This window comes from Bacillus sp. UNC125MFCrub1.1, from assembly GCF_000701305.1.
GTDB classification, from domain to species: Bacteria; Bacillota; Bacilli; order Bacillales; family Bacillaceae; genus Bacillus; species Bacillus altitudinis.
Window position 1 is genome coordinate 747,411 of record NZ_JNIG01000009.1, and the last position, 57,671, is coordinate 805,081.

Annotated in this window: 58 protein-coding genes and 1 riboswitch (2 of these 59 cut by a window edge); of the genes, 11 read left to right on the forward strand and 47 right to left on the reverse strand. The window is 42.7% G+C overall.

The window, feature by feature from the left end; translation table 11 throughout:
• The 3 genes in view from thiE to cidR are tightly spaced (at most 17 nt apart) and all read right to left on the reverse strand, a layout consistent with a single transcriptional unit that may run on beyond the window.
• Positions 1-553: the 5' portion of a thiamine phosphate synthase gene (gene thiE / locus N521_RS04055; RefSeq protein ID WP_025208193.1), read on the reverse strand. The gene continues 137 nt to the left of window position 1, outside the view; 553 of the gene's 690 nt are visible here — the first part of the coding sequence; it begins with the start codon at positions 551-553; the stop codon falls past the left edge of the window.
• A complete protein-coding gene (thiM, locus tag N521_RS04060; protein ID WP_035389889.1) occupies positions 540-1,364 on the reverse strand; it encodes a hydroxyethylthiazole kinase in 825 nt (274 codons plus the stop codon). Before thiM ends, thiE begins: the two co-directional genes overlap by 14 nt.
• A 17-nt stretch (positions 1,365-1,381) precedes the next feature.
• Positions 1,382-2,269, reverse strand: a complete 888-nt coding sequence (cidR, locus tag N521_RS04065) for a cidABC operon transcriptional activator CidR (RefSeq protein ID WP_035389891.1) — start codon at positions 2,267-2,269, stop codon at positions 1,382-1,384.
• A gap of 165 nt (positions 2,270-2,434) precedes the next feature.
• Between cidR and N521_RS04070 the strand changes: the two genes are divergently transcribed.
• Together N521_RS04070 and N521_RS04075 are read left to right on the forward strand one after the other, a co-directional pair.
• Positions 2,435-2,818, forward strand: a complete 384-nt coding sequence (locus tag N521_RS04070; RefSeq protein ID WP_008345527.1) for a CidA/LrgA family holin-like protein — start codon at positions 2,435-2,437, stop codon at positions 2,816-2,818.
• Entirely contained in the window at positions 2,812-3,492 is a 681-nt protein-coding gene (locus tag N521_RS04075) for a CidB/LrgB family autolysis modulator (RefSeq protein ID WP_007497850.1), read from the forward strand. The genes N521_RS04070 and N521_RS04075 overlap by 7 nt, the downstream gene beginning before the upstream one ends.
• A gap of 37 nt (positions 3,493-3,529) precedes the next feature.
• On the opposite strand, the gene N521_RS04080 is transcribed toward N521_RS04075, so the two are convergent.
• A complete protein-coding gene (locus N521_RS04080; protein ID WP_019743483.1) occupies positions 3,530-4,711 on the reverse strand; it encodes a class I SAM-dependent rRNA methyltransferase in 1,182 nt (393 codons plus the stop codon).
• A 117-nt stretch (positions 4,712-4,828) separates the two neighbouring features.
• Here N521_RS04080 and N521_RS04085 point away from each other — a divergent pair, with 117 nt between their 5' ends.
• On the forward strand, positions 4,829-5,212 hold the full coding sequence (locus N521_RS04085; protein WP_008345541.1) for a VOC family protein: 384 nt from the start codon (positions 4,829-4,831) through the stop codon (positions 5,210-5,212).
• Positions 5,213-5,299: 87 nt separating this feature from the next.
• Here N521_RS04085 and N521_RS04090 read toward each other — a convergent pair whose 3' ends face one another.
• From N521_RS04090 to N521_RS04100, 3 genes are all read right to left on the reverse strand, one after another.
• A complete protein-coding gene (locus N521_RS04090; RefSeq protein ID WP_007497858.1) occupies positions 5,300-6,028 on the reverse strand; it encodes an amino acid ABC transporter ATP-binding protein in 729 nt (242 codons plus the stop codon).
• Positions 6,025-6,669: an amino acid ABC transporter permease gene (locus tag N521_RS04095; RefSeq protein WP_007497860.1), complete on the reverse strand. Its 645-nt coding sequence runs from the start codon at positions 6,667-6,669 to the stop codon at positions 6,025-6,027. Before N521_RS04095 ends, N521_RS04090 begins: the two co-directional genes overlap by 4 nt.
• Before the next feature lie 70 nt (positions 6,670-6,739).
• Positions 6,740-7,504, reverse strand: a complete 765-nt coding sequence (locus tag N521_RS04100) for a transporter substrate-binding domain-containing protein (protein ID WP_035389894.1) — start codon at positions 7,502-7,504, stop codon at positions 6,740-6,742.
• Between the two features lie 529 nt (positions 7,505-8,033).
• Between N521_RS04100 and N521_RS04105 the strand changes: the two genes are divergently transcribed.
• Both N521_RS04105 and N521_RS19635 read left to right on the forward strand, forming a co-directional pair.
• Positions 8,034-9,119 (forward strand): response regulator aspartate phosphatase, encoded by a 1,086-nt coding sequence (locus N521_RS04105; RefSeq protein WP_035389896.1) that lies wholly within the window; start codon positions 8,034-8,036, stop codon positions 9,117-9,119.
• 19 nt (positions 9,120-9,138) lie between these two features.
• Positions 9,139-9,288: a hypothetical protein gene (locus N521_RS19635; RefSeq protein ID WP_197025613.1), complete on the forward strand. Its 150-nt coding sequence runs from the start codon at positions 9,139-9,141 to the stop codon at positions 9,286-9,288.
• 50 nt (positions 9,289-9,338) lie between these two features.
• Here the strand turns inward: N521_RS19635 and N521_RS04110 are convergent, their stop codons facing one another.
• The 5 genes from N521_RS04110 to N521_RS04130 form a co-directional block, all read right to left on the reverse strand.
• On the reverse strand, positions 9,339-9,971 hold the full coding sequence (locus tag N521_RS04110) for a GTP pyrophosphokinase YwaC (RefSeq protein WP_007497867.1): 633 nt from the start codon (positions 9,969-9,971) through the stop codon (positions 9,339-9,341).
• A gap of 94 nt (positions 9,972-10,065) precedes the next feature.
• Positions 10,066-11,079 (reverse strand): ABC transporter permease, encoded by a 1,014-nt coding sequence (locus tag N521_RS04115; protein WP_017368303.1) that lies wholly within the window; start codon positions 11,077-11,079, stop codon positions 10,066-10,068.
• On the reverse strand, positions 11,076-12,572 hold the full coding sequence (locus tag N521_RS04120; protein WP_035389898.1) for a sugar ABC transporter ATP-binding protein: 1,497 nt from the start codon (positions 12,570-12,572) through the stop codon (positions 11,076-11,078). The genes N521_RS04115 and N521_RS04120 overlap by 4 nt, the downstream gene beginning before the upstream one ends.
• Positions 12,573-12,644: 72 nt before the next feature.
• Positions 12,645-13,763: a sugar ABC transporter substrate-binding protein gene (locus N521_RS04125; protein WP_035389900.1), complete on the reverse strand. Its 1,119-nt coding sequence runs from the start codon at positions 13,761-13,763 to the stop codon at positions 12,645-12,647.
• 172 nt (positions 13,764-13,935) lie between these two features.
• Positions 13,936-14,045, reverse strand: a riboswitch (SAM riboswitch).
• Between the two features lie 117 nt (positions 14,046-14,162).
• Entirely contained in the window at positions 14,163-15,590 is a 1,428-nt protein-coding gene (locus tag N521_RS04130) for a DUF1565 domain-containing protein (protein WP_017358694.1), read from the reverse strand.
• 359 nt (positions 15,591-15,949) lie between these two features.
• On the opposite strand from N521_RS04130, the gene N521_RS04135 reads away from it, so the two are divergent.
• Positions 15,950-17,041, forward strand: a complete 1,092-nt coding sequence (locus tag N521_RS04135) for a branched-chain amino acid aminotransferase (RefSeq protein ID WP_008345553.1) — start codon at positions 15,950-15,952, stop codon at positions 17,039-17,041.
• Positions 17,042-17,365: 324 nt separating this feature from the next.
• Here the strand turns inward: N521_RS04135 and N521_RS04145 are convergent, their stop codons facing one another.
• The 13 genes from N521_RS04145 to sigY all read right to left on the reverse strand — a co-directional run bounded on the left by N521_RS04145 (position 17,366) and on the right by sigY (position 28,640).
• Positions 17,366-17,764 carry a hypothetical protein gene (locus N521_RS04145; protein WP_008345555.1) on the reverse strand — a complete coding sequence of 133 codons (399 nt, stop codon included), beginning with the start codon at positions 17,762-17,764 and terminating at the stop codon, positions 17,366-17,368.
• A gap of 117 nt (positions 17,765-17,881) precedes the next feature.
• Positions 17,882-19,210: a 6-phospho-beta-glucosidase gene (locus tag N521_RS04150; protein WP_007497885.1), complete on the reverse strand. Its 1,329-nt coding sequence runs from the start codon at positions 19,208-19,210 to the stop codon at positions 17,882-17,884.
• Positions 19,207-19,533, reverse strand: coding sequence for a PTS lactose/cellobiose transporter subunit IIA (locus tag N521_RS04155; protein WP_008345561.1), 327 nt, complete (start codon positions 19,531-19,533; stop codon positions 19,207-19,209). Before N521_RS04155 ends, N521_RS04150 begins: the two co-directional genes overlap by 4 nt.
• A gap of 26 nt (positions 19,534-19,559) precedes the next feature.
• A complete protein-coding gene (gene celB, locus N521_RS04160) occupies positions 19,560-20,909 on the reverse strand; it encodes a PTS cellobiose transporter subunit IIC (RefSeq protein WP_007497888.1) in 1,350 nt (449 codons plus the stop codon).
• Between the two features lie 14 nt (positions 20,910-20,923).
• Positions 20,924-21,229 carry a PTS sugar transporter subunit IIB gene (locus tag N521_RS04165; RefSeq protein ID WP_007497889.1) on the reverse strand — a complete coding sequence of 102 codons (306 nt, stop codon included), beginning with the start codon at positions 21,227-21,229 and terminating at the stop codon, positions 20,924-20,926.
• 121 nt (positions 21,230-21,350) lie between these two features.
• Complete coding sequence (locus N521_RS04170) at positions 21,351-23,294, reverse strand: BglG family transcription antiterminator (protein ID WP_035389904.1); 1,944 nt, start codon at positions 23,292-23,294, stop codon at positions 21,351-21,353.
• Positions 23,295-23,536: 242 nt separating this feature from the next.
• Complete coding sequence (locus N521_RS04175) at positions 23,537-24,151, reverse strand: class F sortase (RefSeq protein ID WP_035389906.1); 615 nt, start codon at positions 24,149-24,151, stop codon at positions 23,537-23,539.
• Between the two features lie 69 nt (positions 24,152-24,220).
• Positions 24,221-25,603, reverse strand: a complete 1,383-nt coding sequence (locus N521_RS04180; protein ID WP_019743488.1) for a hypothetical protein — start codon at positions 25,601-25,603, stop codon at positions 24,221-24,223.
• Between the two features lie 111 nt (positions 25,604-25,714).
• Positions 25,715-25,828, reverse strand: coding sequence for a hypothetical protein (locus N521_RS19775; RefSeq protein WP_008345567.1), 114 nt, complete (start codon positions 25,826-25,828; stop codon positions 25,715-25,717).
• A gap of 83 nt (positions 25,829-25,911) precedes the next feature.
• A complete protein-coding gene (gene gdhA, locus N521_RS04185) occupies positions 25,912-27,282 on the reverse strand; it encodes an NADP-specific glutamate dehydrogenase (RefSeq protein ID WP_035389910.1) in 1,371 nt (456 codons plus the stop codon).
• A gap of 307 nt (positions 27,283-27,589) precedes the next feature.
• On the reverse strand, positions 27,590-27,802 hold the full coding sequence (locus N521_RS04190; protein WP_035389911.1) for a hypothetical protein: 213 nt from the start codon (positions 27,800-27,802) through the stop codon (positions 27,590-27,592).
• On the reverse strand, positions 27,799-28,110 hold the full coding sequence (locus tag N521_RS04195) for a YxlC family protein (protein WP_035389913.1): 312 nt from the start codon (positions 28,108-28,110) through the stop codon (positions 27,799-27,801). Before N521_RS04195 ends, N521_RS04190 begins: the two co-directional genes overlap by 4 nt.
• Complete coding sequence (sigY, locus tag N521_RS04200) at positions 28,110-28,640, reverse strand: RNA polymerase sigma factor SigY (RefSeq protein WP_007497895.1); 531 nt, start codon at positions 28,638-28,640, stop codon at positions 28,110-28,112. Before sigY ends, N521_RS04195 begins: the two co-directional genes overlap by 1 nt.
• 489 nt (positions 28,641-29,129) lie before the next feature.
• On the opposite strand from sigY, the gene N521_RS04205 reads away from it, so the two are divergent.
• Positions 29,130-30,161: a pectate lyase family protein gene (locus N521_RS04205; protein ID WP_008345573.1), complete on the forward strand. Its 1,032-nt coding sequence runs from the start codon at positions 29,130-29,132 to the stop codon at positions 30,159-30,161.
• A gap of 57 nt (positions 30,162-30,218) precedes the next feature.
• Here N521_RS04205 and cydC read toward each other — a convergent pair whose 3' ends face one another.
• From cydC to N521_RS04280, 15 genes are all read right to left on the reverse strand, one after another.
• Complete coding sequence (cydC, locus tag N521_RS04210; RefSeq protein ID WP_035389915.1) at positions 30,219-31,955, reverse strand: thiol reductant ABC exporter subunit CydC; 1,737 nt, start codon at positions 31,953-31,955, stop codon at positions 30,219-30,221.
• The gene (cydD, locus tag N521_RS04215) at positions 31,945-33,681 is read right to left on the reverse strand and encodes a thiol reductant ABC exporter subunit CydD (RefSeq protein ID WP_035389917.1); all 1,737 of its coding nucleotides are present in this window, start codon (positions 33,679-33,681) and stop codon (positions 31,945-31,947) included. The genes cydC and cydD overlap by 11 nt, the downstream gene beginning before the upstream one ends.
• A complete protein-coding gene (cydB, locus tag N521_RS04220) occupies positions 33,681-34,697 on the reverse strand; it encodes a cytochrome d ubiquinol oxidase subunit II (RefSeq protein WP_017368319.1) in 1,017 nt (338 codons plus the stop codon). Before cydB ends, cydD begins: the two co-directional genes overlap by 1 nt.
• Positions 34,684-36,099, reverse strand: coding sequence for a cytochrome ubiquinol oxidase subunit I (locus N521_RS04225; protein ID WP_035389919.1), 1,416 nt, complete (start codon positions 36,097-36,099; stop codon positions 34,684-34,686). The genes cydB and N521_RS04225 overlap by 14 nt, the downstream gene beginning before the upstream one ends.
• A 328-nt stretch (positions 36,100-36,427) precedes the next feature.
• Positions 36,428-37,549 (reverse strand): heme oxygenase, encoded by a 1,122-nt coding sequence (gene isdG / locus N521_RS19875; RefSeq protein WP_035389921.1) that lies wholly within the window; start codon positions 37,547-37,549, stop codon positions 36,428-36,430.
• 1 nt (position 37,550) lies between these two features.
• Positions 37,551-38,564: a FecCD family ABC transporter permease gene (locus N521_RS04235; protein WP_035389923.1), complete on the reverse strand. Its 1,014-nt coding sequence runs from the start codon at positions 38,562-38,564 to the stop codon at positions 37,551-37,553.
• Positions 38,561-39,499 carry an ABC transporter substrate-binding protein gene (locus tag N521_RS04240; RefSeq protein WP_035389925.1) on the reverse strand — a complete coding sequence of 313 codons (939 nt, stop codon included), beginning with the start codon at positions 39,497-39,499 and terminating at the stop codon, positions 38,561-38,563. Before N521_RS04240 ends, N521_RS04235 begins: the two co-directional genes overlap by 4 nt.
• 18 nt (positions 39,500-39,517) lie before the next feature.
• Positions 39,518-40,267 (reverse strand): class B sortase, encoded by a 750-nt coding sequence (gene srtB / locus N521_RS04245; RefSeq protein ID WP_035389927.1) that lies wholly within the window; start codon positions 40,265-40,267, stop codon positions 39,518-39,520.
• Between the two features lie 26 nt (positions 40,268-40,293).
• A complete protein-coding gene (locus N521_RS04250; protein ID WP_035389928.1) occupies positions 40,294-41,064 on the reverse strand; it encodes an ABC transporter ATP-binding protein in 771 nt (256 codons plus the stop codon).
• A complete protein-coding gene (locus N521_RS04255) occupies positions 41,051-42,037 on the reverse strand; it encodes a FecCD family ABC transporter permease (RefSeq protein WP_007497915.1) in 987 nt (328 codons plus the stop codon). Before N521_RS04255 ends, N521_RS04250 begins: the two co-directional genes overlap by 14 nt.
• Positions 42,038-42,070: 33 nt before the next feature.
• A complete protein-coding gene (gene isdE, locus N521_RS04260) occupies positions 42,071-42,958 on the reverse strand; it encodes a heme ABC transporter substrate-binding protein IsdE (protein ID WP_035389930.1) in 888 nt (295 codons plus the stop codon).
• 76 nt (positions 42,959-43,034) lie between these two features.
• Positions 43,035-44,843: an NEAT domain-containing protein gene (locus N521_RS04265; RefSeq protein ID WP_035389932.1), complete on the reverse strand. Its 1,809-nt coding sequence runs from the start codon at positions 44,841-44,843 to the stop codon at positions 43,035-43,037.
• A 19-nt stretch (positions 44,844-44,862) separates the two neighbouring features.
• Positions 44,863-45,519, reverse strand: coding sequence for a heme uptake protein IsdC (gene isdC / locus N521_RS04270; protein WP_035389934.1), 657 nt, complete (start codon positions 45,517-45,519; stop codon positions 44,863-44,865).
• Positions 45,520-45,539: 20 nt separating this feature from the next.
• Positions 45,540-45,998, reverse strand: a complete 459-nt coding sequence (locus N521_RS04275; protein WP_007497924.1) for an NEAT domain-containing protein — start codon at positions 45,996-45,998, stop codon at positions 45,540-45,542.
• Positions 45,999-46,370: 372 nt separating this feature from the next.
• Complete coding sequence (locus N521_RS04280) at positions 46,371-46,703, reverse strand: winged helix-turn-helix transcriptional regulator (RefSeq protein ID WP_007497926.1); 333 nt, start codon at positions 46,701-46,703, stop codon at positions 46,371-46,373.
• Positions 46,704-46,882: 179 nt separating this feature from the next.
• Between N521_RS04280 and N521_RS04285 the strand changes: the two genes are divergently transcribed.
• The 4 genes from N521_RS04285 (at position 46,883) to fosM (ending at position 50,080) form a co-directional block, all read left to right on the forward strand.
• The gene (locus N521_RS04285) at positions 46,883-47,776 is read left to right on the forward strand and encodes a VOC family protein (RefSeq protein WP_035389936.1); all 894 of its coding nucleotides are present in this window, start codon (positions 46,883-46,885) and stop codon (positions 47,774-47,776) included.
• Positions 47,754-48,515 (forward strand): GTP cyclohydrolase II, encoded by a 762-nt coding sequence (locus tag N521_RS04290; RefSeq protein WP_035389938.1) that lies wholly within the window; start codon positions 47,754-47,756, stop codon positions 48,513-48,515. Before N521_RS04285 ends, N521_RS04290 begins: the two co-directional genes overlap by 23 nt.
• The gene (gene ribD, locus N521_RS04295; RefSeq protein WP_035389940.1) at positions 48,502-49,593 is read left to right on the forward strand and encodes a bifunctional diaminohydroxyphosphoribosylaminopyrimidine deaminase/5-amino-6-(5-phosphoribosylamino)uracil reductase RibD; all 1,092 of its coding nucleotides are present in this window, start codon (positions 48,502-48,504) and stop codon (positions 49,591-49,593) included. The genes N521_RS04290 and ribD overlap by 14 nt, the downstream gene beginning before the upstream one ends.
• Before the next feature lie 64 nt (positions 49,594-49,657).
• Positions 49,658-50,080, forward strand: coding sequence for a FosM family fosfomycin resistance protein (fosM, locus tag N521_RS04300; RefSeq protein ID WP_035389942.1), 423 nt, complete (start codon positions 49,658-49,660; stop codon positions 50,078-50,080).
• Between the two features lie 966 nt (positions 50,081-51,046).
• On the opposite strand, the gene N521_RS04305 is transcribed toward fosM, so the two are convergent.
• The 7 genes from N521_RS04305 to N521_RS04335 form a co-directional block, all read right to left on the reverse strand.
• Entirely contained in the window at positions 51,047-51,901 is an 855-nt protein-coding gene (locus N521_RS04305) for a polysaccharide deacetylase family protein (protein WP_035389944.1), read from the reverse strand.
• A gap of 65 nt (positions 51,902-51,966) precedes the next feature.
• Complete coding sequence (locus N521_RS04310) at positions 51,967-52,296, reverse strand: PTS sugar transporter subunit IIA (RefSeq protein WP_035389946.1); 330 nt, start codon at positions 52,294-52,296, stop codon at positions 51,967-51,969.
• A 19-nt stretch (positions 52,297-52,315) separates the two neighbouring features.
• Positions 52,316-52,639 carry a PTS sugar transporter subunit IIB gene (locus tag N521_RS04315; protein ID WP_008345616.1) on the reverse strand — a complete coding sequence of 108 codons (324 nt, stop codon included), beginning with the start codon at positions 52,637-52,639 and terminating at the stop codon, positions 52,316-52,318.
• Between the two features lie 12 nt (positions 52,640-52,651).
• Positions 52,652-54,085 carry a glycoside hydrolase family 1 protein gene (locus tag N521_RS04320; RefSeq protein ID WP_035389948.1) on the reverse strand — a complete coding sequence of 478 codons (1,434 nt, stop codon included), beginning with the start codon at positions 54,083-54,085 and terminating at the stop codon, positions 52,652-52,654.
• Positions 54,082-55,146 carry a mannonate dehydratase gene (gene uxuA, locus N521_RS04325; RefSeq protein ID WP_007497943.1) on the reverse strand — a complete coding sequence of 355 codons (1,065 nt, stop codon included), beginning with the start codon at positions 55,144-55,146 and terminating at the stop codon, positions 54,082-54,084. Before uxuA ends, N521_RS04320 begins: the two co-directional genes overlap by 4 nt.
• Positions 55,147-55,161: 15 nt before the next feature.
• Positions 55,162-56,472, reverse strand: a complete 1,311-nt coding sequence (locus N521_RS04330; RefSeq protein ID WP_024719533.1) for a PTS sugar transporter subunit IIC — start codon at positions 56,470-56,472, stop codon at positions 55,162-55,164.
• 89 nt (positions 56,473-56,561) lie between these two features.
• Positions 56,562-57,671, reverse strand: the 3' portion of a protein-coding gene (locus N521_RS04335) for a BglG family transcription antiterminator (RefSeq protein WP_035389950.1). The gene runs 849 nt beyond the window's last position; the window shows 1,110 of its 1,959 coding nt (coding positions 850-1,959); the start codon falls outside the window, past its right edge — the gene reads right to left on this strand; its stop codon occupies positions 56,562-56,564.

Below are 57,671 nucleotides of genomic sequence, written 5' to 3' on the forward strand. Positions count from 1 at the left end.
TGACTGGTGCCGCATTTTCATATGTGATACCGCCGATGCCCACAATAGGAATGTGAAGACCGTGTTGACGTACTTCGTTGATTAAAGAAACACCTTGGACACTGCGTGTATCCTTTTTTGTTTCTGTAGGATAGACTGGACCCATCCCAACGTAATCTGCCCCGTCCTTCATCGCTTGCCTCACTTCATCTAGATTGTGCGTGGACACGCCTAATATTTTATTCCCGATTCTTTGCCGTACATCTTGTGCAAGTGTATCTTCCTGCCCAACATGGACACCATCTGCATCAAGATCGATTGCAAGTTGTACATCATCATTTACGATAAAGGGAATATTCGCTTCTTGGCAAAGTGCTTGAATCTGCTGAGCGATTTTTTTCTTTTCTTCACCTTGCAGAGCACCTTCACCCTTTTCACGAAACTGAAACATCGTGATCCCGCCTTGAATGGCCTCTTTCACCACATCAAGCGGATGCCGGCTTGTATTCGCTGTTCCCATAATAAAATAAACCGATAATTGCTGTTTGATTAGCTGCTGATCAACCTTCGTCATGCAAAACTCCCCCTATTTTTCCTAACGTGATTACATCTTGACCATTTGTATTGGACAGCGCGTTTAGCAATTCGATTTGAAAGGTCCCTGGCCCTTTCTCATCTGTCTGCTGAGCTGCCTTTTCTGCAGCGACACCATAAAACAGCAGAGCTGATGCCGACGCATGAATTGGACGTTCCCCTGTTGCACAAAATGCCCCTATGACAGAGGTGAGTAAACAGCCAGTCCCTGTCACCTTGGTTAACCATTCGTGTCCATTATGAATAGATAGAACCTCTTCTCCATCTGACACGACATCCACTTTCCCCGTAATCGCCACAACGGTTTGAAGGGCTTTTGCCGCCTGCTTTGCTAAAGACGATACATCTCCATTTGCCCCTTTTGCATCAACCCCTTTTGACTGCCAGCCATTCACTCCAATTAAATGAGCTATTTCAGCAGCATTCCCTCTGACAATAGTGATGTCCACTTGCTGTAACAGCTGTTTCGCCGCACTCGTCCGAAACGTTGTCGCACCAACACCAACAGGATCTAATAGAACTGGTACACCTTTTTCATTGGCCGCTTGTCCAGCAATGATCATTGCCTCCACTGTATCCTTTGTTAGTGTGCCGATATTCAGCACAAGTGCATCCGCTAATTGCGCCATTTCTGCCACTTCTTCTTTGGCGTTTGCCATGACTGGAGAAGCACCTAAAGCAAGCAGTCCATTCGCTGTAAAGTTCGTCACAACTTGGTTGGTGATATTATGGACAAGCGGATTTTCCGCTCGAACCTTTTCCAAAAGATGAGACACGCAGCTTAATTTCATCTGTATCGTCCTCCCTTTTACTCTGCATCCCACACATAGGATTTTGTATGCTTTAACCATTCTCTTGCAGCAAAGGACAAGTAGCGGTCCTTTCGCCAAATGACACCCAAATGCCAAGGAATAGACGGATTTAAGGAAATGATCCTCACTTTATCAGGATCTAGATCACGGCAAATCCGTTCAGGCAGAAGCCCGATTCCAAGGTTCTCAGCAACCATTTCACTGATGAAATCCCATTGTGACGTTTCATAAATAACGTTCGGCCTGAATCCCGCATTCATACATTCATTTAAGATTCGGCTGTGCAGAACGAAATCTTCTCGAAAGAAAATAAAAGACTCTTCCTTTAAATCAGCCAAATGAACCTCATCACGTCCTGCCATCGGATGTGATGGATGGGTGACAAGCTTCATATTCTCTTTAATGATGGTGTATGTATGAAAAATTTTATCATTTGCAGGCAGAACAATGACACCAATATCTAATGATCCATCCTCTACCCCTTCCTCTACTTTAATGGAGCCGTGCTCCACCAATTGAAAGGTGACATGTGGATACTGCTGGCGGAATTCCCCCATCACATTTGGGAAAAAGCTTGATCCAATCATGGGCGGCAGTCCTATTCGGATATGTCCTTTTTTCACATTCATTAAATCATTTAATTCACTCGTTAAATTCTGAAAGGATTGTGTGATTTCACTCGCCTGTGTATACATGGTTTGTCCAGCATCTGTCATTTCAACCTGTCTGCCATTACGGTAAAACAACTGCACACCTAGCTCATCCTCTAGGTTTTTGACCATCTTGGAAATGGTCGGCTGCGACACATAGAGCGATTGCGATGCTTTCGTAAAACTCTTTAACCGTGCCACTTCTAAAAAATATGTTAAATGTCTGATGTCCACATGGTTCACCCTTTCTATAGACAAAAGGAATACTAACTATTCGATATATGTATTTTACCTATAATAGAACGTGCTGTACACTTTAAAGTAAGCTCACCAATTAGAACGTTGTGTTGTTTTTGTGAAACAGTGAACAATTTATATAGAAAAAGGAGTGAACAGAAAGTGCAATTGCTCAAAACGTCGCTGATTGCTACCCTTCAGATTATGGCTTTATTTGCTTTTGCGAAATTGATGAATGTGCTGGCGGCCTTTTTGCATTTAAGAATTCCGGGCACGATCTTAGGCATTCTTGTCATTTTCTTATTACTTCATTTTAACATCATTAAATTAAAATGGATTGAACTTGGCGCCGTATGGCTGCTCGGAGAACTGCTGCTCTTCTTTATCCCTTCAGCAGTAGGTGTGATTGATTACGGAACATTACTTTCTCAATCTGGCACAAGTATTGTCCTTGTGGTTTTACTTAGTACCTTTGTGGTCATGCTCTCGACTGGCATGATGACGCAGATGATTGCGAAAAGAAAGGAGCGAAAAAAGCTATGTTAGTTGGCGGACTATTTTTGATCTTAACCATTCTGATCTATCTCGGATCAAAAGCGGTTTATAAACGTCATCCGAAAGTCTATGTCTCCCCTTTACTTGTGACACCGGTTGTTCTTGTGGTCTTGCTGTTAATCGTGAACATTCCTTACGATGCTTACAATCAAGGCGGAAAATGGCTGACAAATATGCTTCAACCTGCGACTGTGGCATTTGCCATTCCTTTATATAAGTATTTTCACATTCTGAAGAAGCATGCAGTAGAAATTATTTTGAATGTGGCTTGCGGTTCTATCGTTGCAATTTTATCAACAGCGTTTATCGCCAAATTGTTTCATTTGGATACGAGCCTGATCGAGAGCCTCGTCCCAAGATCCGTCACAACACCCGTTGCGATGAGTGTGTCTGAAATGATTGGCGGGATGCCGTCCGTTACGGCTGTATTCGTCATTTTAACAGCATTATTTGGCTCAATCATTGGGCCATTGGTTATCCGTTATTTCCGTATTGATAATGACATTGCAATGGGCGTTCTGCTTGGTACAGGAGCACATGGTGCAGGCACATCGAAGGCCTTTGAACTGAGCTCGGTCTCAGGCACGATCTCAAGTGTGTCCATGATCATTTCGGCCATTATTACATTATGTGCAGCGCCTATCCTGATGTCGTTTGCCCTATAGAAAAAGCCATTTCCCCTTATCGGAAAATGGCTTTTTCTTATGCTTGGATGAAGACAACCTTTAAATAGTTCCCCTCAGGATAATTTTTCGTTGTACGGAAGTCCTCAGGAAGTGTATATTCCTCAAGAATACGATACGTTTTCCCAGATTCTTTAAAGGCCTGTGCAATAAATCCTTTAAACTTTTTCATCCCAAATGCACTGCTATTGGTTGACGCCACAATGACGCCGTTCTCAGCTGTGATCTGGATGGCTTCTTTTAATAGTTTCTTATAATCCTTCGCTGCACTGAATGTGTGTTTCTTCGTTCGTGCAAAGGATGGTGGGTCCAAGATCACAACATCATAGCTCCAGCCTTTTTTCGCCGCAAACGGGAAATATTTAAAGACATCCATGACTTTGATATCCTGCCCGTCTACATCAATGCCATTCACTTCAAACTGCTCAGATGTTTTTTTCAAACTGCGGTTTGCAACATCTACACTTGTCGTACGGCTTGCCCCGCCAAGCGCTGCTGCTACAGAGAAAGCGCCGGTATAAGAGAACGTATTAAGGACGGTCTTTCCTTTTGCATAGCGATCTCGAATTGCTTTTCGCACATGACGCTGATCAAGGAAAATACCTGTCATCGCACCATCATTTAGATAAACCGCCACGTTCATCCCATTTTCTTTGACGATAAGAGGAAATTCACCTTTCTCCCCTTTTACAAAATCGTCATCTTCGATATATTGTCCAGACGTATCAAACCGCTTCTTTTCATAAATGCCTTTATAGTCAGGATACACCTGCTCAATCGCAGCCAATACATCTTCTTTTAATGTATAAACACCTTCGCTATACCATTGGATGAGATAGAATCCATCATAATAATCAATCGTGATTCCACCAATTCCATCCCCTTCCCCATTGAACACACGGAAAGCCGTCGTCTGTGCATCACGAAATAGATGCGTTCTGCTTTTGGATGCCTGTTCAAGTTTAGAAACAAAAAAGGCCTGATCTATTTTTTCGTTAGCGTCAAAGGAAAGTACCCAACCGATGCCTTTATTTTGCACACCATAATATCCTTTCCCTAAAAAAGAGCCTCTTTCATCTACCCATTCAATAAGTTCGCCTTCCTGTACACCGTTCACACGCGACACAGCATCTTTTGAAATAAGCGGATATCCCTTTTTCACTTGTTCTGCAAATGTTTGTTTTAATGAGATTTTTTTCATTTGTGTCATCCTTATCCTAAATTGACTCTCTCTATCCTACCATATGAATGTATACGATACTTCTATTATGATAAGATGAGGAGAAAAATATCAACTCGACATAGAGGAGGCTCTTTTTTGACAACATTACGCTTAGATCATACAGGGATTATGGTGACAAATATTGATCAGTCCATTGATTTTTATGAAAAAGTGGTGGGCATGAAATTAAAGGATCGCATCACTCATACAAACGGAGTCATTGAACTTGCCTTTCTTGGCTTTAAAGACGAAGCGGAAACGGAAATTGAACTCATTCAAGGGTATAGCAGTGACCTTCCATCTGAAGGAAAGGTCCACCATCTCGCCTTCACAACAGATAATATCCACGCGGAATTCAACCGTATTCAAAAGCTGCAAATTGAGCTAATAGATGAAGAAATCACAACATTGCCCAATGGCTATTGCTACTTCTTTTTCCGAGGGCCAGACCAAGAGTGGATTGAGTTCTTCCAGCGATAATATTTCCTAGGAAATGCATGCGAATCGGTATATTCATTCTCGTCACAAAAGAAAAAGAGTAAGAGCATACCTGCTCTTACTCTTTTTTTATAGCACCTTACTAAGAAACAATTTGGTACGCTCATGCTGCGGGTTTCCAAAGAGTGCTTCTGGTTTGTCTTCTTCGACGATATATCCACCATCCATAAAGATCACGCGGTCTCCCACTTCTCTTGCAAAGCCCATTTCATGTGTGACGACAATCATCGTCATTCCTTCGACTGCTAATTGTTTCATAACAGCTAAAACATCCCCAACGACCTCAGGGTCAAGAGCAGATGTCGGCTCATCGAATAAGAGCACTTTCGGGTCCATCGCCAAGGCTCTTGCAATGGCAACACGCTGTTTTTGTCCACCAGATAATTGGTTAGGGTAACTTTTGGCCTTGTCTTTCAAGCCGACCTTTTCAAGCAAGTCTAATGCTTTATCGACTGCCGCTTTCTTCTCCATCCCTTTTACTTTCACCGGTGCGATCGTGATATTTTCTAACACAGTTTTATGAGGAAATAAATTAAAGTGCTGAAACACCATACCAACTTCTTGTCGTACTTTATTGATATTCACTTTTGGGTCTGTAATCGTATGTCCGTGGACAACAACTTCCCCAGCCGTAATATCCTCTAATTTATTGAGACATCTTAGAAATGTGCTTTTCCCTGACCCTGAAGGACCAATGACACATACAACCTCTTTTTCCTCGATGACTGCATTAATATCCTTTAAAACTTCGTTGTCACCAAAGGATTTCTTTAGGTTTTTCACCGTAATCATACTCATTTCACATCAAATCTCCTTTCTGCGTAGCTAGCCAGTAGAGAAAGTAAATAAATGATCACGAAATAAATGACACCGACAATGAGCCAGACATTCAAAGGATCAAATGTAGCCGATGCTTGAACTTGTCCCCGCTGCATAATATCAGCAATACCGATAATCGATAAGAGAGAGGTGTCCTTCAAACTGATGATGGCTTGGTTCGTAATGGCTGGAAGCATACGGCGGAATGCCTGTGGAAGGACGATAAAACGCATGTTTTGTCCACCTGTGAATCCTAAAGAGCGTGCGGCTTCTGTTTGTCCTTTATCAATGGACTGAATCCCTGCACGAATAATTTCTGAGAAATAAGCTCCTGCGTTAATCGCTACTGTAATAATCCCTGCCGGTACTCGGTCAAGTGAAATGAATTCAAGTGTATTAAGCCCAAAATAAATGAAGAATAGCTGTACGATAAATGGCGTACCTCGAATGGCATTGACAAAAACGAGTGAAATAAAGTTCAAGATTTTAAATGGTGACAGGCGGAATAGCGCCACAATCAACCCGATGATAAAACCTAAAATGATAGCAACAACAAAGATATATAAAGTGGTTTGCAAACCATCCATTAAATACGGAAATGCATTAACAATCGTATCCATGTTTCTCCCTCCCTAATTCACATACGGTTGACACATAAAGAAAGCGCGCTCTGAGCGCGCCTCGCTTGTGTTATGACTTCAAATATTTCTCAATAATTTTGTCATATTCACCGTTTTTCTTTAGGTTTTCCAGCCCTTTATTGATTTTCTTCAATAAGTCCTGGTTTTTCCCCTTCATCACTGAGATCCCGTATTGGTCTCCATTCAAGCGATCTCCAACTGTTTTCAATTTCAAGTCTTGCTGTGCGATCGCATACGTAATGACAGGATAATCCTCAATTAAAGCATCTGCATTTCCGTTAGATACTTCTTGGAACATAGATGGACTGTCATTGAATTGAACTACTTCATACCCATATTTGTCTGCGTTATCTGTTGCAAATTTTGCACCTGTTGTCCCATTTTTAACAGCTAGCTTTTTCCCCTTTAAATCATCAATCGATTTGATGCTGCTGTCCTTTTTCACAACAACTGTCAGACCAGCGTCGAAGTATGGATCTGAGAAATCCACTTTCTTTTTACGCTCATCTGTAATACTCATACCACCCATTCCAACATCAAGCTGACCTGCTTGCATCGCTGGAATGATCCCTGAGAAATCCATTGCTTCAAGCTTCACTTTGAAGTCTTGGTCTTTTGCAATGGCGTTAATTAAATCAACGTCTATTCCCTCATATTTACCGCCCTTTTCAAATTCAAATGGCGGATATGTTGTATCTATCCCGATTTTATATGTGCCTTTGCCTTCTCCCGAACCGCTGTCCGATTTTGAACCACAGGCTGCCATGACGAGCACAACAATTAGTCCCATGATCAGTAACATCGATTTCTTCATAAAACACGACCCCCAATTGTCAGTTTTGTCTAAATATTCGCAACAACAATCTTACTATACCACGCTAAAGCTATACTGTGTGATATTTTTTATCAATACCAAAGATCCATACAATTCTAGATCGATAGTCTCTTTAAATTTTACTTTTTTGCGAATAACTCATTTTATTCTGAAAGAAGCATGTTTCACAATATTCATGTGATATAATCTCACAAAAAACCGCGAACACTCCTTTTTCAATACCACTTCTTTCTCACCTATGAAAAAACCCTCTTTCACTGTCTCTCTTCCCCTATTGATATCCTGATATATTTTTTTCAACATCCTCTTTTTACCTAAAAAAATGTAAACGTATACAATTTGATCGCTACTCCCTATTTTTTTCACTACTGGTTGAATTTACATCAAAAAACATGTTTTACAAATTGAGATAGACCGCTTAAAATATAAGAAGGTACTTAATATGGAAAGATGATTCAGACAAATAAGAATCCGCAGAAATGAATAGGTGAAGAAAGGAGGATACCAATTGGCAGAAACAGGTGTTTTGTCATCCGTTGATGTAGCAAATATGCTAAATGACTGGTATGTCTTGATGAAAAAAAGAGACATACAAGAAGCCATACAGCTAAAAGAAGAGATTCTTCAAGCATTTGATCGAATGGAAGAGAATCAAGACGTCTTACTCTACTATCAACTTTTAGAATACCGTTTCAAAGATTTAGTCGAAGATACAGCTTCGTTAGATCACAGTCTTTTTGTGGATGAAAATGCGATTCGTACAGATGATATGCTCAGCTACTATTTCTATTTCTTTAAAGGCATGTATGAAATGCGCAGAGGGAATCAAGATTCAGCATTTCACCATTTGAAATTGGCAGAGGATAAATTAGATCTCGTACATGATGACATTGAAAAAGCAGAATTCCATTATAAAACAGGCTGTCTATACTATAATATAAGATCCACACTTCTCTCCATCCACCACTTAAAAAAGGCTTCGTCTATTTACGACGCAGATCCATGTTATGTGAAAAAATCAATCAGCTGTCAAATGATGCTTGCTTTGAATTATGCGGATCAATCGAAATATGAAGAGGCAGAAACTTTGTTTGGACAGGTGATTCACTCACTAGAACAGATGGAGGATCCAGATTTACTTGGTCACGCATATTGCAATGCAGCCTTTATTAAAAGTCTAAGAAGTGAATACAGTGAAGCTGTGCCGCTCCTAGAAAAAGCTTTATTGATTGAGTCATTCGAAACTTCTTCCCCAGGCGGCTATTTACTGGCCTTGTATGCCTACACGAAAGCGCTATTTAAGCTGAAAAAGCCTGGTTTGTTCCACTATTATGTACAGCTTTCACTTCAAAAAGCAGAAAATTTAAAACAACGAAACATTTCACTTAAATTATCCATTTTAGAAACATTGATGCTCCAGCCAAACAACATGATTGAGCAGATCATTTCTTATTGTGATCAATTAGAATCTATGAATTTCCTTGTTGATCTTGAGGCTATCTGTCAGGATGTAGCCGCCTACTTAACTGAAAATGGTCTTCCGAAAGAAGCAAAGTATTTTCAGAACAAGGCATTGTCATTCAAAACTTGTTAAGAAGATGGAGTGATGTATGATGAAAAAATGGCTGATCTCAAGTGCGATTTTTACGTTCTTGATTACAGGTGTTTTGATTGGCACTTCTACACAAAAAGGCAGCCCGTCTGCACAATCGCAAGATGACGGTACGATCATTCAAAAGAGAGATCGAGGCACCAACCCTTAATAAGACTTAAAAGAGTAGCTGTCATTCAAAACAGCTACTCTTTTTATTGGTTAATCAATTTCCCGTTTGATATTTTGCATTTTTTCATCTAAGTAGTGAGCGATATCTGCCGCTTCCTTTAGTTCATCGGTGAGCTGATGAGGAACATCGTTTTGCAGCTTATAATAGATTTTATGTTCGAGACTCGCCCAGAAATCCATCGCAATGGTCCGCACCTGAATTTCAACCTTCACATGCTCCACACGATTCGTTAAGTAAACAGGAATCTCAACAATTAAATGAAGACTTCGATAGCCATTTGGTTTCGGATGCTGAATGTAATCCTTCACTTCAAGGATCTTTAAATCCTCTCTTTGCCTCAGAACATCAATAATGTTATAGATATCTTGAATAAACGAACAGATGATGCGGACACCAGCGATATCATGTATGTACTCCTTGGCACATTGTGTGGTGATGTCACATCCTTTTCTCGCTAGTTTATTCACGATGCTTTCAAAGGATTTGATCCGTGATTTAGTATGCTCTATTGGGTTGTGTCCATGGATTAAATTATATTCCTGACTAATAATCGAAAACTTTGTATCCATTTCATCTAATGCAAATTTATATACTAATAATTCATTTTTCCAGTCTTCCATGACACTTTTCAAATCTTCTACATGAGTTGCTGACATATTCATTTCTTTTTGTCATCTCCTTTTGGCAAACAGCTGTTACACTGCTTTCCGTTTACTAGACGGAGAGAGGACGCAAATGGTTTTAAAAAAATACATCTTAGCCCCGTTGTTTGTAATAAGTCAGCGCGAGTGCCAGTGCAAGCACAGATCCTTTCACGATATCCATTGCATAATACGGGACAGACATCATCACAAGTCCATTTTGTAAAATACCGATGAGCACCGCACCAATAAACGTACCGAATGCGTTTGGTTTACCTGCTCCCATGACTGAAAACCCAATAAAAGCAGCAGCTACCCCATCCATTAAATATGGCGTTCCTGCGTTAATTTCTGCTGTCATCACCCTTGATGCCAGCACGATACCACCGATCGCCGCAAATAAGGCAGACAACAGATATGCTGCGATTTTGTATTTGTTCACATGAATACCAGACAATCGGGCGGCTTCTTTATTTCCACCAATGATATACATCAACCGCCCATGCTTTGTGTAAGTCATAAAAACATGTGCAAAAAGCACAATGGCCGCCATAATCAAAATGATATAGGGGACCTGCCCAATCTTGCTGAAAAAGGCAGGGATGGTGCCAGTTGAAAAAGTACCATCAGGCAGCACCATATTTTCAGAAATGGTCGCACCTTTCGTATAGGTTTGTGCCAGCCCTTGAATGATAAACATCATGGCTAGTGTCATGAGCATATCTGGAATCTTCATTTTGACAATCATCCAAGCATTCAGCAAACCGACAATAAGAGAAGCCGCCAGCGCAGAAAGGATCGCAATGAGTGGGTTTTGCGAGAACCATACAAACATGGAGATCACAATTGCATTTGATAACGTTGCAACTGAACCTACAGATAAATCAAAGCCATTCACTGCTAATGAGATCGTCAGCCCTACTGCAATGATGGTTACAATCGAGATCGATCGTAAAATGTTGATGATATTTCCTGACTGTAAAAATGCCGGATTGGCTGCCGCAAAGACAACAATCAATACGACAATCGTTAAGATGGTGCCATATTGATAAAAGAAATCAAACAGATGAAAGGATGGCCGCTGTTTCTTGATTTGTTGAACTGGGGCTGAAACTTGTCGTTCACTCATGATTGTCCTCCTGTTGAATGATATAAAAGCTCTTCTTCAGTCATTGGTGCCGTCATTTCCCGGGCAATGCTGCCATCATATAAGACGTATACTCGGTCGGCAATTCCTGCAATTTCTGAAAGCTCACTTGAAGCATAAATAACCGCTTTTCCTCTTGCAGCTAGTTCTGCAATGAGGGAGAAAATGTCCTTTTTGGCTCCAACGTCTACACCTTTGGTTGGTTCATCAAAGAGATAGACATCTGCCTCAGCCAACAGCCATTTTCCAATCGCAATCTTTTGCTGATTTCCACCAGAGAGATGCTTCACCTTCGCTTCAAGAGAAGGTGTCTTGACGCCAAGCCGCTTGACGATTCCATCTGCTGCCTTCCGTTCCTTAGAACGATGTAAGAAGCTGAACGGCCGTGTAAACGAACGTAGACTTGCAGCTGTTACGTTCCATCCAACAGTTTCTTCTGTTAAAATTCCTTCTTTTCTCCGTTCCTCAGGCACAAGGGCAATACCCGCTCTCACAGCGTGATGAGGCGACTTGATATGAATGGTTTGACCATGCAACTGCACAGTGCCTGACTTTTTTTCTGAGGCGCCGAATAGGGCTTTGCACAATTCTGTTTTACCAGCACCGACTAATCCTGCAATCCCGAGAATTTCTCCTTTTTTCACATGAAGATGAATGTTGTTTAATTTATGCTGGTCATGCAACTCTTTCACGTCAAGCACAATCGGTGCATCCTCAAGCGGTGTACGGGATGGGAATTGATCCTCTAATGGCGCGCCAAGCATTTCTTCAATGACCTGCTTTGGATCGGTTTCTTTAATGAGGTGCGCCGCCACATCGGTTCCATTCTTCATCACAGTCAGTTCATCACAGATGTTGAAAATTTCTGGCATGCGATGCGAAATAAAAATGATGCCTGTGCCGTTCTTTTTCAATTGATGAATCATTGAGAATAGCTTGCTTGTTTCTGCATGACTAAGTGGAGCGGTTGGTTCATCTAAAATTAAAATGCTGCATTTGATCGACACAGCCTTGGCAATGAGCACCATTTGTTTTTCTGCCAGTGTCAAATCACTCACAAGACGCTTCGTCGAGATGTCAATATTCATCTCTTGTAACAGCTGTGCTGCCTTGCGGTGAATCTCTTTCCAACGGACGAATGGTTTTTTCTCAATTTCATGAATCATCATATTTTCGCCAACACTTAAATATGGCACTAGAGCTGTATCCACTTCTTGATGTACGGTCTGCACACCGTATGAGGCCGCATCCTTTGGTGTATGAATGGTCGCCTCCTCGCCATTGATGTGGATGGTTCCTTCAAAATGTGAATGAGCACCAGAGAGAACTTTCATTAACGTTGACTTCCCAGCACCGTTCGCCCCAATCAGGGCATGGACTGTGCCTCTTTTTAATGTGAAATTTGCTTGATCTAACGCTTTGACTCCTGGGAATTCAATCGAAATGTTTTTCATATGAACAAGCGGCGTTGTCATAGGTGTCCTCCTTCTCTCCTGATCGTCAATTGAAAAACGAAACACCCTCTATGAAAAGAGAGTGCACGTGGTTTATTTTGCATAATGCTTCTTCAAGGTCTTCATCCAGTCTTCTTCAAAAGCAGTCGATGATCCGAATCCTTTTACTTCTTCTGCAAGATTGACCATATTGATGGCCTTTCCTGCATCCTGAAGCTGCTTTTGTGAAATGAGAGAGGCCTCAAGGTCATAGGAAGATGGCGTTTTCTCGCCAGCTAGTTTCTTCGCAAGAATCCTTACGTCAATTGCGCCAATGAGCTTCGGATCGACAGCGGCAGTGTACTTCCAAGGACTGTCTTTCGCAGTCATTTCTTGGAGATCGGCATTAGACACATCAATACCGTATATTTTCACTTCGGTTCTTCCTGCTTCTTTTAAAGCTCTTGCGGCACCAATCGCAAATGCATCCCACGTGGCAAAAATCGCATCCAGTTTACCCTTTGGATATTTATTCAGCATAGCCGCAACCGCATTTTGTGTTTGAACTGATGTATCAGAGGCCGCAACGCCAAATCGGTCAAGTTCCTTGATCCCTGTATGCTGTTTGAGCGTTTCTTGGTACACCTTGTTTCGTCTCACCATTGGAGGGAATCCGTCTACCCAAAGATACGCAATATTTGCTTTCCCTTTAAAATCAGCCACGAGTGCATCTAATGATTTTTTCGCTAATTGCTCGTCATCTTGAGACGTCACTGTGACTCCTTTGATATCCTTCAGCTTCGGATTTGAATCAAACGCCACAACTGGAATGCCTTTCGCTGTGATCTTTTTCACATCAGCGACTGTCGCCTCATCATCCCCATGAGAGATGATAAAGCCATCATAGTTTTCTTCTAGTGCTTGAGAAATGGCATCATGAAACTTCGCCGTATCACCATTTGCCGTGTAGACATCTACTGTAAAGCCTAGCGCTTCCCCTTCTGCCTTCGTTCCTGCTAAAAACTGAGCAGTATGATCGTCCCCGCCAATTTTACGGATGACTTTAATTTTTGCTCCCTGTCCTTTTGCAAATCGCTTCGGGACATTGTCAAAGGAGACCTTTTCGTTTGCATTGGCTTTTGAGCCTGCGCTTGATCCCGTACCGCAACCAGATAATAGCACGGTCAGGACCGTCAATAATACAAGAGATGATGTCCAATATTTACGTTTCATTGCTGTTCCTCCTCAAGTTGTTTTATTTTTCACATCGGAAAACTAGGTAAAAAAGTGGAAATATGCCTGTGAACCCAGTCTTTTGATTCTAAAAAAAGAGATCAAAAAAGCCTCTCTTGATAAAGAGAGGCTTGATCACCGTTGCATGAAACATGTATCGGGAAGTCTTCCTCTCTTATCTGTCAAAGCTGTAACAGCTTTGCAGGAATTAGCACCAATTTCTTAGATAGAAACGGTTGCTGGGCGTCATAGGGCCAGTCCCTCTGCCTCTCTTGATAAGAGATCCGTTATGAAATTTGTTTTAGTTGAAATGTCTTCTTTACTTTAATGTGATGTCTCATCAATGTCAATGACTTTTTTGAAAATTTCTAAAATGATCATTTACACCGTATACCTTGTTTAACTGCCGATGATTTTCTTAGCAGGTGATGATGCCTTAAGACGGAAATCATATTTTTTCTCATTCACAAATTGGGGATTGAGGTGTGCTGAACCTTTATCTTGACCGCTTTTCGAGCGATACGTTTTGTAGCCTTCCAGCCATTTCCCGCGCCATACCCACTGTGAGGCTTTTGCACCTTTGCGGTCATCGTAGACATTCTTTTGGAATGTATTTTTCTTGTTCACTTCGTAGAGATTCACGACTAAGTAATGCGAAGCACTGGCTGTCATGATATTATTCGTGATTCGATTGTTCACCGATTGATATTGCATGAGCAATTGACCGCCTTCTAAGCCGGCTGTGTCATTTTTGTACAAAATGTTATGGGAGATGGTCGTGTTTGTGGTTCCGCCGCGCTTCTTGTCATAGCCGCCAATGGAGATGCCTGTATAACGATTTAAATATACTTGATTGTGCTCAATGCGAATGCGTTCGGCCATCTTCCCTTTATGTTCACTTGTGACCTCAATCCCAAGGTCATTATGATGGCTGATGTTATGATCAATCACGATGTCTTTCCCGCCATCCACATAGATTCCTCCTGCGGAGATGTCCTTGCCGTACGCTGGATTCCCAACACTCGTAATCTCATAAACTTTGTTTCTAGATACGACACCATTTCGCACTTGATCATACTTTTTAGAAGGTGCGACATTCTCAAAACCAATTAAATCAATCCCGATATTGTCCGTATGCCGGACTGTATTATGTGTCACGCGGAATTTTTTAACGTTTCCGTTTAGCACAAGGGCTTCACTAAAACCTAGCTTTAACTTTTCCACAGTGTTTCCTTTGATTTCAATGTCTTCAATGGCTGCAGGTGCTTTCGTTCCATAGACCGCAATGCCATGAGCATTCCCATTTTGATGTGTCGTCTGAATGTCGTACACACGGTTGTTAAGCAGTTTGACGCCTTTGCCGCTTCCTGTGATGAATATACCGATGGGTGTCACATCTTCTTGATTCGTTTTAATATGACCGACTGTCAGCCCTTTCAGGGTGATATAGCTTTTTTGATCAATCTTCACAAGACCACCGTCTGCTTGATTTCCTTTAAGAGATGCTCCGCTAATGACAGGCTTCTCTTTTCCATACGCTTGAAAAACAACTGGTGCTTTCTTTGTTCCAGAATGGCGGACAATCAATTTCTCTTTGTATGTACCGCCTCTCATATAAACTGTTGTTCCAGCTTTCGCGATACTTGCCGCTTTTTTCAGCGTACGGAAAGGCTTTTGCTTTGTCCCTGGATGTTTGTCGTTCCCATTTGCTGCGACGTAATAGGCAGTACCTTGCTTCGCACCAGCCTCCTCCGTCATCGCTTGACAGCCAAAACTAATGGCGGTCATCAATAAAATCAATAAGGCGCCTGATATCATTCGTTTCATCTCGTTGTTTGCTCCCTTCCACTCTCTTCTACCTTTATCGGTTAAAAAAAAGAGGATTAAAATATGGCAATGCCCCTTGCAATGTACTAGTCAAAAGGTGTATGGTTGAAAGAATATCTTACAGGAAAACAAATCGCTTTTAAATTGTCAGATTAATCAGTTAATAATTAAATTGGATTTTATTTCTAAGGGGAAACTTCAGTAAAACCACGACAGAGAGGAGGAAAGCGCTTTAACAGATTTTTCTTGTCTGAATTCCAGAAAACCTATTGCTAATATTTTGTGAAGGTATAGAATAGAATCATAATTATTTCATATTATTAGAATTTTCAAATAATCAAACAGCAAGGAGATTTACGATGCCAAAACAACCCATCCGCGTTGAACTTAGTTCAACAAAAAAACCAAAACCTCAATCTGATCAACTTGAATTCGGAAAAATCTTCACAGACCACATGTTTGTGATGGATTATTCAATTGATAAAGGCTGGTATGATCCGAGAATTATTCCTTATCAGGCGATTCCAATGGACCCAGCTTCTATGGTTTATCATTATGGCCAATCTGTTTTTGAAGGCTTGAAGGCGTATGTGTCTGAGGATCAAAAGATTCTTTTATTCCGTCCCGAAAAAAATATGGAACGCTTAAACAGATCAAATGACCGCCTATGTATCCCACAAATTGATACAGAAACGGTTTTAGAAGGCTTAAATGAACTCATTCGCATTGACAAGGATTGGGTACCTGATGCAGAGGGCACTTCTTTGTATATTCGACCATTCATTATTTCTACTGAGCCCTATTTAGGTGTTGCACCGTCAAGCACCTACAAGCTGATCATCATTTTATCTCCAGTAGGTTCTTATTATAAAGAAGGCATCCATCCGGTCAAAATTGCGGTGGAAAACGAATTTGTCCGCGCCGTTAAAGGCGGAACAGGGAATGCCAAAACAGCTGGAAACTATGCATCGAGCTTGAAAGCACAGCAAGTTGCTGAAACAAAAGGATTTTCACAAGTCCTGTGGCTTGATGGCATCGAGAAAAAGTACATTGAAGAAGTCGGCAGTATGAATATCTTCTTTAAAATCAATGGAGAAATCGTGACGCCTGAACTGAATGGCAGCATTTTAGAAGGGATCACACGGAATTCTGTGCTTGAGCTGTTAAAGCATTGGGAAATCCCTGTGACAGAACGTAAAATTTCAATTGATGAGTTAATTGAAGCACATCAATCCGGTGAACTTGAAGAAATCTTCGGGACAGGAACGGCAGCCGTCATTTCTCCTGTCGGTGAATTAATTTATCACGATCAGCCATACGTCATTCAAAATGGTCAAACAGGCGAAGTATCGAAGAAATTGTACGAAGCGATTACCGGAATCCAAAAAGGAACTCAGCCAGATATCTTCGGCTGGACAGTAGAAGTCGATTCGGTCGTCAAGCAGGCATAAGCAAGCGAAAGAACCTTTCATTTGATGAAGGGTTCTTTTTTTGTTTCTTTATCTCCTTCACTACCTCATAATGGAAAATATGGATCTATTCCACGCTTAAGGAGTGATGGTATGTTTTTTACTTATTTACTTGCGTTCTTTGGGATTTGCATCGGATCAATCATCATCGCTACAGGTTTCGACGATTCACCGTTCTTCACCCGTTTTCTATTTAAGTTTCTCGGGATTTCTATCTTTGTTCTTTCCATTACTTTTGTAAAAGTGAGGCGAAAGAGGTTGCGCAACAAAAAGGCGAAAAAGACTTAGATGTCCATCAGCCTCTCATCAAATCGTGCACCAAAACAAGACCGTTATCCCCACAATGGCCCCTGCATATATCCACTGTTTCCCTTTGATACTCCGCTTTCTCTCGATCAGTAAAAAGATCTCTGGTAAAAAGACGATGATGATTTCTAGGATAAAAACAAGATGATAAACTGGCGGCATCGGCTGGAAATCAAAGTCTCTTTCATCTCCACCGATGGTTGCGAAATACATTAACAGATTGGTTACTGGAATGGTAAAACAAACGAGCAAGCGGAGAACATACATCCACACATCCTGTCTATGCCGAATCAGACCAATAAACGAAGCGATGATTCCATACAAAAACAAAACCACTGTGCCGTAACTAAGTAGAGGTTGAACGATAAAGCCGTAAAGCATTAACCCAATTGCCACCATATTCTAACCGTCCTTTCTGTGAAGCAGTACATGTTGTTTTTTCTATCATACACTGCTTTCTCCGGTTTCCATATGAAAAAATCATAAAAAACGACCCCATAAAGGGGCCATTTTATTTTAAGCATTCACTGATTTGAAGAACTGCGGTAAATATTCACGGTGCGCTTCAAGCATTTCATCTAAGATTTGCTTTGCAATTTCGTCAGAAGGAACGAGTGGATTGATGGTCATGGCGACAAGAGCCGTCTCGTAATCTCCTGTCACAGCTGCTTCAGCTGCCACACGCTCGAAAGACTTGATTTGTTGAACGAGTCCTCTCACAGCCACAGGCAGATCACCTGTCGCGATTGGTTTTGGTCCGTCCTTTGTAATGATACAGTTCACTTCAACCGCTGATTCGGCCGGAATGCTGGCAATCGCTCCTCTGTTCACTGTATTTACCGGTTGAATGTCATGTTTATCATTATAGATGGAACTGATCAAATTACATGCTGCATCGCTGTAATAAGCCCCGCCTCTTTTTTCGAGCTGCGGCGGTTTAATCGATAAATCTGGGTCTTTATATAACTCAAATAGTTCATGCTCGACTTGCTGCACAACCTCTGCTCTTGTTCCTTTTTCTTGAGCCGCTTTTTGTTCTTCCTCCAGCATATCTTTCGTTTTATAGTAATAACGATGATACGGACATGGGATGACCCCTAAGCCTTTGACGAAAGAAGGCTCCCAGTTTTTCGCTTCAATATTCCTCATGGACCACTGGCTATTTGGATTTCCTAATTCATCGAGTACTTGATCCATAATGCTGACCCCGTCTAAATACACATCTAAGCCATAGACCATGTGATTGAGGCCTGCAAATTGTACTTCAATGCGTTCGACATCGACATCCAGCGCTTTTGCAATGCCCATTTTGATTCCAATCGGCACATTGCATAGACCGACTACTTTTTTCAGATTCGTGTAGCGTAACACCGCCTCTGTGACCATGCCTGCTGGATTTGTAAAGTTCACCAGCCAGGCATCTGGGCAAAGCTCTTCCATATCCTTCACGATGTCTAGAATGACTGGAATGGTGCGTAGACCTTTAAATAACCCGCCTGGACCATTCGTTTCCTGTCCAATGACGCCATATTTAAGCGGGATTCTCTCATCCTTGGCTCTGGCTTCGAGCAGTCCTACACGGAATTGTGTCGTGACAAAGTCCGCATCTTTCAGAGCTGCCCGGCGGTCAAGGGTGAGGTGCACTTCAATCGGCAAACCCGCTTTTTCAACCATACGTTTTGCAAGAGCACCCACGATGTTCAACTTTTCCTGACCTGCTTCAATATCCACAAGCCATAACTCCTTTACAGGCAATTCTTGATATCGTTTAATAAACCCTTCGACGAGCTCAGGCGTATAGCTTGATCCACCGCCTATTGTGACAATTTTAATTCCGTCTTTCATGAATTGACACCTCCGAATTGCTTCATTTTTTCATGGAGCTCAATGATTTCAGCTGCAAGCTCTTTGACGGTCATAGCGTTCATCAGATGATCCTGTGCATGAATCATCAAGAGACTGACGTCGGTTTTCTCTCCTCTGATTTCTCCTTGGATTAGCTCTGTCTGTGCGTGATGCGCCTCATTTAACGCGTCTTGTGCTTCCTGCAATTTTTGCTTCGCCTCATCAAAATTGCCTTGCTTTGCACATGTAATGGCCTCCATGGCCGAGCTTCTGCCATTACCACCGTGCAAGATGAGTTGAAACACAATTTGTTCCATTTCCATCGGCCGCATCCCCCTTGTTCCCTCTATTACATGCTGACGACATTTTCATCTGTTGATGCTTTTGCTTCAAGCTCATTTTCTTCTTTCAATTTCTGCTTATCCCACATTCTAAAGAATGGATAGTATAGCGCAAATGACAAGGCAAGGTTAATCAGCTGCATGACCGCGCCAGAGATTTTCCCGCCTGTTGCGAGATAGCCTGAAATGATTGGCGGCATTGTCCACGGGACAGCGATCCCTGCCGGTTTTGCTACAAGTCCTGTGCTCATTCCGATATATGTGGTGATGATCATCATAATTGGCGTAAGGATAAACGGAATGAGAAGCATTGGGTTCATCACAATCGGCATTCCAAAAATGATCGGTTCGTTGATGTTAAAGATGGCTGGCCCAATCGCAAGACGGCCAAGCTGTTTCATTTGTTTACTTCTCGCACGCAAGATCATGGTCAGTACCAAAGCAAGCGTCGCGCCGCTTCCGCCGACATTGATAAAGATTTCAAAGAACTGCGCTGTGAAAATATTCGGCAGCACTTCTCCTGCTTGGAAGGCAAGACGGTTTTCATCCATCGCACCGAGCCAAATCGGACCCATGACTCCTCCGACAATGGTGGCTCCGTGAATACCACATGCCCAGAGGAGCATTTGCACACCGATGGCAACGATACTTCCGCCTAAGCTTCCACCAAGAATGGATAGTGGTGTGCCAATTAAGACCGTGATGATATTATGAATACTCTCAAAAGGTGTCATCTCAATCAGAAGCCTAGCGACCCAGATCAGCGTGATGACCACAAAACCTGGAATAAGTGCGATAAACGATTTACTAACTGCTGGCGGTACACCATCAGGCATTTTGATGACGATATTCCGCTGTACAATAAAGCGGTAAATTTCGGTGGAAAGCATGGCAATAATCATGGCAACGAATAGCCCTTTACTGCCCATCAGTGTGACGGGAATACCGCCATTCACTAGGATAGCTTCTGTTGATCCTTCAGGTGTGAACGGTACTTGATAAGGTGTGGCTAGGAGGAAAGCTGCGACAGCAATTGCACCAGATGACAGTGCATCGACTGCATACTTTTCAGCTAACCTGTATGCGATCCCAAAGGTCGCAACAAGTGCCATAATGTCAAAGGTGGCATTCACAGGATAGGATAGTTTCGTGGCCCATTCGGCTCCGAAGACACTTGCCATAAAATCGCTGTATCCTGGAATCGGAAGGTTGGCTAAAATAAGAAACAGTGAACCGACGATAATGAGAGGCATGGTTAAAACAATTCCGTCACGCAATGCTTGTAAATGTCTTTGAGCGGCAATCTTCCCTGCAAACGGCATAACCTTCTCTTCTAGAAATCGGTTGAATCCATTCATCCCTTCCGCCCCCTTTATCCGTTCACTAACTGTTCAGCAGATTTTAAAACCTCAGCGCCATTACATACGCCATAATGCACGGTATTAATCACATCTACTGGAATTCCTTTGTCTTCTCCGAGTTTTTTCATTTGCGGTAATAAATAACGAACTTGAGGTCCTAATAAAAGCACATCGGCTTGATCAATATGATTTTTAGCAGCATCTCCAGATACTGCCCAAATACGATAGTCTTTTCCTTGTTCTTGTGCACTCTTCTCCATTTTTGTGACAAGTAAGCTTGTTGACATACCTGCTGCACAAACTAATAAAATGTTCATTGTAAACGCCCCCTTTTTGAAGTATGAAGCTTTTCTTTACACATTCATCATATTATGAAACCGCTTTCATAAACACCCATACTTTTTCCTTTAGGAAGCGGAAAAAGTTAATATCACACCATTAGTTCTTGTACGAAGGCGCTTTTTTATCCATGACATCCAGCATGTCTTCAAAGGTGTCACAGGTGATGAGGTGCTGAATAAATTTCACATGATGGACAAGCTCTCCAAGCAGACGGTACATGCCTTTTAAGTCTTTGGCGTTCTCCTTTTCGACACAAAGCAAGCACACAAATTGAACTTTTTTCTCTCCCCAAATGATCGGTTTTTCTAATGTACAGATCGCCCAAAACGTCTCTTCTGTCAGCGGGGTCATCGGATGCGGAATCGCTGTATAATGCCCAAATGAAGTCGGTGCAGACTCTTCTCTTTCCATCACAGATTGTGTAAGTTCTGCTGGCGCTAAGCCCATGTCAATGACCTTTTGCGTGAGAAAGTGTATGACCTCTTCCTTTGTTTGAAAGGCGCGTTTTGTAAAGACCAATTCCTTTTTCATATATTGCGTGGCTAATGTCACTCTTGTTTCACTTGTCAAAGCTTCTTCTATTTTTAAAAAATCACTGCCTCCTAAAATCGTGTTCACTTGAATGACCGGAATCGGTAAATCCATATGAATGGGAATGGTTGTAATAATTAAATCCAATGCATGTAAAGAGACATGCGGAAGCGAATAAAGCTCTGCTGTGCCTAAAATGGTCAGCTTTGACCCAAATTGTGACCGCAAACGATCTTGAAGTAGCCTTGCACTCCCTGCACCAGACGCACAGACAATCAGGCATCGCTTCGGTGGTATCTCCATTTTCCTACGCTCTAAGGCCGCACCAAAATGAAGTGCCATATAGCCGATCTCATTTTCATGAATGGACAAACCTGTCTCTTCTTCAATGACCCTGCTCGCCACAATCCCTGCTTCAAAGGCAATTGGATAGCCCGCTTTGATCTCATCTAGCATTGGATTTCTTAAATTCATTCCATACTTACACCGATTGATCGCTGGCTTTAAGTGCAAACTGAGGCCAATCAGCAATTCCGCATCTCCCGCTAAATCCAGCTGCAATTTTTGATCAATGGCTTTCAGCATCAGTTGAACAAGACGGCTCGTGTCATCATCCACAATTTGTTTTTGACCGCCCGTTGAAAAAGACTGTACCATTTTGGCTGTTCCTAGCAAATGGATGGCGATATAAACGATTTCCTCTTGTGGAAATGAGACATCCAGCAGCCCTTCAAGACGCTCAACCATTTTTTTGGCTACCTTGTATTCTTTTGCCCTTGGGATTTCGTTGATTTCTTCAGGCAGCACAGATACATAGTTTCCGTGTCTAATCCGTTTACAGGCAATAGCAATATGAACAATTAAATTATTCATGCAAATGTCTGATAGATTCATTTTTTCCTCGTTGATATAATCAATCATGGTTCTCTGAATCAATTCCAGCTCATGTTTTGGCAAAATCGTAACCGCCGTGTCCAGCATTGTTTGATAGGAACGCCGTTCATTGAATAAATATTCTGACATGCAATAACGGATTTTCATCTCAGATCCTTTAATCCGGCAGCCTTTATTCGGCTTTGCTTCCAGCTTCAGATCAAAGGGTTCGAGCTTACGTTTGACCCATTTCATGTCATTACTCATCGTCGATTTACTAATAAACAGCTGCTCCTGTAAGTCTTCCAGCTTCACATATGATTCCGCTAGAAGCAGCTTTTTCAAAATAAATCGAACTCGCTCTTCTGGAAGAACAGCAAGCGGTTCTTCCTGTTCGACTTCTTCCTTCATAAAACGGCGAAAGGCATTCTCATCGTTGATCAACAGCTCATAGCCAGCGCCTCTAACAGCTGATACAGCTGCTTGATAAAGGGCTAGACGCTCATTCAGTTCCTTGATGTCTGTTCGGATGGTGCGGCTTGTCACTTGTAAACTGACAGAAAGCGCTGCGCTCGTGAGAGGAGTCTCAGCTGCCATCAGCTGACTTAAAATGTGCGCCAGTCTTTTACTCAGCATTAGATCGGCCTCCTTCATTTAGGGTGGAGAATCTGCCTTGTTTGGACAGGTTGTATACGCTTACAGTTCTCTTCATTACTCATATTCTACTGAAAAGAAATAAAAATTGCCAACTCATTTATATGACAAACGCCCCTATTTATACAACCAACCATATCTAATGACCTATGAATCTTCTTCTAAGATGCTGTTGTGGAAATCATGAAAAAAAGGCGTTACACCTCCGTGTATCCGCCTTTTTCTTATGAGGAAATCAGTTGTGTAAAGACAACCAATCTTTTTTCATGTGTACCGGCTGCATGATCAAAAGTTCCCGTACATGTGATGAAATTGAGATTCCGTGTAAAGGCGTACCCGAAAAAAGCATTTGGTTTCTCTTCGCGCGGATAGCTTTTCACCTTGAGAACCTCAAAGGTTCGCTTTTCCCCTGACGAGGATGTCACAATGACTTTGTCTCCCTTTTTTAGCTCCTTTAGTCGATAAAAAACAGCTGGACCCCATTTATTATCAACATGACCATTTATGACAGCATTCCCTTTATCACCAGGCTTCGGACCATCTTTAAACCAAGCTGTGTGATCTGTATTTTGTGGAACACCCATACTGCCATCCTTTGATAAAGTCGTTTTCTCCACTTTTGCTTGGACATCAATCGCTGGAATGGAGATGTCAGCGGGAACAATACCCGATGGCTCATCTTTTAACGTGTCGTGTGAATGAGATTGATTCTTGGCTTGTTTTGCTGTCATTGGCTCAGGAGATGATGCAGTTTCAGAGGATGACTTTTCATCTATTGATTGGGATGCGCAGCCCGTGATGATGAAAAGCGTCAGAATACCAAACAGCCATCTTTTCACGCAAGTCGACCTCCTTTTGAAGAAAGGAACGGCACGATTGTGCACGTTCCCTCTTGTCTTGATGCCTGCTTAATTTGATGGTTTACGGCGAATGAGGAAGAACGCCCCCACTGCACCTCCGGCTAAGATGAGACTTGCCATCATCCCAGCAAATGCTTCATATGACATACCTAATGGACCGGCTGTGCCTCCCATACCTGTTTTCGGCATCTCATTTGGCATGTTGGATTTGAACATGTCAGGATGCTGATCGACAATAGCTGATGCGACATCTTGACCAACCATGAACATATGGCCGTATGCTTCTCTGACAGTCGGGTACAGCTGATCATATTCACCATGATGATAAGACGTGTACGTTTTGATGAGCTCATCAATATGCGTTTTCAACCCAGCTTCTAAGTCAGCCGCCTTCAATCGTCCATCTGTCGCTTGATCTAAAAATTTTGCTTGTTTCATACGGTAAGCATCTAAATCTTTGACAGCCTTTTCTTTTGCTTGCTCGTCTCCTGATGCATCTGCTTTAACATAATCAACTAAATATCCGATATGACTTGACCAGATCGTTTTAAATTGTTTTCCTGCATCTTTTCCATAAACAGAAGCGATCGCATCTGATAAATCATTTGTATTTTCATTTAAGGCTGCTGCCGCTTGGTCAAAGTCCTTGCTGCCATCATTCCCTTTTTGCATAGCCACTACCGCGAGTGCCAAATGCTCTGAGAACAAGTAGTTTAAATCCTCACGAAGATCTGCGGCTGGAGTATCCACTGATTTTTGATCAAATTTCCCAGGAAATTGATCTGTAATCGCCCATGATACGCCTTTACCTACTTCAAACATATGATGAATGGATTTTCTGACCGTTTCATAGGTTGTATCAAAATCCTTTTCTGTGTAACTGTCAAAAGCTTTTAGCAGTTCATTGACGTGCATTTTTAAACCTTCTTCAAGTTCACTTGCTTTCAATCTTCCACCTGTTGCTTTATCAAGCATATCAGCTTGTTTCATGCGGTATTGATCAAGCTCTTTGACCGCTTTCTTTTTACCTGCTTCATCTTTTTTCGCTGTTGCTTGTACATAATCAACGAAGTAGCCGATATGGCTTGACCAAATCTCTTTAAATTGTTTCCCTGCTTTTTTTCCATACACAGAGGCGATCGCATCTGATAGATCATTCGTGTTTTCATTTAACGCTGCTGCTGCTTGATCAAAATCTTTACTGCCGTCAATTCCCTTTTGCATCGTGATCACTGCTAAATAAGCATGTTCTGAGAAGAGCTGATCAAGCGCTGCGCGAAGATCCGTTGCTTTATTTGACACCTCTTGTGATGATGACGACTTTTTTGCATCCCCATGCATATGTCCTTCGTGTGCACTTGCCATTTGAGCAGTTGGTAATAATAATGCTGCACTAAGCGGGATCGTTAAAAATGCTTTTTTCATTTTCATCTGTTTTGCCTCCTCTTTCCGTTTGTTATGTACTTAACGGAGAGAGAAGTGAAATGGATCATTCCCACAGCATATTTTTTTGTTTCATTCATTTCATAAAAAAAAGCCGGATTACCCGGCTGATACGTTACGACTTTTGGATGCTTTTCGTTCTTTGTATATTTTCCTCACCACTGGATAAATCACTGGTGCCCATTTGACAATTTGTTTCAGCCACTTTTTCATTTTCTCCCGCGCCTCCTTATTGTCATTCTTACAAGACGATTCCCGATCTTGTGATGAAATAAACAGGTGCGGGAGAGCAGGAGTTAAATGACGCCTTGTGCGATCATGGCATCTGCCACTTTGCGAAATCCTGCAATATTTGCGCCTACCATTAAGTTTCCAGCGTATCCGTATTCTTCAGCTGTCTCAGTACACTGACGATAAATCGACTGCATCATTTGTTTCAACTGACCATCTACTTCTTCAAAAGTCCAAGACATTCTCGCACTGTTTTGCGCCATTTCTAACGCCGAAACACCCACTCCGCCAGCATTTGCCGCTTTTGCTGGTGCAAACAAAATATCATGTTGTTCAAATACTTTGACGGCCCCAAGTGTGGACGGCATATTGGCCCCTTCTCCTACAGCGATGACACCGTTTGCCACTAGCTGCTGTGCTTGCGACTCTGAAATTTCATTTTGGGTCGCACATGGCAGCGCAATGTCACAAGGAAGAGACCAAATTTGTTCGCAATCTTCAATCAATTCAGCATGCGGGTGAATGTCTATGTAGGCAGCAATTCGCTGGTTGTCGACTTCCTTCAGCTGCTTCACTGTCTCAAGTGAAATGCCTTGAGGGTCGTAAATGGCTCCGCTTGAATCACTACAAGCCACAACCTTTCCGCCTAATTCCAATACTTTTTCCATCGCATAAATCGATACATTCCCTGAGCCAGACACAACAACAGATCGCCCTTCAAATTGCATTCCGTGGGCTTTTAACATTTCTTCCATAAAGTACACCAGTCCATAGCCTGTCGCTTCTTTTCTCGCTAAGCTGCCTCCAAAACCAGGACTTTTTCCTGTCAGGACACCTGCTTCATACGCACCACGCATTTTTTTGTACTGTCCGAACATATAGCCAATTTCGCGTGCACCTACCCCAATATCTCCTGCCGGTACATCTTGATCAGGTCCAATATAACGACTGAGTTCACTCATAAAACTTTGAACAAAACGCATGATTTCTCCATCAGATTTCCCTTTAGGGTCAAAATCTGATCCACCTTTCCCTCCGCCGATCGGCAAACCTGTCAGTGCGTTTTTAAAGATTTGTTCAAATCCTAAAAACTTGATGATGCTTGCATTGACCGATGGGTGAAACCGAATGCCCCCCTTATAAGGACCGATGGCACTATTAAATTGAACCCTGAATCCTCTGTTCACCTGTACTTTGCCTTCATCGTCTACCCACGGTACACGAAACATCACAAGCCGCTCAGGCTCAATTAAGCGTTCTAAGATCCCCTGTTTTTCATACTCTGGGTGTTTTGCAAAAACCGGGACGAGGGATTCCAGAATTTCTTTTACGGCTTGTTGGAATTCCGCCTCGCCTGGATTCCGTTTTTCTACATCCTCTAGCACACGGTGGATGTAGCTTTGTGCTGTTTGTGCTGCTCGATCTAAGGTCAACATGTCTCATCTGCCTCCTTGTCAATATCTCACTCTTTGGTTGTTAGATTTTCTAACGCATATTGAGATTAATTTAACACCATTTGTAAAAACTGATCAATATTGATAACAGATGAAAACGATGCCGAAATGAGATAGATTAAGCAGAATCACCTTCCGTCATGAAAATGACGCGCTCAAAGAATGACTATCGTGCTAGAAATGACGAACTGGACGTTCAACATCCCGCTTTCTTTGACACATTCATGAAACTTTCATTGTTTCTAGATGATGATCATTCAAAAAAAAGGTCAAAAGTTTTACAACGTCTTCAATTTTTTCTGAGCTTTTCTCCTCTTTTACGATCAGGTAAGACAACACACAGCCAATATAAAATAGAAGAAGATGGGAAGTTGATTAATCCAATGATGCCCCAGAACCATTTATAACGCCCTCTTTTCTTAGCATCCATAAATAAGAGAAATCCTTGTGCAAACAGTAACGGTAATGCGCACAATAAGATGATCATTTCCGTATGACTCATAAGGAGGACCCTCCTTTAATATGTTGATATTCCTTGATGCCGACAACCACACAGAGCGGCACACTCACCACTTGGAGAAGAATGAAGATGATGGGCAAATGAGTAATGGCAGCTGCAAAAAGTGTCATGATGGTCAGACTGACGATGATGTACGCCAGCACTTCTTGTTTAAAACGTTTTTTCTCTTTTTCCTTTGCCTGCTTTAGCATCAACATCAAAGCTTGTTCACTCGGCTTTTCTACTTCGATTTGTTCATCGAGCTCCTGCAGCTCCTCTTTTAAACGATCGGCGAAACGATCTTCTTTCATCAGTCCCACTCCTTTCGAATTTTCTTGATCCCATGATGAACCCTCGATTTCACCGTACCTTCTCTCACCCCGAGCATCGAAGCGATTTCAGGGTAAGTAAAGCCATAATAGTAATGGAGAAGGATCGGTGCTCTCTCCTGAGCCTTTAACTCATTTAAAGCATCCCACATGTCATGCCAAGTATGGCCTTTTTGCTGAACATCCCATTTGAACCGGCGGATGGCTTCTTGATTCGCCTTTCCTTCTCTCGTTTGTTCACGTTTTCTTTTCTTTTGATGATCTAAAAATTGTCTAGATGCAATGGACATGAGCCATGTTGAAAATAATGAATCTCCTCTAAAAGAAGAAAGTTTCATGTACGCTTTGAGCATCGTTTCTTGCATGATCTCCTCTGTCAGCTCTTGTTGAAGGGTCAATTTCATCAAATAACGGTAAAGAAACGAATAATGATGCCGATAAAGGGCGGTAAATGCGGCATCATCCCCCTGTTTTGCCCGCTTGATCCATAAAGTCTCCTCGGTCTGCTCCAAACACGTCCCTCCTTCCTTTCTATCTCTTATTGATTAGACGACACCGGTGATCGCATCGTTTAAAATAGACCTTCTTTTTTTAAATTGGAGCCTTTTCTACCTACTGTTTAGCGCATGGATCTATTTGATATCCAATTTTTTCTTATGTAATGATTATGACATGTCTTTGTCTCTAACAAAATGACGCTTTCGTAATCATCTTGATTTTCCTTGAAAAAAAGAACGTCCTTTTCATAATCACTAGGTTACCCCAATACCTATCGTCAATGATCCTTGTCTCATGTAGATAAATTGAAATAATCATTGCCTTAGTTTCCTTGAAAATCGTGGAATACTTCGTTCCAATTCTTAGCCGATGATACCTTTTTGCGTGCTATGCTCTTCCTACATTCCGAAAGAGGCGATGCTGGCGAAGGAAGGAGGAGCGGTTGAATCGCAGCTTATTTTGGAAACGTTTACATTAAAACAAAATATAGAATGGAGATGTTCATGTTGAAGAAAAAAGTTCCAATGTTAGCTGGTGTGTTAGCGGTTGGTCTCGTGACTTCATTATTTGCGCCAAATGGGGAGGCAAAAGCAGCAACGAAATATCCAGAAAGCCCTTCGATTATGGCCAATTTTAATCAGCAAGGATTCTCCACATTAAATGGCGGTACAACAGGCGGTGAAGGCGGTAAAACGGTGACGGTGAAAACCGGAAATGAACTATTAGCTGCCCTCAAAAGCAAAGGAACAAATGAAAAATTGAAAATCGTGGTAGACGGAACGATTACTCCTTCTAATACATCGGCCAATAAAATTGATGTGAAAGATACAAACAATGTCTCCATCGTCGGTAAAGGGACAAACGGCGAATTTAATGGGATTGGTATTAAAGTATGGCGTGCCAATAACGTCATCATCCGCAACCTCAAAATCCATCACAGCAAAATCGGTGATAAAGATGCCATCGGAATCGAAGGTGGTTCTAAAAACGTATGGGTCGACCATAATGAACTCTACAACACTTTGAACTCTGGGAAAGATGACTATGATGGGTTATTCGATGTGAAAAATGACTCCGATTACATTACGTTCTCATGGAACTATGTCCATGACAGCTGGAAAACAATGCTGATGGGCAGCTCCGATAACGATAACTACAACAGAAAAATCACATTCCACAACAACCGCTTTGAAAACTTGAACTCTCGTGTACCGTCTATGCGCTACGGAGAAGGTCATGTGTATAACAACTACTACAAAGGCATCCATACAACTGCGATTAACTCTCGTATGGGCGCAAAAATGAGAATTGAGCACAACGTATTTGAAAATACAAACAATGCCATTGGCAGCTGGGACAGCCGTCAAGTCGGTACATGGCATGTCATCAACAACTCATATATTAACAGCACAGGTAGCCTGCCAACGTCTTCAACAGGTACGTACAACCCTCCTTATAACTACTCTTTGCTTAACGTGAACAATGTGAAATCAGAAGTTGTATCAAATGCGGGTGTAGGAAAAGTAAATCCTTAAGCTCAAAAAAACGTTCGGGCAGAAATCTTCTGTCCGAACGTTCTTGTCGTTCAATTTTTACACGACCGAAAATGGACGATCCATTTCATACAGCTTTTGATAACGCACATTTTCTTTCAGCAAATCATGATGGTGCCCTTCCATCTCAATACGTCCACCTTCAATAAACATCATACGGTCACATGCCTCACAGCCAGTGAGATGATGGGTGATCCAAATGACTGTTTTTCCTTTTAACACACGGAAGATTGTTTCAAGCAATTCACGCTCTGTGCGTGGATCAAGCCCGACGGTTGGCTCATCTAATACAACAATCGGTGTGTTTTGCAGCAAAATCCGTGCTAGAGCCATACGCTGTCTTTCTCCACCAGAGAAACGAACCCCTGTCTCTTGTACACCTGTGTGATAACCTTCTGGCAAAGACTCAATGTAATCGTGCAGCTGCACTTGCTGCGCGGCTTCTTTTACTTGCTCTTCTGTCGCTTCTGGAGAACCTAAGCGAATGTTGTTTAAAACAGACGTATCGAATAAATAGGGCTGTTGATTGAGCACAGACACATAAGAGGATATCTCCTCTTGAATGCTTTGTACCGGTTTCCCCTGAATGCTGACAACCCCTTGATTTGGCACGACTGCCCCTTCTAACAGTTTTAAAATGGTCGATTTGCCTGCACCGCTTTTTCCTAAAAGAGCGAGCGATTCACCTTGCTTCATGGAAAACGAAAAATGCTTTAGTACATGTTTATTGACTTCAAATCCGAAGGTGACTTGATCAAAACAGACCGCTTCAACGCCATCAGAGACGGGTGTCTCGTCTGCTGCCTCCCTCTCCACTAATCCTTCATACGATTGCTTTTCATAATGATTTAATCTGCTGACGGCATGCTGATAAACAGGAATATCGCCTGCTGCATCTGACAGCGGAAGAAAGGCTTCTGTTAATGGAAACAGTACAAGCACAAAAGCTGCGATCAGCGTGTGCGGCATAGAACCAGCCTGAACGACTGAGCCGCTCCAATACACAACAAGGACGACTGCTCCTCCAATGACTAGCTGTGCTAAAAATTGGCGCAGACGGATAAACCGATGCTTTGCCGCTTCGAGTGCTAATAGCTTTGCTTCTTTTCGTTCATAACCTTCAACAAAATCGTTCTGTCTGCCGCTAAACAACCAGTCACTCACGCCCATGACGGCATCTGTTAAATGGCTGTACAGTTCATTTCTGCCTTTCTTCATTTGAATTTGTCTCGCCCGGTTCACAAGTACTGTGATGTATGGGAATACAAATACGAGCAGCGCCATATAAAGCAGCATCAATCCGGCAAAAGGCCATGAAAAAAGCCCAAGGGCTCCAATCGAAGCGGCATATAAAAGCAGCGCACCGATGGATGGAAAGATTGTTTTTAAATACGCATCCTGTAATCTCTCCACATCTTCTGATAACAGCCCAAGCATTTCACCTGTTCCAAGCTTAGTCTGTTTGGCACTTCGTTCAGCCATGTCATAAAGACGTACCCGCATTTTTTCAATCATTGTCAAAATGAGCTGATGACTCGCTAGTCTCTCTGCATAACGAGCAGCTGAGCGTGAAATACCAAAGGTACGTACTGCCACGATGGGGACATAGACCATCAAGATATTCTCAGGTCTTGTGGCAGCTTTTGAAATGAGGAACCCTGATGTATACATGAGCATAGAAGCAGAAAACACCGCAATCGCCCCTAAAAAAAGCACCAAGGCAAACAGCTTTTGATTCTCCTTGATATAAGGTATAAACCAGCCTTTACTGACCATGTGTGACCGCCCCCATTTGTTCCTGTACCAATTGATAGTACACACCTTTTCTTTTCATTAATGATTCATGAGTCCCCATCTCTGCAATCGTCCCATGATCCATCACAATGATTTCATCCATATCCGTCATCCAATGAAGTCTGTGTGTGGCTAAAAACACAAGTTTATTTTCAAACAATGGAAGCATTGTTTTCTTCAATTCATACTCTGTCTCAATATCCAGATGAGCCGTTGGTTCATCTAACAGCATAATGGATCGCTGGCCGAGCACTGTGCGAGCGAGGGCAATCCGCTGCGCTTGTCCACCGCTCAGTCCTCTGCCCTGTTCGCCAATGACCTCATCCAGTCCATTGGAGAGATCCGCTACGAGCTGAGACAAACCTGCCTCTTCCACCGCTCTTTCGACGTCTTCATCGGTTGCATTCGGTTCATAAAAACGAATGTTTTCTCTCAGTGTCATGTGAAATAAATAAGGATGCTGCGGCATATAAACGACTTCTTTTTGCCATGCCGCCAGCTGTAAATGAGCAAGCGGCTTTCCGTTTAGGATGATTTCACCTGCAGACGGTTCAACAAAACCGCCGAGAACATCCGTTAACGTCGATTTCCCCGAACCACTGGCACCGATGATCCCAATTTTTTTCTTTCCTTTCACAGTGAGGTCCACATCCTGAATCGAATATGGTGCATGCTCATCATGCAAGACACTGACATCTTGCAGTGTGAGCTCAGATTGCTCATTCCACTCGTTCAGCTGCACGGATTGTGTCTCCTGCTCTCGGAAGCCCTTTTCCTCTAAAATCACTTGAATCGCCTCATTCGCTTCTTTACCGTTTAACGTCGCATGATAATCATTACCTACTTCACGTACTGGCAAGAAATATTCTGGCGCAAGCATCAGTGCGGTCAAAGCGGGCAATAACAAAAGATCTCCTTCAATTAAGCGCAAGCCGAGAAATACAGCGACAGTCGCAATGGACAGCATAGAAAAGAAATCGAGAGCAAAAGATGAAAGAAAGGCGACTTTCAGTGTGCTCATCGTCGCCTTTCGATAACGCTTTGAGACCTCTGCAATATTGCGAGAATGCTTTTTGCTAATCCCTAAGTAGCGAAGCGTTTCAAGGCCACGGAGAGAATCAGTAAAATGATTGGATAATTTCTCATACGATCTCCATTGTTTGGCCGCTTTACGCTGAGCGACAAGTCCTAGCAAAATCATAAAAACAATTAAAATTGGCAGCGTGACAATGAGAATGACAGCAGATGTTTCATCTAATGTCCAAACATAGACAAGCACCATCACCGGAATAACTGCCATGTTCACCATTTTCGGCAAAAACAGCTGTAAATACTGACGATATTGGGCAATGCCCTCCATCGCCAATGTCACAAGCTTTCCTGTTCCTTTTTTCTTCGTGAAAGCTGGCCCTAAACGGAACAGCTGGTCCAACAGCTGCTTTCTGACGTCTGCTCCAATTCGGGAAGAATAGGTGAACATGACCTTCTCCCGCATCAAGGTGAGACCGTGCCGCACCAGAAAGGCAGCAAGAAACAGCAAGACATAAGGCGTTGCCTGCATGAGGCTCTTCCCGTCAAACAGCGTTGTTATGGCATGTGCCAGCCACTGTGCTTGAAAAATAATACTTGCTCCTTGGATGATTGACACAATACCTAAGAGGGCAAGAAGCCCCCTCATTCCTTTTAGTTGAAGCAAACGTTTATCCATTAGTAGGTCATTGGCTCCTTACCGCTTACACGTTTACGGAAGACATAGTAGCTCCAGATTTGATACCCAAGCACAAAAGGCAGCAAAGAAATGGCAACAATCGTCATGACCGTCAGTGAATAAGATCCTGATGCAGCGTTTTGAATGGTGAGGTCGAATGCATGGTTGATCGAACTAATCATGACACGCGGGAATAATGCTGTGAAAAGCATGGTCACCGTCACCATAATACCTGCACCTGTGAATAAAAATGTCCATCCATCACGCTCTTTTCTCATAAAGAATAGAGCCGCTACATAACAAACCACAATGAGTACAGTTAAAGGGATCGTAATGATCGGACGCACGGTATAAATGTCTGTTTCAAGAATAGACACACCAACAAATACAACAAGAACCGGCAGTGCAATCAATAAAACACGCTGACCGAGCTTTCTTGCACGATTTCTTAAATCACCCTCAGTGCGGAGTGTGACGAAAATCAATCCATGCAGAAGGCAAAGAACCGTCACAGCTACCCCGCCGATCACTGAATAAAGATTCACAAAGTCTGTAAATCCAGCGTACATATTCATGCTTTGATCAATGGGCATTCCTCGTAAAATACTTGTGAATAGCACGCCGAGTAAAAATGGCGGAAGCAGGCTGCCAAAGAAGATCACCCAGTCCCACGTTTTGATCCATGAAGCCTTCTCGACCTTCCCTCTAAATTCAAAGGCGACCCCCCGCCCAATGAGCGCTAGCAGGAGAACCGTAAACGGAATATAGTATCCGCTGAACATCGTAGCGTACCAGTGAGGAAAAGCGGCGAAAATAGCTCCGCCTGCTGTAATCAACCAGACCTCATTCGCATCCCAGAAAGGGCCAATCGTATTGATTAAAATGCGGCGCTCATGTGCATCTTTTCCAAGCAGCTGCATGGACATCCCGACACCAAAATCAAATCCTTCTAAGAAGAAAAATCCAACAAACAGTACTGCGACAAGAATAAACCAAATCTCGTTAAGATATGCCATGATATGCGCCTCCATCAAATGGATCTGTAGACAGGTCCGTTTCATCCTTTTGATCTGTATTCTCTTCAGAATGTGCACCTTTTTTAATTTCTCGAATGAATAAGTAGGCAAGCACGATGGCAAGAATCAGATAAATGGTCGTAAAGCTAATGACTGAGAATAGCAACATGCCGTACGATACGTTTGGTGAAATGGATTGTGCGGTTGTCATCATACCAAAGACTGTCCACGGCTGACGCCCAATTTCCGTCATGATCCAACCAGCTGAGTTTGCAATAAACGGGAACGCAATCATCCATACCATGAAGCGTAAATACCATTTGTTTGATTCTAGTTTTTTTCTAAAGCTCAAATACAAACCAATCATACTAGCAAAAATCATCAACATGCCGGCACCCACCATGATTCTAAAGCTCCAGAAGGTTGTTTTGACTGGAGGAATGTAATCTCCAGGACCAAACTTTGCTTCATATTCTTTTTGAAGGGTCAGCATGCCTGGCACATCTCCACTAAACTTCGAATAAGCCAAGTAACTTAAAGCAAACGGAATATTGATCTCCGCAGAGTTTTCTTTTTTATCTGTGTCAATGTTGGCAAATAGTGTCCAAGCCGCTGGATCTCCACTATCCTTCCAAAGGGCTTCACTTGCTGCCATCTTCATCGGCTGTGATTCCATTAAGTGCTTTGCTTGATCATGTCCAGAGAACGCCACACCTAAGCCAGAAATGAAAGCAAGCACCATGGCAATCTGGAAAGATTTTTTGAAAAAGGTCACTTCTTGTTTTTTGATCATTTTATAGGCACTGACACCCGCGATAAAGAAAGCACCGGTTGCCAATGCACCAAACAGAACGTGCGGGAACTCAACCCAAAGTTGCGGATTTGTCACGAGCGCCCCAAAGTCATTCATTTCTGCACGGCCATTTCTAATCACAAATCCAACTGGCTCCTGCATAAATGAGTTGGCGAGTAAAATCCAAAACGCCGAAAAGATCGTACCAAGAGAAACGAGCCAAATACATAACAAATGAATTTTTTTCGGCAGACGATCCCAGCCGAATATCCAAAGTCCAATAAATGTAGATTCAAGGAAAAAGGCCAATAACGCTTCAATGGCAAGCGGTGCACCAAAGACATCACCGACAAACCTTGAATAATCAGACCAGTTCATCCCAAACTGGAATTCTTGCAGAATCCCTGTCACCACACCTACTGCAAAGTTAATTAAGAAAAGGTGACCCCAAAATTTTGCCATCTTTTTATAAATCTCTTTTTTCTTGACGACATAAAGGGTTTGCATCAATGCAACGATAAATACCAAACCTATAGACATAGGAACAAAAATAAAATGAAATAATGTCGTTGAGGCAAATTGAAATCTTGCTAAAAACAGCTCACTCACAGCCTTACATCCTCCCTTACTTTCGCATGCCGAATGATTCGAGATATTTATGCTCACCATTTCACAAAAAGTTCACTATTTGTTCAATGATTCACAAGTGGAAGTCCATTTGATATAGTTCACTCGGTGAAATTTTACTCTTGATTTTCATTCGGTTAGTTATTTATACCTGTACTTTACACCCATGCGCTTCAAAAATAAAGTAAATTTTACCTAAAATTTGGATGGGATTGTGTCAGTTGTTTGAATACTTTGTCAAAAATATGTGACGGAAAGAGACAATCACAAAAAAATAGCGCTGCTTCTTCGCTGCAGCGCTTTTGAATATTTAGGCTTTTTTCTGTAAAGCAGGTCTTGTGACTTGCACTTCATAGTACGTAATTTTGTTTTTTAACAGGCCTTCAGGTTTCGCCTTTCCATGAGCGTGCGCATCACCAAATGCCTGAGATTTTGTCCAATTCACAAAGTCTTCTTTTCGATTCCAGCGGGTGTGAATGGTTACTTCATCGTAATCAGTTGTCTGCTGAGTGACCCATACTTCCATTCCTAAAAAACCTTCCATAAATTCTACTTGCCCCTGCTTGTTAAACCGTTTAACAAGGTGGTCGGCACTGCCTTTTTCTACTCTTACTTGGTTATTTACAATAATCATGTTTGGTTCATCTCCCTTTTGTTGTTGAATGGAGGCAATGGGGATAATGAGTGGATGCGGTCCGTCTAAGTGAACCTCTGCCTGAATCCCAAAAACCTCCTTGAAAAAGTCTTCTGTTAACACTTCTTTTGGTGAGCCAATTTGATGCACCTGACCTCGCTTCATAGCAATGAGACGGTCACAATATTTTGCGGCCTGCTGCAAGTCATGGAGAACCATTAAAATGGTGATGCCATGTGTTTGATTCAGCTGTTTGAGCAGCTCCAGTAATTCAAGCTGATGCGCAATGTCTAAATAAGTGGTTGGCTCATCCAGAATGATAGTCTCTGTCTTCTGAGCCAGTGCCATTGCAATATATGCCTTTTGTCTTTCTCCGCCTGATAATGTATGGAGCATTCTGTTTTCATTGGTGCGGCTATTCGTCACCTCAAGCGCCCACTCAATCGCTTCATGATCTGACGTGGTGCTTTTTTTCCAGATGGAACGATGCGGACTGCGTCCAAGTGCGACCAGCTCACGTACTGTCATCGATGGAATGGCGGTTCTTGTTTGCATGAGAACTGCCACCTCCTTGGCGATCTCCTGTGCCGTCATCTCTTTTTGTGGGATGTCGTGAATGTAAATCATGCCGCTTTCGATTGAGGTCAGTCGTGCGGCCGCTTTGATAAAAGTCGACTTACCTGACCCATTCGGGCCAATGATTCCGGTCACACTCCCTTTAGGAACAGCTGCTGAAATGGAAGACAGCCGAAAGCCGCCTTGACTGAGACTCACGTCATCCATTGCAATGACATCCATCTTAACCCCTCCCTTTCTTTTTTAATAAATAGAGGAAGAAAGGTGCACCGATGCAGGCAAGCAAGATCCCTACAGGCAATTCAACCGGTGTAAACCAGACCCGTGCCGCTGTATCGGCAAAGACCACAAGCACGCCCCCTCCAAGCATTGAAATCGGTAGCAAATACCGGTAATCATCTCCGATTAAAAGACGGATAAAATGGGGTACAACAAGCCCGACAAAACCGATTAAACCGCTGACACTGACAGCCGCTCCAGCTAAAAGAGCGGCCAGCGCAATGAGAAAAAATCGAGTCCTCTCTACTCGAAGGCCTAATAGCTGAGCCGATTCATCGCCAAGCAAAAGGAGATTGGACGGTTTAATGGCGAAAAAACAAAGACATAATCCAGCCAGCGCATATGGCGACACGAAGCTAAGATGATGCCAGCTCCGTCCGTTTAATCCCCCTGATAGAAAAGGCAAAACAGCCTGCACACGCTCACTGTAAAGCACCATAAACCCATTCATCACCGCACCAAGCAAGGCATTGACGGCAACACCTGCCAAGATCAATTTAAGCGGTGAAACCCCTTGATCAAATGACAGCATATACACGACAAGAGCTGCTAATAAGGCGCCCAGAAAAGCGGCTGCCGGAAGCAAATACGTGAATTGCGGAAGAACAATCATGCTGAGTACAGCAGCTAACCCGCCGCCCGCAGTCACACCAATGATCCCAGGGTCAGCCAGTGGATTTCGGACAACTCCTTGTAAAATCGCTCCTGATGCTGCGAGACAGGCCCCAACGAGAAAACCAATGAGCACACGCGGAAACCGTAAATCCATGACAATTTTTTCATGAACAGGCAGACCTGATCCCGTGAACACAGCCATTAAATCCGGTAGCGACAATTGGACAGAACCTACCGCAAGTCCTAGACAGACGCCCACACATAAAGAGAGAAACAATCCTGGTAACAGCCATTTTCGTCTTGACTGCCTTTTTTGAAAATCTAGTTCTGCATTCATCTTCATGATGACAATCGCTTCAATTTCTTCTCTAATTCATCGATCGCTCTGATGACTTCTGCGCCTGGATTTGTCCCAAATAGGTCACTTGGTAGAATCTCAACGTGTCCATTTTTGACAGCTGATACATCGTGCCACGCCGCATTTTGCTTCATTTCACTCATAAAGCCTGCTTTGACATCTTCAGGATTGCTGTGTGTCATCAGCAAAATGAGATCTGGATCGGCCTCGATTACCTTTTCTGCATTGATTTGTGCATATTGCGGAAACTTTTCGAGTGCTGGTTCATTTTCAGCAATATTCGCCCCACCAGCGATCCGCAGCAGATCACCGCTTAAAGATTGCGGAAGTGCCGCCATATATGTGCCGGGTGCACCATACACAACGAGCGTCTTTACTTTTTTCTCAGGCTGCTTCACTTGCTTGATCCGCTGATCGATTTGAGCATTGAGCGCTTTGGCCTTTTGCTGCTTTCCAAGTAAATCACCAAATAAAGTAACTTGACGCTGGATATCCTTCACTGAGTTGGCACTTGTCAAAAGAAGCTGTGAACCAATTCCTTCTATAGTAGAGATATCCTTGCTGTTTAATGATTCATTCCCAAGCACCACATCGGGCTTTAAACTCGTGATCAGCTCGACATCAAATTGATGGGTTGTGCCAATTGATTGTACGGACTTTGCCTTTTGTAGATTGTCTGGCAATTCGGCAGTTGGCCGGCCGACAACCTGACCACCTAGAGCATAAATGATGCTCATGTCGCCAGTTGACAACGAGACGATCCGTTCAGGTGATTCATGAAACGATAATGTTCTGCCGGCAAAATCCTGAATGTTGAGCGCACCTTGCTTGCTCTCATTCTCGACAGGCGCCGCCTGGCTGCATCCGCCGAGGAGAAGCACGGCGACGAGTCCTGCCCAAATCACATGTAAACATTTCAACCGTCTGTCTCTCCTTTTCTAGTAAACTTTCTTTAGCTTCGCCTGTACCACGAGACGCTTGTTTTTAGGTGCCAGCACATGATCACAGGTCGATAATGTGAGAATCAAGTCATCTGTGGATACGTCTGTTTTCGTTTGATAGATGGACTTCTTACGCACAGCTTGCAAGTAGTGCGCATATTCACCAAGATCCTGAAAATCAGTCTGAATATAATCAAAGTCGACTGTCGTCTCATACACAGCAAAAATCTCTGCTTCATAGCTTTGGTACAGCGTATCGTACTGAAATGTGCGATGATCTTGGAAGAAATCTTTTTTCAAATAGTTTGTGAGACCAGCAAACATAGACCCATCCCTCATCCGATGACCGTACACCACTGTATTGGGACTTTCATGCAAGACGTCATTACGATAATCCATAAAGATACTGCCTGCCCGTGTGTCATCCTTTACATAATTACGAGTTAAATAGAATGCATTATCGTTTGACTGAACAATTGGATACTGAATCATCGTGTCCTTCATATCAATCCAACCGACAATGTCTTCATTCACCTTTCGCAAATCATCAAATGACTGACGAATTTCTCCAGGTTTTCGCTGTTTCATTCCATCCTCGTGTGTGTAAAGTGTCTGAGCCTTTGCAAGCACCTGACGATTTTGATAATAGCCTAAGAGCTCCAAGCCAATGGCAGTACCGCTATATAGAAAAACACCTAAACAGACGATCGTCAGCATTCGCTGCCCGATTCTTTTCCCTCGTTTCACACTGTCTCACCTGCTTTTTGCACAACTTATATGCCTACAGGCACGATATACATCCCTGTTTCTGCATCCTGCTTAATTGTGACGGACACATGATAAATGTGCCGCACCATCTCTTCTGTTAACACATCATTTGGCTGTCCTTCGCGGATGATTTGCCCATCTTTCATGGCGATGATGACATCACTATAGCGAATCGCCTGATTCATATCGTGCAGGACCATCACGATGGTTAATCCATGCTCGACATTGAGCTCTCGAATGAGCTCCAGAATGTCAAATTGATAATACATATCCAAATAAGTCGTCGGTTCATCTAAGAAAAGCATCGGTGTTTTTTGCGCTAAAGCCATCGCAATCCATACACGCTGCCGTTCTCCGCCTGACAATGAGGCGAGTGGCACCTTTCGCTTATCCGTCAGCTTGGTACAGGACAGCGCCCACTCGATTGCTTTCTCATCTTCTTCCTTGTCACTACCGCGCATCGTTTGGTACGGCGTTCTCCCAAATGCCACGACTCGTTCGATCGTTAAATCGAGCGGCGCTTCATTTTGCTGATGTACGACTGCCAGCTTTCTCGCGAGTTCCCTTGGCTTGAACGCATTCAGCTCTTGTCCATTTAAATGAATCTGTCCTTTATGTGGACAATGGTTATGTGCCATCAAAGAAAGCAGCGTGGATTTGCCAGAGCCATTTGGACCGATAATGGTCGTAATTTTTCCTTTTTCGATCTTCGTGGTGACCGATTGAACAATGTCCCTCTGTCGATCATAGGAAAACGACACCTCACGAATGTCCATGCAGACGATCCCCCCTTCTTAATAAAAAGATCAGAAACGGTCCGCCAATGACAGCCATGATTGTAGAAGCAGGGATTTCATTTGGTGCCACAAGCGTTCTGCCGAGCGTATCAGCCGTCAAAATGAGCAAGGCCCCGCTTAACGCAGAAAATGGAATCAGTACCCGATGGTCCGAACCGACGAGCCTTCTAGAGATATGGGGAATGAGCAAACCGACAAAGGCAATCACGCCCGCTACCGCAGCAGTCACCGCTGCTAATAACACCGCCGTGATTGAAATCAAAAGGCGCATTCTGGTCACACGCAATCCTAAGTTTTTCGCCGTCTTATCCTGAAGGGCAAGCAAGTTACACCATCTGCTAAAGAAAAGCGCAACCACAAGCCCAATGACGCCATAGACACCGATTAAACGGACATCTCCCCACGTTTTCATCGTGAGATTCGACTGTCCCGACTGATTAATGGTGATATTGAAATAGCTGCAAATGGTCACAAACGCTTCTGCCATCCCTGTAAACATGGCATTGATGGCGATCCCCACCAAAATCATTCGAATCGGGCTTAAACCGCCTTTCCAAGACAACACGTATACGAGGAAGCAGGCAATTGCCCCGCCTAAAACTGAAAATAAAGGAGAGTAGAAATAAAATTGAGGAAGCGCTGTAATTGCCATTAAAGAAAAGAAGCTAGCTCCCGATGAAATACCAATAACACCTGCATCTGCTAATGGATTCCTCATCACAGACTGCAAGAGGACACCGGAGACAGATAAAGCCGCCCCTGTAAACATCGCAATGAGCATGCGGGGGATTCTTAAATCTTTAATGATTTCTACCTGTGCATGTTGACCGGTCATAAGCCCTTCCAATAATTCAATCGGTGTAACATGAATGCTCCCCGTAATGGCGGAATAAATAAATACGCCGGCTAGTAAGAGACTGACTATCAGAAATAAAATCCCTGTTTTTTTCATCTTGAACGTCCTTTTATCATTAAGATTCGCCGCTTATGACGGGTACAACATACGGGTCAATTCATCTAATGCCTCTGCTGCCTTTAAGTTGCCTGTTGTCCCGAATAAGCTTTCTTCGAGGTCGTACACCCGGTCTTGTTTGACCGCATTAAAATGTTTCCAAATATCATTTGTTTTAAATTCTTGATCAAACATTTTGACGACTTCATCCGGCATCCCATGTGCAGCTCGGAGAATGATATCTGGATTGGCTTTTTGTAAATACTCCGTATTGGATGCCAAATACTCCATTTTCTCACCTTTTACGATGTTCTTTCCTCCTGCAATACGCACAAGATCACCGATATACGAATTCTCTGTTGCCACTAAATAACTGCCTGGTACACCAAGCAAAATGAGAACGGATGGCTTCGCTTTTCCCTTCGTTCTCTCTTGTATGTCTTTCTTTTTTTGTTCAAAATCATCCACAATGCGTTTCGCTTGTGTCTTTCTATCATATTTTTCTCCAAGCTTTGTGATGGCGTTCTCCATCTTGTCCAGGCTCTCAAGGTTGAGGTATGTCGCAGGGACAGAAGCTTGTTGAAAAGGCGTTTCTAAATCATATTGAAGGGTCGTGACAGACAGGACATCTGTCGGTTGAAGTGATTGGATGATTTCCATGTCCGGGCTCATTGGGTTACCGACTGCTGGGAGTCCTTTGTATCGAGCCGGCAAGGATTTTTGACTTGTTGGCACCCCGACAAGATCCACCTCTAGCGCATCCATGATCTCAGCAGCAGCTACAGTCGTTGCCACAATGCGGGCACTTGATGCTGCGCTTTTTTTGCCTTTCGCTGAGCTTTCAGCTGATTGTGAGCAGCCTGCTAAGAAGACGCACACACATAGAGCCGTGATCAGGGTACATAACATTCGATGCTTCAAAAAACGGAAGCCTCCTTTCGAAAAAAGGAAGTGGATGCGCCGAGATGAATGGCGCACCTCACTTAAAATAGATTCTTTATCTTGTACGAGTTTGATACTTTCTGACGAGCACGAATAGTGACCCGCCGAATAAAAGAATGTACACCCAAAGAAGTGAAGTATCTCCTGTTTTCGGGTTCAGCTGACCTGTCTCAGACTTGGTTTGGTCATCTGATGGCGTAAAGGTCATCTGCTCTGCGCCCGTTTCCTCTGGTGCGAGATTCGCAAGCTGGTTTGGTTGAGAATCGTGATCATTCGGATTTTTCACAAAGCCGATGCTCTCATCGTCTCCGATCACCGTCGCAATTCCGCTTCCTTCACCACTTGCGATGCCTTTCGTATCATAGACAAGTTTGACATCGTACTGCTCATGATAATTGGCAGCTGGAATGTCAATTTTCACGCGTGCTGCCTGAGCACTACTCAAACTTTTTGCTTCATATTGAATCACTCGTGTATCTGCTTTTTGATCAGCCTTTGCAACTAGCGTCTCTTCAAATTTACCGCCGGTTCCTACTTGGAACGACGTGATGGCTGAGCTGTTCTTGACAGTGTATGAAACGAAATGGCGGCCATTTTTCACCACCAATGTCGCAGGGCTCACGACGTAATCGTTCATGCGAGAAAGCTCATCTTTGTCTGCTTTCTTCATTGAAAAAGGAAGCTTGTACACCCCGTCTTTTAGCTGAACTGTCTCTTGATTCGTTCCGCCGTTCGTTGTGTCTGGTGCTGGTTTATTTGGTTTTGGTGTTTCTGGTGTAGCCGGTGTTTCTTCCTCTATTTGACCGTCCTTCAGTGGAACGATACTTTTTGAATCAAATTGAAAACGAATATCGTACGTTTGATCATAGTGAGCGGCTGCTACTACAATGTGTACTTTTCCGTTAACTGCTTTTTTCAGATCAGACACTTCAAATGAAACCACTCTTGTGTTCTTTGCTTGATCTGTGCTCACGTTTTTCACTTCTTGATAAGAACCGTTTTTCTCTATTTTCAAAGAATCAACTGACGTATGATCCTTCACCGTAAAGGAAACGGTTTGCGTTCCATTTTTAACGGTTAACGATGCTGGATGTGAGAAGTATTGGCTCATCCGAGATGCCTCATCCTCATCGCCCTTCAGCACACTGTAGTTGATACGATACACACCATCTTTTAATTGGTTCTGCGTCGAATCAACTGGTGTTGTGCCGTTTTGATCATCTGGCTTTGTTTCGCTGTCGCCTGGCGTCGTGCCACTTTGATCATCCGGCTTTGTTTCGCTGTCGCCTGGCGTCGTACCATTTTGATCATCTGGTGTTGTTTCGCTGTCGCCTGGCGTCGTACCGTTTTGATCATCAGGTGTTGTTTCACTATCGTCTGGCTTCGCAGGCGTGACAAGTGTGAGACTGCTCTCGTCGAAAGCGATCTGTACGTCATACGCCTCATCATAAATAAAGCCGCCTAAGTCCCAGTAAATTTTGACCCAGCCATTTAATTTGGCTGATACATCGGCTACATCAAATTTGATCACACGCGTATTCGCTGTCTCATCTTCACTGACCGTTTCAGTGGTGACGAGAGAGCCATTTTGTTCGACCTTGAAATCTGTGATTTCTTTGCTTTGCTTCAGCGTAAGATAGGCAGTCGTCTTGCCATTTTCGATGATGAGCTTAGCTGGCTTTTCTGTATACGTATCCATCATGGATGCTTCAGTGCTGCCATTTTTTAAAATGGTGAATCCGGCCGTATATTCACCATCAACCAATGATGCTGCCTGAGCCGTTCCTTGAGGCAGCTGAAACGCAGTCAACAAACTGAATAAAACGAGCAGAATAGCTGTCTGTAGATGAAAAAGACGTTTCAAAAGATGACACTTCCTTCCGTTAATGCTTGATGATCCACTTTCTCGCTAAAAACCCGCCTGAACATAAGACAAGCACAAGGAGCCATCCCATCTGGCTTGTATCACCAGTTTGAGGATTTTCTTCTTGTTTTGTTTTGGTGGATGAATCAGTTGTTTTGTTTGTTTCTTTTGATGATTCTTGATGTTTTGCTGCACCTGCTGTTTCTTTTGAATTGTCAGAAGAAAGTGACTTGATGCTGCTTTCGTCGAATTTCAGCTGGATGGTATAGTCGTGATCATAATCAGCCGATTTGACTGTGACATGGATTTTTGACTTGATTGGTTTAGACAAACTCTGTGCTTGGAATTGAACAAGCCTTGTATTGGCTTTCTTATTCGTTGATAGAACCGTCGTATCGACATAGCCGCCATTTCCTGGCACTTTAAATTCCGTTACCCAGCTGCTGTTTTTAATGGTCATTTGCACAGTCAGCTTGCCATTTTTCACGATCACTTTTGCCGGCTTCAGCCAGTAATCATTTGCCATCGAAACGGCAGTTCCTTCGGCCTTCATCACAGTGTAATTGACGGAGTATGTACCATCATTTAATGAGGCAGCCTGTGCATTTGAAAAAGGCAGTATAAGTGCCAGCAATAATGCAGCCACAAAGGCTGGCATCCTGATCCATTTTTTCATCAGATGAATTTCCTCCCTTTTTATTGAACAGTTGCTGCATCAAACTTGACGCGAATATCGTAATTGCCTGTATATCCAATGACCGGTACAGTCACACTCACTTTAGCTGGTACAACATCTGTCAGGCTGTTGACATTGAACTCTACCGTTCTCTTATTAGCAGCTGTGTTTGTACTGATCACCTTTGCATCTTTGTAGACACCTTGATCCAATGTTTTAAAGCTTGTAATCCAAGAGCTGTTCGTTAACGTGACTTGCGCTTTGATTTTTCCATCCTTCACAACAAGCTTAGCTGGTTTTTCAAAATACGTATTTGCTGTTGACGTTGAATCACTGTCTGCTTTCCATACCACATATTGTGCTGAATATTGACCATCTGCTAAGCCTGCTGCTGAGGCAGAGCTAACCGGGGCTAGAGCAAACAATAGAACAAAGCTAAAGAATAATAAGACGTGTGATGCTGAACGAAGTGATTTCATATATATCCTCCTAATTGATATTGATAATTATTCTCAATAGATAATAAAAAAAATAACCTTTATCAGCGTATGAATCACACTCATAAATGATTATGATAATCATTATCAATTGAGTTTAAAAAATAAATCTTTGCTTTCGACAAGTCAAAGATGTCTGCTGCTACATGATGTAGTGATACACGGTTTAGGTAATCTGTCCCATTCATGATACCATGGCATAACCTCCCCATTCCATTACAGGGAAAAGAACCCTCTTCTCCTTGATATTATATGATGAATGAATTTATTGTCAACATCATTTTTCATACTATTGACTTAGATTTCTGGAAAATCACAAAAAAAAAATCGATCAGGGGCACTGATCGAAATCGATTAAGAAGGGACATGTTCACCCTTTTCACTATTTTTTCGCTCTAAAGACCAAGCATACATTTCCCGTATGACTGGTTCAATTTTCTTTCCTTGTTCTGTTAGTTCATATTCAATCCGCACGGGAATGTCGGGATAAACTTTTTTCTCAACAAGGCCTTCAGCTTCTAAATCTTTCAGCCTTTCTGATAATAACCGTCCGCTGATGTTCATTTCATTTTCAAGCTGACAAAAACGTTTTGGCCCTGTCAAAAGCTGATTGATGATGAGAATCACCCACTTCTTCCCTAAAATCTCCATGGCATCTGTAATTGGGCAGCCATCTACTTGAGCCATACTTTACTCCCTCCTGCTTTTCTCTACTTTTTTTCATTATAACATAATTAATTACTTGAAATAAGTCACTAACTATTATATAGTTTAGTTACTAAAAGTAACAAGGTGATCATTTTTATCAATTTTCAATAAACCATTGAACATGCAGATGCATATAACATGAAGGAGATGACCGAGCTTTGAATACAATAGAGCAGGTAAGATTAGGTGTAACAGAATTACATGTGTCCAGCTTTGAGCGTTCTTTGCCTTTTTATACAGACATTTTAGGTTTTACTTTATTAGAACAGACGGATTCTACTGTCACGCTTGGCAGCAACGCAAAGGAACCAATCCTTGTGCTGAAAGAAGATGTGCAGCTGAAAGAGAAGCCGGATCATGAGCCAGGACTTTATCATTTTGCGGTTTTATTACCTACCAGAAAAAACCTGGGCACATGGCTGGCGCATGTGATCAAAAAAGGCTATCCTTTAATTGGAGCAAGCGATCACTTTTTCAGTGAAGCCATTTATTTAAGTGATCCAGATGGCATCGGCGTTGAGATTTATGCTGATCGTCCTCAGGACATATGGGTAGGTGAGCATGGAGAGCTGAAAGGTGGCGGAAATGCTCCGCTTGATGGAGATGGTCTCCTGCAAGAAGCCGCTGATTCCACCTGGGATGGACTCCCGGCTGGTACAGTCATGGGACACTTGCATTTCCATCTCAACCCAGAAGAAGCCGATTCCTTTTATGTGAACACGCTCGGTTTCCATATCCGAATGGCTCCCCCAGCCAGCTTATTCGTTGCTGGTGGCGTCTATCATCATCACCTTGCCTTTAATGCATGGGGACGCGGGAGAAAAGGAGCCATTGATCCACGTTTTTCAGGAATTAGAAGCTATACACTGGTTTTCCCAAAAGAAAGCGATAGAACATCCGTCGTCGAACGTCTGACAAAAGCAGGCGTTCTCATGAACACGACAGGAAAAAGTAACGAATTTATTGATCCATTTGGCGTTCTCGTTCGTTTACAGATTGAAGAAACAGACAAAAAAGAAGGTGCAGAATATGGACAAACACACAGAGGTTAAAACAGCCATTTTAAAAGATAAAATCAAACGAGTACAGCAAGAAGACGGATTTATATATATCACTGGACCTATTAAACTGCCAGTGAATTTAGACGGTAGAACGGTCATGTTTAACTGGTATTCATGGTTAAAAGACGATGGGAAAGAATCATTATCAGATGAAGCTTTAATCGAAAGCCTTTCCTCCCGTGAACTTGCAGATCACCAGCAATCAAGCGTCCTTGTTTACGGAGATTTCGAACATGCGGATGAAGCGCTGATCCGCATGCATTCCATCTGCCACACCGGCGATATTTTCGGAAGCAAACGCTGCGATTGTGGGTTCCAATTGAAACAGTCTATGCGGATGATTGAGGACAATGGAGCAGGCGCACTGTTTTATTTAGCCAACCATGAAGGACGCGGGATCGGTCTTTTCAGTAAAGCCATGGCCTACATTTTGCAAGAAAACGGCTACGATACAGTAGAAGCGAACGAAGCACTGGGCTTTGAAGATGATACACGTCAATATGAAGAAGCGATTGCTGTTCTTCAAACATTGCGTACAAAGCCAGTCAGACTTATTACCAATAATCCGAAAAAGACGGATGCTATCAGTCATGCAGGCCTTTCTCTTTCTGGACGGATTCCACTTTGGGGTGATGTCTCTGAGTTCAATGAAAAATACTTGCAGACAAAAATTAACCGCTCAGGCCATATGAAGGCGGATCAAGAGGTGCGTACGATTGCCACATCATGAGCGATATATGAAACTAGCCCTTGAAAATGCCGAAGCAATGAAAGGTCAGACATCTCCCAATCCGCTCGTCGGGGCTGTGATTGTGCGAGAAAATGAAATTGTTGGGGTCGGGGCGCACATGAAGGCCGGCGAACCACATGCAGAAATTCATGCACTTAAAATGGCTGGAGACAAGGCAAAAGGCGCCACGATCTATGTGACACTAGAGCCTTGTTCCCACCATGGCCGCACAGGCCCATGCGCTGAAGCACTTGTGAAAGCTGGCGTAGAAAAAGTAGTCGTTGCTGCACTGGATCCGAACCCGCTTGTTGCCGGGCGCGGGATTGCCATTTTACAAGATGCAGGCATTCAAGTCATCACAGGCGTCATGGAGCAGGAATCCATTCTCATGAATGAAGTGTTCAACCACTTTATTACGAAAAAAACGCCTTTCGTGACACTCAAAGCAGGTATTACGTTAGACGGAAAAATTGCATCTGCTACGTCTGACAGCAAGTGGATTACATCAGAAACGTCCCGTTATGATGCACATCACATTCGCAGTATCAACGATGCCATCTTAGTCGGTGCCCAAACCGTCATTCACGACGATCCTTCATTAACAGCACGCATTCCAAACGGTCATCATCCGATTCGAATTGTCTTAGACTCTAAACTGTCTATCCCGCTGACAGCAAAGGTGGTCACAGATCAGATGGCACCAACATGGATTTTCACAACAAAACAAGCCGATGAAGAAAAACGAGCCGCTTTAGAAGCAGCTGGCGTCAGTGTCATCATGACGGATAGCGATATCCGGGTGCCCTTACAAGAAGTACTTCAAGTGCTCGGAGAAAGAAATGTCTCCTCCCTGATGATTGAAGGCGGCGGACAAATCAATGCCTCATTTTTGGAGCAGCAGCTTGTCGATAAACTCGTCATCTACATGGCACCTAAGCTCATTGGCGGACGACTCTCTCCTTCTTTTTTCGGAGGCGAAGGCATACGCCTCATGAGTGATGCAATTGAACTGGAACAGCTCTCTCTTGAACCACTCGGAAAAGATATAAAGATAACGGGTTATCCTGTTTATCAATAAACAACAAAGCTTGTAGATTGAGTCTGCAAGCTTTTTTCTCATCATTGAATTTGAGGTGATTAAATTGAACATCAAAGGAATAAACCATTTATTATTTTCTGTTTCTGATTTAGAGACATCTATTGATTTTTACACAAAGGTCTTTAATGCCAAATTGTTAACAAAGGGCAGAACGACAGCTTACTTTGATTTGAACGGCCTGTGGCTTGCCCTCAATGTAGAAAAAGACATTCCTCGTCAAGACATCCATCACTCTTACACACACATCGCTTTTTCTATTGATGAGGAGGATGTAGATCCAATGCATAACAAACTAAAAGATTTGAACGTCAACATCTTACCAAGCCGGCCAAGAGACGAAAGAGATCAGAAGTCGATTTATTTCACAGACCCTGATGGACATAAATTTGAATTTCATACAGGAACCTTGAAAGATCGATTGGATTATTACAAACTAGAGAAAACACATATGGAGTTTTATGAATGAAACGCAAAGAAAAACAGAGAGGAAACAACAAGGTGCTATTCGTCATTAAATAGGAAAGATGGTAAAATATACATAGAAACGTGTTGCAAACGATGGTCCTCCCCCCTTCCATACTAAAGGTGTTTTTATGCCTAGAAAGGAGGGGTCAGTTTGAGAACAAAACTTGTGCGTTCACGCGTTGAGAGACGCAAAAACAAAAAGAAAAAAGCTTGTACCTGTAAGTACAAGCTTTGGTTCCTTATCTTAAATTCAATCCGAACTCTAGTCCAGTTCATCATATGGATTTTAGATAAGAGAACGTTCTGAATGAACCCTTAAGATGATAATGAAAAATAAAGCGGCACCTTCATTACCCCTAGTCAAGGTAATGCTGGTTCTATCTCGTTTCTGTTTTTTGGAGGGCTGCTTTATTTTTTCATATTATTTCAGTTTATTCCTCACATTTTAAATTTATACATAGAAAAAGCACACGGTAGTCAGCCGAGTGCCCAAATTAAATTTCTTTTCAGTTGTATGGTGAACGTTCAAGAAATTCACCTTGAAGCTCTCGTGCTTCAGTTTGAAAACTAGTTCAACTTAGTCCGAGTTGAACAAAAAACTTGTGCAACAATATGTTACCATAAGTAACAATTTGTTACCATAGTTAAGCTTATTTTTTAATCTTACTTATTCATTTCAAATGCAGAATTTTCATTATTTCAAATAAATTATACAGCTTTTTGTTATGCAATGAATCAAATAAACTGAACAACACTCAAAATAACTTTCAAGTATAATAACCTGTACTTTTCTTCTAAGCCCTCCTACTTTCTATTGGCAACTGTAAGACCTTATTTAGTTAAATAAAAAAGAATCAGTATATAAAAACTGATTCTTTCTGCATACATTTATCTCAAACAAATCGTATTTAATCCACGAAACGTGTCGTAAAATGTTTCATGTGAAACATCTGTGATCTAATATTGATCAATTTCCCTCTATCAGTCTGCCAAAGCTTTCGGGTGAAAGTCCCGGTGAAATGCGCAGGCGGTGTAAGGACATCATACCTTGTTCTTTCTTCGCATGTCCTGGTTCAGTGGTTACAGCCATTTCATATCCTGCTTCCTTCGCCAACTTCAGCGTGTCTTCGTTATAGCGACCGACCGGATAGCTGACCATGATCGTTTGTTGAGAAAACCGCTGGTCAAAGAATACCTTCGATCCTTTTAATTCTTCTTCCTGCTGCTTCTGTGTTAAACGATTGAGTTCTAAATGATGAATGGTGTGACTCTCTATTGAAATACCATGCGCCACCATATCATCCATTTGGGCATCGGTTAAATGATGCGGACGGCCGATGGACTGCTCGATCATAAAAATCGTGGCTTTCATTCCATATTCCTTTAAAATCGGAAATGCCTTTGTGTAGTTATCCGTGTATCCATCGTCAAATGTGATAAGAACATACTTTTCACTTGGTGTCGAATTGGTCGAGAGAACTTGATATGCCTCTTTCGGCGACAGCGTGACATAGCCGTTGTCTTTCAGCCATTTCATATGAGCTGCAAATTCGCTCTTTGGCACACGTAACGAATTACCGCTAGAGATACTGTGATACATCAAGATTGGAAGCGCAACGGGTTCCTTTTGCTGAATCCAGTTTTGTTTGTCTATCTCTGCCGCTTCAATTTGCTGCGTTTCTGTTGTTTCTTTCGTTTGTCCTTGACCCTTTACCTCTTTGATGGCTTGCTGGTTTCCTTCTGTTTGCTGTTTCGTACCCATACAGCCCGAAATGAGCAGCATGACTAAACCAACTGCAAGCCACATACATGTTTTTTTCATTCACCAATCCTGCTTTCTCTTTATCTACCGAATGATTATAACAGAAATTGGTTAATAACTGATATCTATTTTGACAGGGTATACATTTTTTTACACATTTCGATCATTTCAATGGCAAGCAGATGGATGGTCTCTGTTGTGAGCATTTGGTCTTCTGCATGTATGAGCAGTAAAGAAAAGGGAAGCTGTTCCCCTGCCGCCTCTTTTTGTATCAGTGACAAGTGCAGGTCATGGATGCTTCGAAACGCTTCCTCCCCTTTTTCAATCAACTGCTGCGCTGCTTCAAAGTCATCCGCTCTTGCTAGACGAATGGCTTCTACATAATGGCTTCGTGCCTCACCTGCATGGGCAATGATTTGAAAGGCTGCTCCCTGCATTTCCTCTAATACCGTCATCTGCTTCTCCTCCGATTGCTCAAGATTCATTTGCTAGTTTCAGTGCATGTTCTAGAATTTTTTCTCCATTCGCTGTTCCATATAATCTTACATTTACCACATCGACAGGTATATGATAAGGTGCCGCTGTTTTTTCTGCTGCCTTTCTCATAAAGCTAACTTGCGGCCCTAGCAAAATGACCTTTACATCGTCCCCATGCTCTTCTAATTCGTCCGCAATGGCCCCTTCAGGTATCGCATAAATTTCATAATCCAGCCCTTTTCCTTCTGCGGCTGCCTTCATTTTAGATACCACAATCGACGTTGACATTCCTGCTGCACAAGCGAGAATGATTCGCTTCATATCCCATCACTCCTATTGATAAATAAAATCTGGTTCATCCCTTAATTTCCTCGTTTGGATTAATGTCTTGTACCAGTATCCTGACGCTTTCATCTGACGATTCCGTTCATTCTCCAGCTGGATCTCTACTAATCCGTAGCGATTCTTGAATGCATTCATCGGTGAGACATTATCCGTAAAAGCCCACAGCATATATCCCTTGCAGTTTGAACCTTCTTTTTTCGCTTGAAGGGCTTTTTTCAAATGCTGACTGATAAATGAAATTCGGTACTGATCATCAATGATGCCGTCTTCGTTTTTAAACCGTTCTTCCTGCTCGACCCCCATACCGTTTTCAGCCACAAACCACTCGATATTCCCGTATTCCTCTTTTATTCTCATACCCATATCATAGACAATATTCGGATAGATTTCCCAACCTCTGAATGGATTCATTTTTCTCCCTGGGAGCTCAAATAGATCGTAATAATAAGATGGATGAAACGGTGTATTTTCGTTCCAAGCCTTGCTAGGTGCCTTAACGCGATGCGGATAGTATAAATTAAGACCGACCACATCGACTGTATGATCTTTAATGATCTGAAGCTCTTCTTCCGTTGCATCGAAAAGAATGTCATGCTTTTTCAATACATCAAGCAGTTCTTCTGGATACTCGCCTTTAATGGAGGGATCTAAGAACACTCGATTAAAAAACAAATCATACATGCGGGCAGCTTCTTGATCATGTGACGCAGTCGATCTCGCATACGTCACTTCTGGATTGAGAATGACCCCGATTTTTGCACCGGCTGATTCCTTCAAGCCCATTTCCTGAAACAGCTTCACCACTTTTGCTGTCGCCAAGGCTTTATGATAGTTCCACTGCATCCACTTCTTCGTATTTTGCTCGAAAGGATAACGAATAGCATCTAGATACACACGAGTCTGAACAACAATTGGTTCATTAAAGGTAAACCAATGTTTGACCCGGTCTCCATAGCGTTCAAACACCTTTTCTGCATAGAGAACAAACAGATCGACAACATGTTTAGATGACCAGCCGCCGTACTTTTCAAGTAAAACGGCAGGAAGCTCATAATGCTCTAAGCAAAACATCGGCTCTACACCTGCTTCAAGTAATTCATTGATGAAATCATCAATATAACGAGCATAGGTCTCATCTACAATTCCATTCTCGTAATCTATGAGAAATCTCGACCAATTGATCGATGTCCGGTAATGAGATAACCCAATTTCCTTCATAAGGGCGACATCTTCAGGATAGCGCTCGTAAAAATTCGTTGCTCCTGCTGGTCCGTATCCTTCGTGCCATACGTGATACCCCTCCTTATACCAAAGGTCTATATACGAATCCTGATGCGGTTTCTTCCCTTTCCAACCCTCCGTCTGCCAAGCAGAAGCCGCAGCACCTAGAATAAAGTCATTGGGTATGTCGATTTTGTTCATGTTGCCACCTGACCTTTCTTCGTGTGAATTTGAAGTCCTTCCCACATCCCTTGTAAATACATAGCTCCAAGTGCTCGGTCGTATAATCCATAGCCAGGTCTGCCCGTCTCACCAAAGATCATTCGTCCATGATCTGGCCGAACATAGCCAGCAAATCCTTCCTTAAACAATGCGTTCACAATCGCTCCCATATCGAGGCTACCTGCTGACGACAGGTGTGCCGACTCTTCAAAATCACCGTTTTCATACAAATTGACATTGCGTAAATGAGCAAAGTGTATACGCCCTTTTTTGGCATACTTTCTCGCAAGTGAAGGAACATCATTTTTCGCATTACAGCCTAGGGAACCGGAACAAAAGGTCAGTCCATGCTGTGAGCGTTCATCGAGTTGAAGGATACGATCTATTTGTTCTTCACAACTGACAATGCGGGGCAGACCAAATATGTTCCAAGGAGGGTCATCTGGATGCAGTGCCATGTTCATGTTCTCTTCCGCTGCAACTGGAAGGATATTTCCCAAGAAATAGTCTAGGTTCTCAAACAACCCTTCCTCCCCCAATGCCCTGTATGCAGCCATCAACTTTCTCATTTCTTCCTGCGTATAAGACGTATCCCACCCTGGTAAGGAAAGTCGATCTTTTTCTATATCCATCTGTTCAAGCTGATGCTGAAAATAAACAAGAGTCGTCGATTGATCAGCTAGTGGGAAATCGAGCTGTGTTCGTGTCCAATCAAGGACTGGCATGAAGTTATAACAAATGACCTTCACACCATGCCTTGCTAATCTCCGGATATTTTCTTGATAATGCTCGATATAAACATCTCGGCTAGGCTTTCCCAGCTTAATATCTTCATGGACCGGGAGACTTTCTACGACTTCAAAAGCAAGATCATGACGTTCGATTTCCGCTTTTAAATGAGCAATACTTTCCTCCGGCCACAGATCACCAGCCGGCACATCATAGACGGCACTGACAATCCCTTTCATGCCGGGAATTTGCCGAATATATGAAAGGGAGACAGGATCTTCTTTGCCATACCATCTAAATTGCATGTTCATTCATGTGCCCTCCTTCTATTCTGAATCAGGTGCTGCTTCTGGCTTCCGGTTGGACAAGAGGACAAAAGGCAAATAGATGAAAACAGCGACAACAATACAGATGAGCTGTGTGATGACAGCCCCCATACTGCCAGCGGTAGACAGCCAAGCATTCACAATCGGAGGTGTCGTCCACGGCACCATCACCACCGCTTTCCCGGCAAAACCTGTAGCGGTTGCGATATAACCAATCGTACCTGTCACGAGTGGTGTAACGATAAACGGAATCGCCATCACAGGGTTCAACATGACAGGTAATCCGAAAATAACTGGTTCATTGATGTTAAACAGTCCAGGTCCTGATGAAAGCTTGGCAATGCTCCGCATCTCTTCCCTTCTACCCGCTATAAAAATGGCGATCAACAGACCAATCGTCACACCCGAACCACCAATGCTCATATACACATCCCAAAATGGCATCGTGATAATATTTGGAATCTCTTTGCCCTCTTGAAATGCTGTCATATTCACTGCAATTGATCCTAATAACAGCGGCTCGCGAATCGGTTTAATCATTTGGTTGCCATGAATACCGATCACCCAGAAAAATTGAGCCACAAACATTAACGTTAAAATACCAGGCAGTCCCTGCACAACACTTTCAAGTGGACGCTGCACGACGTTATACACCGCTTCATGCAAATAAATGCCTGTCACACGGTGAAACGCAAACCCGAATGAACTAATGATTGTAATCGTAATAATTGATGGGAAAAGTGAAGAAAAAGACGTCGCCACATTTGATGGAACAGAATCTGGCATCTTAATTTGCAGCCACTTCACCTCGGTAAGCTTACAAAAGATCTCTACAGAGACGATGGCAATGATCATACCCAAAAATAAGCTTTTTGGATCGGAGAATTGCCTCGCCAGCACATCGACAACCTCACGCATCGATCCATCGACTTCAAGAAGAAGTGTCGTCGGAATAACGGATATAAATGAAATCAATGCCATTAATCCTGGGAATAATGATTTATGTCCATTGATTTTCCCAAGCTCAATCCCGATGAGGAACACAGCCCCGATCGTTAAAAAGTTCAGCGTGGCATAATTGATTGCCTTCATAATTGGCTGAAGCTCTGCTAAAAACCTGAATATCTCAAAATGGGCAAGCCCCGTTTCCGGGCTCATGATCATATTTGCGACCAGTACAGCAAATGCCCCTGTAATGATGATTGGCATTAATGTGACAAATGCTTGCTTGATCGCCATAATATATTTCTGATTTGTAATACGATAAGCGACATGTCCCATGACGTCGGCCGCTCTCTCTTTAAAGCTCATGATCCGTCTCCCCCTTTACAAAAACTCGTGATCATCCTCCTTATTGATGTTATTTTAAAAGCGCTTTCATTAACATCTAATCTTTTTCCTCACAGATGCGGAAATGGGTGTCCTTTTTTTTCATCTGGCTGTTCCAACACGTGCAGCGCCGCCGTCAGTTCTTCAAATGAAGCAGCTTTGATGATTTGCTCCACCACTTCCTTCTGCTCTGTCAAACGCACAAGAAATTGATAAAGTGACTGCAATTCTTTCTGATACGTCTTCTGTATACTTAACAAACAGACGACCTGTACCCGATCGTCGCCCCACAGCACTGGTTTTCTCAACGTACAGATCGCACAAAACGTATCATCTGTTGCCGGTTTGATTGGGTGAGGGATCGCGACCAAATGACCGAACGACGTAGGTGACACTTCCTCTCTTTCCAGCAATAGCTGTTCAAAATCATCCGGGATTCGGTTTTGTTCCTGCAATACATTCACGAAAAATTGAAGAACCTCTTCCCTTGTTTGTAGATCTTGCTGAAAAAAAGTCATCTTCGGACTGATATATCGCAAGACACCCATTTCTTGTGACCCCTGTACAAATCGTTTCAGCCTCAACATATCGTCTTCACTGAGGATCGTATGTACATCAATCACTGGCACAGGTAGTGTGTTCTGAAGAGGTATGGTACTAATGATCAAATCGATACTTCTCAAGTCATACGACAAAAGGTCACTGACACTTGCAGTTCCAGCAATCTCTAGCCTTTCGCTAAAGGCGGCCTTCAGCTTATGAAGAAGAAGCTGACTGCTCGCGACACCCGTTGCGCACACAATCAAGCATTTTTTTCTCACAGTCTGAGTTTTTGTCCGCTCTATGGCAGCACCAATATGCAGCGCCAAATATCCGATTTCATCTTCATGAATCTCTACATTCTCTTTTTCCTTCAGCCATCTTCCCATATAGACACCTGCTTCAAAAGCAATCGGATAATGCCTTTTTATGTCTGATAAATAGGGGTTACGGATGTTCATATCATATCGGAACCGATGAATCGCTGATCTCAGGTGAAGACTTAGTCCCACAATCAATTCCTTGTCTGTCTGAATATCAAGTGACATGTGCTCTTCGACATAACCAAGTAGTTGGTGAGTTAAACGGAAATGCTCTTCATCAAGCATGTGAAATAGCGTGTGGCCCGTTTCTCCATACGC

What these genes read in the sequence shown, in the direction of transcription:
- thiM (WP_035389889.1), bottom strand. Translation starts at nt 1,364, where the DNA reads ATGAAATTAAGCTGCGTGTCTCATCTTTTGGAAAAGGTTCGAGCGGAA.
- N521_RS04075 (WP_007497850.1), top strand. Translation starts at nt 2,812, where the DNA reads ATGTTAGTTGGCGGACTATTTTTGATCTTAACCATTCTGATCTATCTC.
- N521_RS04080 (WP_019743483.1), bottom strand. Translation starts at nt 4,711, where the DNA reads ATGAAAAAAATCTCATTAAAACAAACATTTGCAGAACAAGTGAAAAAG.
- N521_RS04090 (WP_007497858.1), bottom strand. Translation starts at nt 6,028, where the DNA reads ATGAGTATGATTACGGTGAAAAACCTAAAGAAATCCTTTGGTGACAAC.
- N521_RS04095 (WP_007497860.1), bottom strand. Translation starts at nt 6,669, where the DNA reads ATGGATACGATTGTTAATGCATTTCCGTATTTAATGGATGGTTTGCAA.
- N521_RS04100 (WP_035389894.1), bottom strand. Translation starts at nt 7,504, where the DNA reads ATGAAGAAATCGATGTTACTGATCATGGGACTAATTGTTGTGCTCGTC.
- N521_RS19635 (WP_197025613.1), top strand. Translation starts at nt 9,139, where the DNA reads ATGAAAAAATGGCTGATCTCAAGTGCGATTTTTACGTTCTTGATTACA.
- N521_RS04110 (WP_007497867.1), bottom strand. Translation starts at nt 9,971, where the DNA reads ATGAATATGTCAGCAACTCATGTAGAAGATTTGAAAAGTGTCATGGAA.
- N521_RS04115 (WP_017368303.1), bottom strand. Translation starts at nt 11,079, where the DNA reads ATGAGTGAACGACAAGTTTCAGCCCCAGTTCAACAAATCAAGAAACAG.
- N521_RS04120 (WP_035389898.1), bottom strand. Translation starts at nt 12,572, where the DNA reads ATGACAACGCCGCTTGTTCATATGAAAAACATTTCGATTGAATTCCCA.
- N521_RS04125 (WP_035389900.1), bottom strand. Translation starts at nt 13,763, where the DNA reads ATGAAACGTAAATATTGGACATCATCTCTTGTATTATTGACGGTCCTG.
- N521_RS04130 (WP_017358694.1), bottom strand. Translation starts at nt 15,590, where the DNA reads ATGAAACGAATGATATCAGGCGCCTTATTGATTTTATTGATGACCGCC.
- N521_RS04135 (WP_008345553.1), top strand. Translation starts at nt 15,950, where the DNA reads ATGCCAAAACAACCCATCCGCGTTGAACTTAGTTCAACAAAAAAACCA.
- N521_RS04145 (WP_008345555.1), bottom strand. Translation starts at nt 17,764, where the DNA reads ATGGTGGCAATTGGGTTAATGCTTTACGGCTTTATCGTTCAACCTCTA.
- N521_RS04150 (WP_007497885.1), bottom strand. Translation starts at nt 19,210, where the DNA reads ATGAAAGACGGAATTAAAATTGTCACAATAGGCGGTGGATCAAGCTAT.
- N521_RS04155 (WP_008345561.1), bottom strand. Translation starts at nt 19,533, where the DNA reads ATGGAAATGGAACAAATTGTGTTTCAACTCATCTTGCACGGTGGTAAT.
- celB (WP_007497888.1), bottom strand. Translation starts at nt 20,909, where the DNA reads ATGAATGGATTCAACCGATTTCTAGAAGAGAAGGTTATGCCGTTTGCA.
- N521_RS04165 (WP_007497889.1), bottom strand. Translation starts at nt 21,229, where the DNA reads ATGAACATTTTATTAGTTTGTGCAGCAGGTATGTCAACAAGCTTACTT.
- N521_RS04170 (WP_035389904.1), bottom strand. Translation starts at nt 23,294, where the DNA reads ATGCTGAGTAAAAGACTGGCGCACATTTTAAGTCAGCTGATGGCAGCT.
- N521_RS04180 (WP_019743488.1), bottom strand. Translation starts at nt 25,603, where the DNA reads ATGAAAATGAAAAAAGCATTTTTAACGATCCCGCTTAGTGCAGCATTA.
- N521_RS19775 (WP_008345567.1), bottom strand. Translation starts at nt 25,828, where the DNA reads ATGAAAAAGTGGCTGAAACAAATTGTCAAATGGGCACCAGTGATTTAT.
- gdhA (WP_035389910.1), bottom strand. Translation starts at nt 27,282, where the DNA reads ATGTTGACCTTAGATCGAGCAGCACAAACAGCACAAAGCTACATCCAC.
- N521_RS04190 (WP_035389911.1), bottom strand. Translation starts at nt 27,802, where the DNA reads ATGAGTCATACGGAAATGATCATCTTATTGTGCGCATTACCGTTACTG.
- N521_RS04195 (WP_035389913.1), bottom strand. Translation starts at nt 28,110, where the DNA reads ATGAAAGAAGATCGTTTCGCCGATCGTTTAAAAGAGGAGCTGCAGGAG.
- N521_RS04205 (WP_008345573.1), top strand. Translation starts at nt 29,130, where the DNA reads ATGTTGAAGAAAAAAGTTCCAATGTTAGCTGGTGTGTTAGCGGTTGGT.
- cydC (WP_035389915.1), bottom strand. Translation starts at nt 31,955, where the DNA reads ATGGTCAGTAAAGGCTGGTTTATACCTTATATCAAGGAGAATCAAAAG.
- cydD (WP_035389917.1), bottom strand. Translation starts at nt 33,681, where the DNA reads ATGGATAAACGTTTGCTTCAACTAAAAGGAATGAGGGGGCTTCTTGCC.
- cydB (WP_017368319.1), bottom strand. Translation starts at nt 34,697, where the DNA reads ATGGCATATCTTAACGAGATTTGGTTTATTCTTGTCGCAGTACTGTTT.
- isdG (WP_035389921.1), bottom strand. Translation starts at nt 37,549, where the DNA reads ATGGATGTCATTGCAATGGATGACGTGAGTCTCAGTCAAGGCGGCTTT.
- N521_RS04235 (WP_035389923.1), bottom strand. Translation starts at nt 38,564, where the DNA reads ATGAAGATGAATGCAGAACTAGATTTTCAAAAAAGGCAGTCAAGACGA.
- N521_RS04250 (WP_035389928.1), bottom strand. Translation starts at nt 41,064, where the DNA reads ATGGACATTCGTGAGGTGTCGTTTTCCTATGATCGACAGAGGGACATT.
- N521_RS04255 (WP_007497915.1), bottom strand. Translation starts at nt 42,037, where the DNA reads ATGAAAAAAACAGGGATTTTATTTCTGATAGTCAGTCTCTTACTAGCC.
- isdC (WP_035389934.1), bottom strand. Translation starts at nt 45,519, where the DNA reads ATGAAAAAATGGATCAGGATGCCAGCCTTTGTGGCTGCATTATTGCTG.
- N521_RS04275 (WP_007497924.1), bottom strand. Translation starts at nt 45,998, where the DNA reads ATGAAATCACTTCGTTCAGCATCACACGTCTTATTATTCTTTAGCTTT.
- N521_RS04280 (WP_007497926.1), bottom strand. Translation starts at nt 46,703, where the DNA reads ATGGCTCAAGTAGATGGCTGCCCAATTACAGATGCCATGGAGATTTTA.
- N521_RS04290 (WP_035389938.1), top strand. Translation starts at nt 47,754, where the DNA reads ATGGACAAACACACAGAGGTTAAAACAGCCATTTTAAAAGATAAAATC.
- N521_RS04305 (WP_035389944.1), bottom strand. Translation starts at nt 51,901, where the DNA reads ATGAAAAAAACATGTATGTGGCTTGCAGTTGGTTTAGTCATGCTGCTC.
- N521_RS04310 (WP_035389946.1), bottom strand. Translation starts at nt 52,296, where the DNA reads ATGACGGTATTAGAGGAAATGCAGGGAGCAGCCTTTCAAATCATTGCC.
- N521_RS04315 (WP_008345616.1), bottom strand. Translation starts at nt 52,639, where the DNA reads ATGAAGCGAATCATTCTCGCTTGTGCAGCAGGAATGTCAACGTCGATT.
- N521_RS04320 (WP_035389948.1), bottom strand. Translation starts at nt 54,085, where the DNA reads ATGAACAAAATCGACATACCCAATGACTTTATTCTAGGTGCTGCGGCT.
- uxuA (WP_007497943.1), bottom strand. Translation starts at nt 55,146, where the DNA reads ATGAACATGCAATTTAGATGGTATGGCAAAGAAGATCCTGTCTCCCTT.
- N521_RS04330 (WP_024719533.1), bottom strand. Translation starts at nt 56,472, where the DNA reads ATGAGCTTTAAAGAGAGAGCGGCCGACGTCATGGGACATGTCGCTTAT.